44 protein-coding genes and 1 pseudogene (1 of these 45 only partly in view) are annotated in these 57,671 nt (G+C 57.4%); 20 read left to right on the top strand and 25 right to left on the bottom strand.

Annotated features, from left to right (window positions below; all coding sequences use genetic code 11):
- The first annotated feature begins 204 nt into the window (after positions 1-204).
- Positions 205-1,479, top strand: a complete 1,275-nt coding sequence (locus tag U1140_RS06900; RefSeq protein ID WP_369846794.1) for an ATP-binding protein — start codon at positions 205-207, stop codon at positions 1,477-1,479.
- Positions 1,480-1,491: 12 nt separating this feature from the next.
- Here U1140_RS06900 and pdxS read toward each other — a convergent pair whose 3' ends face one another.
- The 6 genes and pseudogenes from pdxS to dnaA form a co-directional block, all read right to left on the bottom strand.
- Positions 1,492-2,382: a pyridoxal 5'-phosphate synthase lyase subunit PdxS gene (pdxS, locus tag U1140_RS06895; RefSeq protein WP_249606216.1), complete on the bottom strand. Its 891-nt coding sequence runs from the start codon at positions 2,380-2,382 to the stop codon at positions 1,492-1,494.
- Positions 2,383-2,469: 87 nt separating this feature from the next.
- Complete coding sequence (gene gyrB / locus U1140_RS06890) at positions 2,470-4,497, bottom strand: DNA topoisomerase (ATP-hydrolyzing) subunit B (protein WP_369846793.1); 2,028 nt, start codon at positions 4,495-4,497, stop codon at positions 2,470-2,472.
- Between the two features lie 149 nt (positions 4,498-4,646).
- Positions 4,647-5,303: a DciA family protein gene (locus tag U1140_RS06885; RefSeq protein ID WP_369846792.1), complete on the bottom strand. Its 657-nt coding sequence runs from the start codon at positions 5,301-5,303 to the stop codon at positions 4,647-4,649.
- Positions 5,300-6,661 carry a DNA replication/repair protein RecF gene (recF, locus tag U1140_RS06880; protein ID WP_369846791.1) on the bottom strand — a complete coding sequence of 454 codons (1,362 nt, stop codon included), beginning with the start codon at positions 6,659-6,661 and terminating at the stop codon, positions 5,300-5,302. The genes U1140_RS06885 and recF overlap by 4 nt, the downstream gene beginning before the upstream one ends.
- The gene (gene dnaN, locus U1140_RS06875) at positions 6,661-7,848 is read right to left on the bottom strand and encodes a DNA polymerase III subunit beta (protein WP_369846790.1); all 1,188 of its coding nucleotides are present in this window, start codon (positions 7,846-7,848) and stop codon (positions 6,661-6,663) included. The genes recF and dnaN overlap by 1 nt, the downstream gene beginning before the upstream one ends.
- A gap of 658 nt (positions 7,849-8,506) precedes the next feature.
- A pseudogene (gene dnaA, locus U1140_RS06870) lies at positions 8,507-9,688 on the bottom strand (chromosomal replication initiator protein DnaA); the annotation flags it as partial.
- A gap of 1,421 nt (positions 9,689-11,109) precedes the next feature.
- Between dnaA and rpmH the strand changes: the two are divergent.
- Genes rpmH through U1140_RS06835 form a run of 7 tightly spaced genes read left to right on the top strand, consistent with a single transcriptional unit; the run spans position 11,110 to position 15,855 of the window.
- Positions 11,110-11,253, top strand: coding sequence for a 50S ribosomal protein L34 (gene rpmH, locus U1140_RS06865; protein WP_306515052.1), 144 nt, complete (start codon positions 11,110-11,112; stop codon positions 11,251-11,253).
- Between the two features lie 3 nt (positions 11,254-11,256).
- Positions 11,257-11,640: a ribonuclease P protein component gene (gene rnpA, locus U1140_RS06860; protein ID WP_369846789.1), complete on the top strand. Its 384-nt coding sequence runs from the start codon at positions 11,257-11,259 to the stop codon at positions 11,638-11,640.
- Between the two features lie 48 nt (positions 11,641-11,688).
- Entirely contained in the window at positions 11,689-11,985 is a 297-nt protein-coding gene (yidD, locus tag U1140_RS06855; RefSeq protein WP_369846788.1) for a membrane protein insertion efficiency factor YidD, read from the top strand.
- 35 nt (positions 11,986-12,020) lie between these two features.
- Complete coding sequence (gene yidC, locus U1140_RS06850; protein WP_306515054.1) at positions 12,021-13,046, top strand: membrane protein insertase YidC; 1,026 nt, start codon at positions 12,021-12,023, stop codon at positions 13,044-13,046.
- Complete coding sequence (gene rsmG, locus U1140_RS06845; protein WP_369846787.1) at positions 13,046-13,648, top strand: 16S rRNA (guanine(527)-N(7))-methyltransferase RsmG; 603 nt, start codon at positions 13,046-13,048, stop codon at positions 13,646-13,648. The genes yidC and rsmG overlap by 1 nt, the downstream gene beginning before the upstream one ends.
- A 10-nt stretch (positions 13,649-13,658) precedes the next feature.
- A complete protein-coding gene (locus U1140_RS06840) occupies positions 13,659-14,570 on the top strand; it encodes a ParA family protein (protein WP_369846786.1) in 912 nt (303 codons plus the stop codon).
- Between the two features lie 16 nt (positions 14,571-14,586).
- Positions 14,587-15,855 (top strand): ParB/RepB/Spo0J family partition protein, encoded by a 1,269-nt coding sequence (locus tag U1140_RS06835; RefSeq protein WP_369846785.1) that lies wholly within the window; start codon positions 14,587-14,589, stop codon positions 15,853-15,855.
- Positions 15,856-15,971: 116 nt separating this feature from the next.
- Here the strand turns inward: U1140_RS06835 and U1140_RS06830 are convergent, their stop codons facing one another.
- From U1140_RS06830 to U1140_RS06800, 7 genes are all read right to left on the bottom strand, one after another.
- Positions 15,972-17,156, bottom strand: a complete 1,185-nt coding sequence (locus U1140_RS06830; protein ID WP_369846784.1) for an N-acetylmuramoyl-L-alanine amidase — start codon at positions 17,154-17,156, stop codon at positions 15,972-15,974.
- A gap of 116 nt (positions 17,157-17,272) precedes the next feature.
- A complete protein-coding gene (trxA, locus tag U1140_RS06825) occupies positions 17,273-17,596 on the bottom strand; it encodes a thioredoxin (RefSeq protein ID WP_369846783.1) in 324 nt (107 codons plus the stop codon).
- Between the two features lie 264 nt (positions 17,597-17,860).
- On the bottom strand, positions 17,861-18,784 hold the full coding sequence (gene trxB, locus U1140_RS06820; protein ID WP_369846782.1) for a thioredoxin-disulfide reductase: 924 nt from the start codon (positions 18,782-18,784) through the stop codon (positions 17,861-17,863).
- 157 nt (positions 18,785-18,941) lie between these two features.
- Positions 18,942-19,514 (bottom strand): RNA polymerase sigma factor, encoded by a 573-nt coding sequence (locus U1140_RS06815; RefSeq protein ID WP_369846781.1) that lies wholly within the window; start codon positions 19,512-19,514, stop codon positions 18,942-18,944.
- Between the two features lie 123 nt (positions 19,515-19,637).
- Positions 19,638-23,294: a murein biosynthesis integral membrane protein MurJ gene (locus U1140_RS06810; protein ID WP_369846780.1), complete on the bottom strand. Its 3,657-nt coding sequence runs from the start codon at positions 23,292-23,294 to the stop codon at positions 19,638-19,640.
- Between the two features lie 15 nt (positions 23,295-23,309).
- Complete coding sequence (locus U1140_RS06805; RefSeq protein WP_369846779.1) at positions 23,310-25,745, bottom strand: hypothetical protein; 2,436 nt, start codon at positions 25,743-25,745, stop codon at positions 23,310-23,312.
- Positions 25,742-26,566, bottom strand: a complete 825-nt coding sequence (locus tag U1140_RS06800) for an NUDIX hydrolase (RefSeq protein WP_369846778.1) — start codon at positions 26,564-26,566, stop codon at positions 25,742-25,744. Before U1140_RS06800 ends, U1140_RS06805 begins: the two co-directional genes overlap by 4 nt.
- Here U1140_RS06800 and U1140_RS06795 point away from each other — a divergent pair.
- Genes U1140_RS06795 through U1140_RS06785 form a run of 3 tightly spaced genes read left to right on the top strand, consistent with a single transcriptional unit; the run spans position 26,565 to position 29,230 of the window.
- Positions 26,565-28,052, top strand: a complete 1,488-nt coding sequence (locus U1140_RS06795; RefSeq protein ID WP_369846802.1) for a CCA tRNA nucleotidyltransferase — start codon at positions 26,565-26,567, stop codon at positions 28,050-28,052. The two genes, U1140_RS06800 and U1140_RS06795, sit on opposite strands and share 2 nt — an antisense overlap.
- Complete coding sequence (locus U1140_RS06790) at positions 28,053-28,880, top strand: AzlC family ABC transporter permease (RefSeq protein ID WP_369846777.1); 828 nt, start codon at positions 28,053-28,055, stop codon at positions 28,878-28,880.
- Positions 28,880-29,230, top strand: coding sequence for a branched-chain amino acid transporter permease (locus U1140_RS06785; RefSeq protein WP_369846776.1), 351 nt, complete (start codon positions 28,880-28,882; stop codon positions 29,228-29,230). Before U1140_RS06790 ends, U1140_RS06785 begins: the two co-directional genes overlap by 1 nt.
- Positions 29,231-29,250: 20 nt before the next feature.
- Here U1140_RS06785 and U1140_RS06780 read toward each other — a convergent pair whose 3' ends face one another.
- The 3 genes from U1140_RS06780 to U1140_RS06770 form a co-directional block, all read right to left on the bottom strand.
- Positions 29,251-29,595 carry a hypothetical protein gene (locus tag U1140_RS06780; protein WP_369846775.1) on the bottom strand — a complete coding sequence of 115 codons (345 nt, stop codon included), beginning with the start codon at positions 29,593-29,595 and terminating at the stop codon, positions 29,251-29,253.
- A 23-nt stretch (positions 29,596-29,618) separates the two neighbouring features.
- On the bottom strand, positions 29,619-29,990 hold the full coding sequence (locus U1140_RS06775) for a Rieske (2Fe-2S) protein (RefSeq protein WP_369846774.1): 372 nt from the start codon (positions 29,988-29,990) through the stop codon (positions 29,619-29,621).
- A gap of 74 nt (positions 29,991-30,064) precedes the next feature.
- Positions 30,065-30,538: an SdpI family protein gene (locus tag U1140_RS06770; RefSeq protein WP_369846773.1), complete on the bottom strand. Its 474-nt coding sequence runs from the start codon at positions 30,536-30,538 to the stop codon at positions 30,065-30,067.
- Positions 30,539-30,631: 93 nt separating this feature from the next.
- On the opposite strand from U1140_RS06770, the gene U1140_RS06765 reads away from it, so the two are divergent.
- The gene (locus tag U1140_RS06765) at positions 30,632-31,927 is read left to right on the top strand and encodes a dicarboxylate/amino acid:cation symporter (protein ID WP_369846772.1); all 1,296 of its coding nucleotides are present in this window, start codon (positions 30,632-30,634) and stop codon (positions 31,925-31,927) included.
- Between the two features lie 184 nt (positions 31,928-32,111).
- On the opposite strand, the gene trpA is transcribed toward U1140_RS06765, so the two are convergent.
- The 8 genes from trpA to hutH form a co-directional block, all read right to left on the bottom strand.
- Positions 32,112-32,942: a tryptophan synthase subunit alpha gene (trpA, locus tag U1140_RS06760; protein ID WP_369846771.1), complete on the bottom strand. Its 831-nt coding sequence runs from the start codon at positions 32,940-32,942 to the stop codon at positions 32,112-32,114.
- A 2-nt stretch (positions 32,943-32,944) separates the two neighbouring features.
- A complete protein-coding gene (gene trpB, locus U1140_RS06755; protein WP_369846770.1) occupies positions 32,945-34,204 on the bottom strand; it encodes a tryptophan synthase subunit beta in 1,260 nt (419 codons plus the stop codon).
- 107 nt (positions 34,205-34,311) lie between these two features.
- Entirely contained in the window at positions 34,312-35,793 is a 1,482-nt protein-coding gene (gene trpCF / locus U1140_RS06750) for a bifunctional indole-3-glycerol-phosphate synthase TrpC/phosphoribosylanthranilate isomerase TrpF (protein ID WP_369846769.1), read from the bottom strand.
- On the bottom strand, positions 35,783-36,838 hold the full coding sequence (trpD, locus tag U1140_RS06745) for an anthranilate phosphoribosyltransferase (RefSeq protein WP_369846768.1): 1,056 nt from the start codon (positions 36,836-36,838) through the stop codon (positions 35,783-35,785). Before trpD ends, trpCF begins: the two co-directional genes overlap by 11 nt.
- Positions 36,838-37,473 carry an anthranilate synthase component II gene (locus tag U1140_RS06740; protein ID WP_369846767.1) on the bottom strand — a complete coding sequence of 212 codons (636 nt, stop codon included), beginning with the start codon at positions 37,471-37,473 and terminating at the stop codon, positions 36,838-36,840. The genes trpD and U1140_RS06740 overlap by 1 nt, the downstream gene beginning before the upstream one ends.
- Positions 37,470-39,047 (bottom strand): anthranilate synthase component 1, encoded by a 1,578-nt coding sequence (locus U1140_RS06735; RefSeq protein WP_369846766.1) that lies wholly within the window; start codon positions 39,045-39,047, stop codon positions 37,470-37,472. Before U1140_RS06735 ends, U1140_RS06740 begins: the two co-directional genes overlap by 4 nt.
- Before the next feature lie 125 nt (positions 39,048-39,172).
- On the bottom strand, positions 39,173-40,378 hold the full coding sequence (gene hutI / locus U1140_RS06730; RefSeq protein WP_369846765.1) for an imidazolonepropionase: 1,206 nt from the start codon (positions 40,376-40,378) through the stop codon (positions 39,173-39,175).
- 42 nt (positions 40,379-40,420) lie between these two features.
- Positions 40,421-42,007, bottom strand: a complete 1,587-nt coding sequence (hutH, locus tag U1140_RS06725; protein ID WP_369846764.1) for a histidine ammonia-lyase — start codon at positions 42,005-42,007, stop codon at positions 40,421-40,423.
- A 352-nt stretch (positions 42,008-42,359) separates the two neighbouring features.
- On the opposite strand from hutH, the gene hutG reads away from it, so the two are divergent.
- A complete protein-coding gene (hutG, locus tag U1140_RS06720) occupies positions 42,360-43,316 on the top strand; it encodes a formimidoylglutamase (protein ID WP_369846763.1) in 957 nt (318 codons plus the stop codon).
- Between the two features lie 57 nt (positions 43,317-43,373).
- Positions 43,374-44,729, top strand: coding sequence for a Na+/H+ antiporter family protein (locus tag U1140_RS06715; protein ID WP_369846762.1), 1,356 nt, complete (start codon positions 43,374-43,376; stop codon positions 44,727-44,729).
- Between the two features lie 16 nt (positions 44,730-44,745).
- On the opposite strand, the gene U1140_RS06710 is transcribed toward U1140_RS06715, so the two are convergent.
- Positions 44,746-46,191, bottom strand: coding sequence for an alanine/glycine:cation symporter family protein (locus U1140_RS06710; protein ID WP_369846761.1), 1,446 nt, complete (start codon positions 46,189-46,191; stop codon positions 44,746-44,748).
- Positions 46,192-46,290: 99 nt separating this feature from the next.
- Between U1140_RS06710 and U1140_RS06705 the strand changes: the two genes are divergently transcribed.
- From U1140_RS06705 to U1140_RS06680, 6 genes are all read left to right on the top strand, one after another.
- Positions 46,291-47,214, top strand: coding sequence for an ABC transporter ATP-binding protein (locus U1140_RS06705; protein ID WP_369846760.1), 924 nt, complete (start codon positions 46,291-46,293; stop codon positions 47,212-47,214).
- Positions 47,214-48,872 carry a hypothetical protein gene (locus U1140_RS06700; protein ID WP_369846759.1) on the top strand — a complete coding sequence of 553 codons (1,659 nt, stop codon included), beginning with the start codon at positions 47,214-47,216 and terminating at the stop codon, positions 48,870-48,872. Before U1140_RS06705 ends, U1140_RS06700 begins: the two co-directional genes overlap by 1 nt.
- 531 nt (positions 48,873-49,403) lie before the next feature.
- Positions 49,404-52,274 (top strand): choice-of-anchor M domain-containing protein, encoded by a 2,871-nt coding sequence (locus U1140_RS06695; RefSeq protein WP_369846758.1) that lies wholly within the window; start codon positions 49,404-49,406, stop codon positions 52,272-52,274.
- Positions 52,275-52,436: 162 nt separating this feature from the next.
- A complete protein-coding gene (locus U1140_RS06690) occupies positions 52,437-54,995 on the top strand; it encodes a choice-of-anchor M domain-containing protein (RefSeq protein WP_369846757.1) in 2,559 nt (852 codons plus the stop codon).
- A gap of 71 nt (positions 54,996-55,066) precedes the next feature.
- On the top strand, positions 55,067-56,917 hold the full coding sequence (locus U1140_RS06685) for a TIGR03773 family transporter-associated surface protein (protein ID WP_369846756.1): 1,851 nt from the start codon (positions 55,067-55,069) through the stop codon (positions 56,915-56,917).
- 32 nt (positions 56,918-56,949) lie between these two features.
- Positions 56,950-57,671: the beginning of an anchored repeat ABC transporter, substrate-binding protein gene (locus tag U1140_RS06680; protein WP_369846755.1), read on the top strand. The gene runs 877 nt beyond the window's last position; only the first 722 of its 1,599 coding nucleotides appear in the window; the start codon lies at positions 56,950-56,952; its stop codon lies off the right edge, out of view.

Raw genomic sequence — 57,671 nt, 5'->3', positions numbered from 1 at the left:
AAGTGGCAATTTTGTACCACTCTGCGAGAGATTTTCACAGTCTGCGGTAGAAAATTGAGAGTGATAGTTGGAAAAAGTGTTAGTCTAAAAGTCAGAATCTCCATTATCACGCCACCGTTTATCAAAACCACTGTTGTCACACTGCATGGCAAAAACCTCGTTCTAGCGCGTGTACATGGCCTCAATATCCTGGATCGCCCAGCTATGTATCAAGGCAAAGCCTATTTGCGTCAAGCAGATGGTGAATACGAAATTCCGGCTTCAGAGTTACGCATGATCGAGGTTGCGAAGCTGCATGCCGAGCAAGAAGAAGTCTATGACCGCCGGCCTGTTCCAGGTACCACGGTGGAAGATCTTGACGACGACCTACACCAGCAATTTTTACGCACCGCCCGGGCAAGTATCGCTCGATTACGCGAGACTCCAGAAACCACGCTTCTGCGCAATCTCGTGGTCACCAACGGTGAAGTGTTATCAATCGCCGGTTTCTATGCACTTGGACATTTCCCGCAAGGCCCTTTGCCATCATTAGCGATTACCGTCGCGGTTCGGTTGCCCGAAACCGAACGCCCACGACGCACCCGTAACCTGGCCACCTTCTACGGGCCTGTTCCAGCGCTGCTGAACCAAACAATGGATTGGATCGAAGCGAATATTCCACAAACACAGACCTATCAGGAATCCGGGCACATGCGCAGTGTTCCCGTCATCCCGCTGGCTGCCATCCGGGAAGCAGTCGCGAACGCCCTTATCCACCGTGATCTCGGCCCAAATACAGTCGAAGCTGGCAAAGCCATTGACGTGCGGATTACCCCGGATCGCTTAATTATCACGAGCCCAGGCGGGTTGAAGAACCTGACAGTCGCGCAATTATACAGTGCGGATTTTCGGCGCATCGAAGTAAATCAGCACCTGTACCGCCTAGCAAAATTACTCACCGACACAGATGGAAATCGGATTATCGAAGGTGAAGGTGGTGGCGTTAACGCCATGTTTGAACTCTGCGAATCGGCGGGCTTGCCACAGCCAAAGATCATCAACACCGGAGTCAAAGTTACTGTCATTTTCTTCTTCCCCAAGCAGAGTCACACCTCAGGCGATGCTCCAATAGAGGCTCCGGCCCCCAAAACCGTTCCACATAACGGCGCAGAGCTGGAAAACAACGCATCGTTAGGCAACGGTATTCAAGTATCTGATGACCAATACCTGCGGAGCCTCGGGAAAAACGTCCCAAAAATTGTGGCCGCCGCGCAGAGACTTGCTGCAGAATCGACACCACTAACACCGCCCGGGCACAGTGCTGGGGTCAGTACCGGTGATAGTGCCGAGTTCAGTTTCAGCCAATTAGTAGCAGAATCCGGGCTGAGTAATTCCCAAGTTCGCTATGGGCTGAGCCCATTCCTCGAACACAAAATTATTGTGCGCAAGGGTGGGCAAGGTAAGAAAGCAACCACGTACCAACTCGGCAAGCGTGGCTAGCCCCCAGCCGGTTTACCAGCCACGTTCTGCCAAGCGGTGAGAAACTGGCAGTTCATCGACGTTGATGCCGACCATAGCTTCACCCAAGCCACGCGAAACCTCCGCGATGACCTTGGCGTCGTCGTAGTTTTGTACCGCACGCACGATGGCCTTCGCACGAGCTTCTGGGTTACCCGACTTAAAGATGCCGGAGCCGACGAAGACACCATCGGCGCCGAGCTGCATCATCATCGCAGCATCAGCTGGGGTAGAAACGCCACCAGCAACCAGCAAGCCAACTGGCAAGTTGCCGGTCTCAGCAACCTCAACCACCAGCTCGTATGGTGCCTGCAGTTCCTTCGCAGCCACGAACAGCTCGTCCTTCGACATCGACGACAAGCGGTTAATCTCTGCGCGGATACTGCGGATGTGGGTCACGGCGTTGGAAACATCACCAGTGCCGGCTTCACCCTTCGAACGCACCATCGCTGCACCTTCGTTGATGCGGCGCAGCGCCTCACCCAAGTTGGTAGCACCGCAGACGAATGGAACGTCGAAAGCGAATTTATCGATGTGGTGGGCGTAGTCAGCTGGGGTCAACACCTCGGACTCATCAACGTAATCGATACCCAACGACTGCAGCACCTGTGCTTCGACGAAATGGCCGATACGAGCCTTCGCCATGACCGGAATATCCACGGCTTCGATGATCTCGGTGATCATGTCCGGATCCGACATGCGGGCCACACCACCCTGGGCACGAATATCAGCAGGCACGCGCTCCAGAGCCATCACAGCGGAGGCACCAGCAGCTTCTGCGATGCGTGCTTGTTCCGGGGTAACGACGTCCATGATGACGCCGCCGAAGAATTGCTCAGACAAACCGCGCTTCACGCGGGCTGCAGAACCGTTGGCATTACTCACAACGAGTTTTCCTTTCGATATCACTGATATGAGCTATGACGCACATAATATTGGGCGCGTCCAATCCTAGCCGTCTACGTCGAACGATTAGACGTCGAGGAAGCGAACATCCTTCGCACGGCGCGTGATAAAGCTACGACGTGCAGAAACGTCATCGCCCATAAGAATAGAAAACAGCTCGTCTGCTTTCTGCGCGTCTTCCAAGTCCACGCGGCGCAGGATACGGGTTGTCGGATCAAGCGTGGTTTCCCACAGCTCTTTCGCGTTCATCTCACCCAGACCCTTGTAGCGCTGGATACCATCATCCATGTTGATCTTGCGGTTTTGCGCAAAACCTTCCTTCAGCTGGGAATCGCGTTCACGGTCGCTAAAGGCGTAGCCAGGCTCACCCTTCGACCACTTCAGTTTGTACAACGGCGGGTTCGCCAAGTAAACGTGACCATTTTCGACGAGCTCCGGCATGAAGCGGAACAACAGCGTCAACAGCAGCGTGGCGATGTGCTGGCCGTCGACGTCCGCGTCGGCCATCAGCACGATCTTGTCGTAGCGCAGCTTCTTGATGTCGAATTCTTCGTGGATGCCGGTACCCAACGCGGTGATAATCGCCTGCACTTCGTTGTTCTTCAGCACCTTATCCATGCGAGACTTTTCGACGTTCAAAATCTTGCCGCGCAGCGGCAAAATCGCCTGGTACAGCGACTCGCGCCCAGCTTTCGCAGAGCCGCCCGCGGAGTCACCCTCCACGATGAACAGCTCGGAAACTTTCGGATCCTTGGAACGGCAATCCGCCAACTTGCCCGGCAAACCACCCAGGTCAGTAGCGGATTTACGACGCACCAACTCGCGGGCACGACGAGCCGCCACGCGTGCCTGCGCAGAAGCCACCGCCTTGTTCATAATCGCCTTGGCCTCCGCCGGATTGGCATCAAACCAATCCGCCAGGTGCTCGTTCACCGAACGCTGCACGAACGAACGAATCTCGGTGTTACCCAGCTTGGTCTTGGTCTGGCCCTCGAACTGTGGGTCGCCGACCTTCGCGGAAATAATCGCCGACAGGCCCTCGCGGCAGTCGTCGCCAGTGAGTTTGCCGTCTTTTTCCTTCATCAACTTATGCGTTTTCGCATAGTTGTTCATCTGCGTGGTCAGCGCGGCACGGAAGCCTTCTTCATGCGTACCGCCCTCGTGGGTGTTGATGGTGTTCGCGAAGGTGTGCACGGACTGGTTGTAGCCGCTGTTCCACTGCAGCGCGATTTCTACCTCGTGATCCTCGCCCTTGGCCTCAAAGCTGATGATCGTCGGGTGGATCGAGGTCTTCGTCCGGTTCAAGTATTCGACGTAATCCACCAGGCCATTCGGGTAGCAGAATTCCACCTTCTTGACGGCTTCTTTATCGGAGACATCTGCTTTGTCTTCCGGATCTGGATCATCAAACGAGCTGGCAGTCTCGCCTTCTTCTGCCAGTGCTTCGAGTTTGAGCTCCTCTGCGGTCACGCGCTCGTCGACAAGCGTGATGGACAGACCCTTGTTCAAAAACGCCATTTCTTGCAGACGGCGCTTGATGGTGTCGAAATCGAAATCGACCGTCTCGAAAATCTCTGGATCCGGCCAAAAGCGCACCGTCGTACCCGTGCCGCGGGCATTGCCACCCTCGACGAGTTCTTCCGGCACCGCGCGCTCGAAGTTCTGGTACCAGTGCTTGCCATCGCGCTTGATCGCGGCTTCCACGCGCGTCGACAAAGCATTGACGACGGAAATACCCACACCGTGCAGACCGCCAGAGACGGCATAAGAATCCGAGTCGAACTTACCGCCGGCGTGGAGTTGTGTCATCACGACCTGGACCGTTGGTGCACCACTGGCGTGCATCGAAACCGGGATACCACGGCCGTCGTCAGTGACCTGCACGCCGCCGTCGGCAAGCAAACGAACCTCAACCTTGGAGGCATAACCCGCCATGGCCTCGTCGACCGAGTTATCAACGACCTCCCAAATCAGGTGGTGCAGGCCGCGCACGCCGGTAGAACCGATGTACATACCGGGGCGTTTGCGGACCGCTTCCAAGCCCTCCAGGATGGTGATTGATGAAGCGTCATAATTCGGTTGCGCGTTAGCCACGTGAAACTAGCACTCCTTAAAGAGGAAATCTTCGACATTCCAATCTTACACCCCAGACGGTGCGCCTGGTTGGTGCTCATCGGGTGCTTGACGACGCCCGAGATGGCGGCAGCACAGCCGCCGGAGAAGCTTTCACTAGCAGCGCGGCTTTAGCCGTAGGTATCGCGCGGGCCGCGGCCTTTGACGTGCAGCTTTCCTTTGCGCCAACTCGGTGCCTGCGGGCCGAAGATCTTCAATTCCGTAATCACATCGGGGCCGGTCTTTTCGGTGATCCTGCGTAAGATTTCCCGCTGCATATAACGCAGGTTCGTCGCCCAGGCGGTGGAATCACAGGAAATGAACAGCGCGGTGTCTTTGACCATCTCCACTTTGGTGTGCTGTGCAATTTTCGGGCCCACCAGATTTTCCCAATGGCCGGTCACCCACCCCGATGCCAAACCTTTCTCCCAGCCGCGCGACTGGATCTCCTTGTGCAACACCGAACCGATCGACGGCAAATCCAGCGGGCGGCGCGGTCTGCGCCCGTCGGGACCGGATTGCTGGTATTTCTGCCAATTCAGCGCGGGTAGCGGCGTCTGTGCGCTATCTGCAGATTGTGACGGGTGCGCGGTGCGGGTTTGTGCCTGGTAGCTACTTGCTTGTCGACGTTTGCGCAGGTGGTTGTGGGTACCGGAGCGCGCGGTTCCCAAGTGGGGGGCGGATCCGCGCTGACGTGCAGCAGCGCGCAAAGCCTCGAAGGTGGAATCCACTAGGTCGCGGGGCTGGTCTGTGCCGTCGGTGTCGGCATGGCCAGAGGAATCACTCATGATGCGCCACCGTCGGCAGGCGTGCCATTGCTGGTCTTGCCATTGCTGGTCTTGCCATTGCTGGTCTTGCCATTGCTGGTCTTGCCATTGCTGGTCTCGTCGGCAGGCTCATCGTGGCCGATCGCATCGTGGCTCGCATCATTGCCAGTCTCGATGAATGACACCCGGGAGTACTCACCGTCGTCCGTCGTGGAATCATGCACGCCGATATGCACCACGGAATTCGCCGCCAACTCGTCGGGGATATCTTCTTCCACCGCCGCGGTAATCAGCACCTGTTCGACGCTTTGCGCCAACGTGACCAGGTGGCGGCGGCGTTTCACGTCGAGTTCAGCGAACACATCATCCAGAATCACAATCGGATCGGTGCCAGATTGCCGCAGAATCTCGAATTCCCCCCAGCGCAATGCGATCGCATAAGACCAGGTCTCGCCATGTGAGGCGAATCCTTTCGCTGGGCTTGACCCCAGCAACGCTTCCATGTCATCGCGGTGCGGGCCCACCAGGCTGATGCCACGCTCGATTTCTTTTTCCCGCACGCTGCCCAGCGCGCCCAGCATGGCTGCTTCGACGAGCTCAACTTGCACGCGGCCGTTCGAATCGCGGTAATAATCGTCGCTGATGCGCGCAGAATCATTATCCAAGGTGGAAGCATAAGCAACCGCTGCCGGACGTGATTCCGGTGCGATGGCGGCGTAGGCGTTGCGTACTTGGGTGGTGAGTTCGTCGACAAGCTCCACCCGAGCCGCGATCAATTGCGCCCCCAACCAGGCCAAACGGTTATCCCAGGCATCCAAAGTGGCCAATGCTGAGGCGGAATCGTCATCGCGGTAGCCGCGTTTCAAGGCAGTGCTTGCAGATTTCAGCAAGGCGTTGCGCTGCCGCAGCACTTTGTCATAATCGGCTTTGATCCCGGCGATGCGCGGGGTGCGACTTGCCAGAATGCTATCGAGGTAACGGCGGCGTTCACTGGGTTCTCCGCGCAACAATGCGAGATCTTCCGGGGAAAACAACACGGTTTTGGCAACCCCGAGTAATTCACGCGGTGATTTCAGGCGGGTGCGGTTGATCTGCGCGCTATTGCTGCCGCTGGCGCGAATCAGTAGATGCGCGGTGAGCTCCCGGCCCTGGTTGATGATGCTGGCCGAGACCCGGGCGTTGTCCTCACCCAGGCGAATCAGTGGTGCATCTGTGCTCACCCGGTGCGAACCGAGGTGCGCCAAATAGCCGATGGCCTCGACGATATTGGTTTTGCCATAGCCATTGCGTCCGACAAAAACACTGATCCCGGGGGCAAACCGCAGGCTAAATTCCGGCCAGGAGCGGAAATCACGAAGCTGCAGATGCTGAAGATACATTACCCAGGCAAACGAACCGGCATCAGCAGGTAAGTGAAATCAGATTTCGGGCTCGGGAATTGCCCGTCTTCGTTAGCTTCCGGCATCTGCTCTGGTTGTGGCAGCAGGATCGCCGGGCGTGAGGATTCGGTGAATCCGAAAAAGACTTTTTCTGTGCGCACGACGGACAGTCCGTCTTTCAGGTAGCCCGGGTTGAAGGCGATGATCAGCTCGTCGCGTCCAGAAAATTCGCAGGGTACGGCTTCTTCTGCGTGACCAGATTCTGCCCCGCCCGCAGACAAAATGACCTGGTCTTCCGAGAATTCCATGCGCACCTGCGCGTTGCGTTCGGTCAACAGTGACACACGACGGATGGCTTCTTGCAGCGGTGCAATATCGACGCTGGCGACACAGCTGTGGGTTTTTGGCAACAGCGGTTCGATATTTGGGAATTCTGCATCCAGCATGCGGGTGGTGGTCTCACGATTGTGCGAGTGCAAGCCAAATAGGCCTTCGGCGCCAACGTTGTCATCGGCACCGACAGCGATTTGCACTGGCTGATCCAAGCTGGTGTCTAAGCTGCGGGCGTTTTCTTGCAAGGTTTTCGCTGGAACCAGCAGCTTTGCGTTGACGTTGTCGCTGACTGGTTCCCAGCTGAGCTCACGGATTGCCAAACGGAAACGGTCGGTGGCAGCAAGTTTGATGTTTGCGCCGTTGATGGCGAAGTTCACGCCAGTCAACATCGGCAAGGTGTCATCGCGACCAGCGGCCGAAGCCACCTGGGTGACAGCATCGGTGAACAACGACGGATTCAAGCTACCGGTGACCTGCGGAAGCTCGGGCAATTGCGGGTAATCGTCGAGCGGGATCAGCGGTAGCTCAAAACGAGAAGAACCACAGCGAACCAGAGCGGTGGAATCTGTAACTTTCAGCTCCACCGGTTTATTGGCAAGGCTGGCGACGATATCTGCCAGCAATTTACCTGCAACCGCGATGGTGCCTTCGGTCTCGACCTCAGCCGGGAGCTTAATCTTGGTGGACACTTCGTAATCGAAACCGGAAAGCTCAAGACCAGATTCATCAGCAGTGATCAGCATCGCGCGAAGTACGGGTTGGGTGGCCTTTGATGGCAGGTTTTTAGCTACCCAAGCGACGGCGTCTGCCAAGTCTTCCTTGGCAACACGGAACGATACTGCAGATGAATCCATGTTGGTATCAAGCTTTCTCTTACACGTTGTGGTTCGCGATAGTCGCTTACCAAGGTACCTGAAAGATTGTCATTCTAACCCATTGCAGCCAGTTTACCCACGCGGAATTCTTGTCATTTAGGTGATGCTAATTCTGGGCCGTGAATTACATCAATGTCAGTTGAACTGTCTTGGATCGCAGCCTTTTGGCGATGCGTTTGGGTGCGAAAGAAGAAAATCTGGCTTCTTCACACCCTCCTTTTCTTAATAGATTTCTAAGTTAAAAAGATAATAACAACAATAAGTCTTGTGAGATCTGTGAATAACAGGGTATTTGCCTAGCTCAGGGGAATTTTCTGTGATGTGTGGATGGTTGTGTTCTTTCTGTGCATAACTCGGTGCAATTGTGGATAACTTCGATGTGATTTAGTTTTTCCACAATTCCGACATAGTTATCCACAATTGTTCCACCGCAGCATTCACACAGCTAGGAAAGTGTACACAACCCCATTTTGTGAAGTGGATTACAAAATAGAAGTAAATAACATCGCGGTAATTACACAGTTGTGTATAGGTCTGTGGATAAACTGCGCACGAAGGCTAAGCCGAGCACGAAGAGTAAATCGCGCGCGAAAAACGCCAGGCCCTACACATGAGAGCCTGGCGTGGAAGATAACTGCTAGGAAACCCTTCCGCGGGTTTTGATGATCTGCGTCAACTGCTGGATCTCGTCGTAAGTATCGCGCTTTTCTGTCATTTCCTTACGGATCTTTCGATCCGCGTACATCACGGTGGTGTGGTCCTTGCCGCCGAAAGCCTCGCCGATTTTCGGCAAGGAATTATCAGTGAGCTCACGGCATAGATACATCGCGAGTTGTCGGGCATGGGCCACCGCGCGCGTTTTCCCGGCACCGGTTAAGGCCTTGAACTCAATGTGGAAGTATTCTGCGGTCACTTCCATGATTGTCGACATGGTGATCTCTAGGTTCGCCGAATCAGGAAGAATATCGTGCAGCGCGATCTCGGCGGTTTCCATGTTGATCGGCTCATTAATTAGAGAAGAATATGCAGAGACACGAATCAACGCGCCTTCCAGCTCGCGAATCGAGGATTCAAACTGGGAAGCAATAAACTCCAAGACTTTCCTGTCGACGTGCGTGCCATCGGCAGAGGCCTTCTTCATTAAAATCGCAATGCGGGTTTCCAGGTCTGGCGGCTGCACATCGGTGATCAGCCCGCCTTCGAAGCGCGTGCGCAGGCGATCTTCCAGGGTCGTCAGCTGCTTTGGAGGACGGTCTGAAGACAAGATGATCTGCTTGTTTGCCTGATGCAAAGCATTGAAGGTGTGGAAGAATTCTTCCTGGGTAGATTCTTTGCCTTCCAAGAACTGGATATCGTCAACCATCAAAATATCGAGATTGCGGTAGCGGCGCTTGAACGATTCTTGCCGGTCGTCGCGCAAAGAATTGATGTAATCATTGGTGAATTCTTCGGAGGAGACGTACTTCACTCGCAATTTCGGCTGCAGCACTTGCGCGTAATTGCCGGCGGCGTGCAGCAGGTGGGTTTTCCCCAACCCGGAACCGCCCCAAATGAACAACGGGTTGTAGGCGCGGGCGGGGTTTTCTGCCACTGCCACTGCTGCACCGTTGGCGAAGCGGTTCGAGGATCCAATAACGAAGTTTTCGAACGTGTATTTGGGGTTGAGGGATCCTTCCCGGTTTGGGTCATGCGCCGGCGCCTCCCGGTGCAGACGACGCGATGCATCCGGTTGTGCGGTCTCAGTCGCTGCGGCTTGTTGCGCTTGCTGTTGTTGATAAGCCTGCGCGAGTTCGTCGAGACTGGCAGCGCCGCGATTAGCACTACCCGCCTCTTCTGCTTTACCGCTCTGCCCACGGAACTCGCTCGAATAATCGCTGCGGTCGTTGTGTGGGGGAAATTCCAATTGTGGATCGTCCGACTGCCGCGCAGCTCGTCCGCCGCGTGCACTCCGTCCGGTTCCAGATGGCGCGCTGGACCCAGTGCCACGGCGTTCGTCGTCACGCGAAGTGCTGGCGAGATCTCGCTGTAAATTCTGTGAATCCCGTGGATCACGCGGACTACGTGCATCGCGTGGGTCGAAGCGCGAGGTATAGCGAGGATCCCTGCTGGCCTGGGCAGGAGAATGCGAAGAATCCCAATCGTCATCCTGCGGAGCGCTAATAGAAACGGCTAATGAGCAGGACTTTCCCATGTAATGGTTCAGGATGCGCACGATGTAGGTCCCCAGATCGTTTTCGATCGTGGATTTCGCAGCTTCGTGCGGGACAGAGATCAGCACATAGCCATTGACCATGGTCACCGGCGTGGCGATTTGGAGGAACGCGCGTTGCGAGTGGTTAAACGACGGTACGTCAGAATCGGGTTGGTCAGAAAAATACAAAAGGTCACTGACCATTTTGTTCCAATTTTCTGCGAGTGTGGACGCGTCGTTTGCCACAGTGCCTCGATTCTTTCTGGGTTGGTCGTTTTTGGGCGGAGCCTCGGCTATTTCTTGTTATTTGTCTGGCATCTTCGCCGCCTTTGGTGGGCCGGGGCTGCCAGGTTGTTGTCCGTGGAATTCCCCAAGGAGATTCCACAGGAGCAACGCTCATGAAATACAGCCTGACCAGTATTTCACAGCGTTATCCACAACTGTGGATAGACCCGCGAGGGAGTTTATCCACAATCCACATGTGATCTGTGGATAACTTTGTATTTAGATTTATCGTTCTCTACCTGCGGTTTTCCCGTAAACCTCAAGTTTGCCTTAAGAGTTATCCACAAGGGATCGGGAAAATCACCTGTGAGAAGATGTGACCACTTATTCTTACCTGCTTGTGTGGAATAGTGTCTAGACGAGAAAGTTTTCCGTACCTACCAGCTGGAATCACAATATTGTTGTTTGCTGTCGTGGAGTTATCTGGCTTGTAGAAAACTCGCAGCACTCCCCCAGGTTGTAATTCACAAGCGCTATTTGTCAGTGCCGAACTACAGGCTTGTGATTTCGGGGGCACCCTGCCGATCGGGGGCTGGCCTGTAGGTTTTCGCCAAGCACAAACGGCGTGTCGATTTGTTATTCCTGCTTGCAGTGACGTAATCTGGCTGAGTCTTTTCACAGTCTCGGACTGTGTGCTTGAGAACCCGTGGCACCCCGCGCCCCTGCGCTTTTCCAAAGGCCATTCGCGGGACGTGTTGGTTCTCGAACTTGTATCTGACGTGCCAGAAAGGCACCGTCGTACCGTTTAGTGAAGGAGATCTACCGTGGCAAAGGGTAAACGCACATACCAACCAAACAACCGTCGTCGTGCACGCGTGCACGGTTTCCGCACCCGTATGCGCACCCGTGCTGGCCGTGCCATCGTGGCAGCTCGTCGCAAAAAGGGTCGCGCAAAGCTGACTGCATAAGTCATGCTTCCCCGCCAGCATAAGCTGACTTCGCCGCAACAATTCCGGCGGACCACCAAAAAAGGGCGGCGGGCAGGCTCTCGCAGTGTAATCGCGCACTGCTACTACCAATCGGGATCAGAAACGCTGACAGTTTCTGGTCCCCGTTTTGGTCTTATTGTCTCTAAGAGCGTTGGCAATGCGGTTGTTCGGCACCGCACCGCCCGCCAACTGCGGCACATTTGCCGCGAACTGTGCGCAGAACTAGACCCATCCGTCGACGTCGTGCTGCGTGCTCTGCCCGCGCTTGTCGACGCCAGCCCTGCCCAATTGCGTAAGGACGTGCGCAGTAGCGTCTTCCGGGCTCTCAAAAAAGCTGAGCCAGCACAATCAGAGAAAGTTTCATGACTCCTGCGAAGCTGCAGCGATGGGACAACCTATGACAAGAAGACTGTAATGCCGCAGCACGAGACGTATTACAACACCGACGGTGAAGCCATCCCACCAGCGCGTGGTCTCGCACGATGGTGCGTGGCGGCGGTGCGGTTTTACCAGCAGAAACTTTCCTCGCAGAAGCCTGTTTCTACCTGCCGCTTCGAACCTACCTGTAGCGCCTATACCCTGGAGGTTTTCGCGCGTCACGGCGTTTTCAAGGGGTTTGTTTATGCTATCGTGAGAATCCTCAAATGCGGCCCTTGGCACCCGGGCGGCTATGATCCGGCACGTTCGTCGGACACCCCGAACGCAAACTAGACCCGACTGCAAGCTAGTCAGTATAAGGATTATTTGTGCTTAATTTCATCTATTATCCGATTTCGTGGATCCTCGGCTTTTGGCGTGACGTCCTCGGTTTCGTGTTGGACCCACACGAGGGATATACCTGGGTATTGTCCATCATCTTGCTGACGATGACCATCAAGGCGTTGTTGGTGAAGCCGATGATCACGCAGCTGCGCTCTTCGCGCAAGATGCAAGAGCTGCAGCCGAAGATGAAAGAAATTCGGGACAAGTACAAAAACGATAAAACTCGGCAGAGCCAAGAGCTGCAGAAGTTTTACAAAGAATCCGGCATGAACCCGCTGGCCGGATGTCTGCCGATGCTGGCGCAGATCCCGGTCTTCATTGGTCTGTTCCACGTGCTGCGCATGTTCAACCGCACCGAAGAACGTCTTGGTTCGCCAGGCTTGTCGGTAGAAGAAAACCGCAACATCCCGAACTACTCCTTCTCCGTCGAAGATGTGCGTTCATTCCTAGATGCTGACATTTTCGGTGTGCCACTGTCTGCGTTCATTTCGATGTCCGAAGACGCGATGGAAACTTTCGGTGCCGACTTCACCCGCTTTAACGTGATTGTCGTGGCCGTTCCGCTGGTGCTGACCATCGCATTGCTGACGCACCTGAACGCACGGTTTACCGTCGGACGCCAAGAAGCACGTCGCGCTGCAGGCAAGACCCCACAGCCAACCGGTGACAATGCCGAGATGATGCAGATGCAGATGGGCATGATGAACAAGATGATGCTCTGGGTTATGCCAGCAATCACCTTGGCAACCGGATTCATCTGGACCATTGGTCTGTTGTTCTACATGCTCACCAACACCGTCTGGACATTCATCCAGACCCGCATCATCTACACCAAGATGGACCGCGAAGAAGAAGCTGAAGAAGAGGCAAAGCGCGAAGCTAAGCGCTCGAGCGCTCCAGCTCCTGGTGTGCGCAAGGTAGACAAGACGACCAAAAAACAGCGCAAATCCCAGGCGCAGAAACAGCAGGGCCAAGCGAATCAGCAGAAAAAGCAAGGCAAGAAGAAGTAATGCTGTCCCAGATCTTTGGTTTACGGCAAGACCTGGCCACCGCTTATCACGAATCTTTGGCCACAGATGCCACCACGCGCGGGTTTATCGGCCCACGGGAGACACCGCGGTTGTGGGATCGCCATATCTACAACTGTGCCGTCATTGGTGAGGCAATCCCAGAAGGTGCGAGAGTGATCGATATCGGCTCTGGCGCAGGCCTGCCGGGAATCCCGCTTGCCATCGCGCGCGAGGACTTGCAGGTGACGTTGCTGGAACCTTTGCTGAAGCGATCTACTTATTTGGCTGAGGTCGTCGACAAGCTCGCCCTCGACAACGTCACTGTGGTTCGAGAGCGGGCCGAAAACCTGGGTAAAGATGCCGCATTCGACGTTGTGACCTCCCGTGCTGTTGCACCGTTAGCGAAACTGGCGCGCTGGTCTTTGCCGTTGTGCCGCCCGGGTGGAATGATGCTGGCGATGAAGGGGGCGTCTGCGAGCGAGGAAATCGAGCGCGACAAAGCCGCGATTAAACGCGCCAAAGGTGGTGTTCCAGAAATCATCACCGTGGGCGCTGAGCTGGATGAACCCACCACACTGATACGTGTTCACCGCGTAAAGTAAGCTCATTGGCATGACACAGCAGCCCCGCTTGATCACGATCGCCAATCAAAAAGGCGGCGTTGGCAAAACCACCAGCGCCGTGAACTTAGCCGCTGCGCTAGCCCATCAAGGCCACACCGTGTTGGTCATTGACCTCGACCCACAGGGTAACGCCTCGACGGCCCTTGGAGTGGAGCATCGTACAGGCACTGACTCCAGTTACGAGGTACTACTCGGCAACGCGACGGCGAAACAAGCCGTGCAACAATCGCCGCACCGCGACAATCTCTGGTGCATCCCGGCGACCATCGATTTGGCCGGCGCCGAGATCGAATTGGTGAGCTTGGTGCGACGCGAATACCGGCTTTCCGACGCATTGAAGAACGGATTCTTAGACGAATACGGGTTCGATTACGTGTTCATTGACTGCCCGCCATCGTTGGGTCTGCTGACGATTAACGCGATGACGGCGGTGGAAGAAGTGATCATCCCGATCCAGTGCGAATACTACGCACTGGAGGGCGTGGGACAGCTACTGAACAACATCACTATGATCCGCGAGCACCTGAACGCGGACCTACACATTTCTGGTGTGTTGCTGACGATGTACGACGGACGCACGAAACTCGCTGAACAAGTCGTCGATGAAGTCCGCGGACAGTTTGGTGCAGTCGTGCTCGGCAACGTCATTCCGCGTTCTGTGCGCGTGTCTGAGGCGCCTGGCTACGGGCAGACGGTGATCGACTACTCCCCTAGTTCGCACGGCGCTTACGCCTATGGTGCGGCGGCGAAAGAATTGGATGAGCGCGGAGACTATATCCCGCACAGCACGACGGGGCCGATTGGCGTGAGTCCAGAAATTTACGAGCAGCTTTCGCAGCAGACTGACGAGGAATCTGCAGAGGCTGCGGAACCAGCTGCGGAACCAGCGGATGAAGGATAAGGAGTAACGAGCTGACATGGCGGAGAAAAAACCCAACCAAAAACATGGCGGTCTGGGCCGCGGCCTGGCTGCACTGATTCCTTCTGCTACCGACGAGGATCAATCTGCACGCCCACGGCTAGGCAACTCGGCAGCGGATGTGATTTTAGGTTCCGCGCTGGGTGATCGGGGGCCCGGCCGTGGACCCGGCGCTGGCTCTGGCGCTGGCAATTCCGGTGTGCCCAAGCTCGGTCGCACCGGTACCGCAGGTTCCGCGAACAAGCAGTCTGGCAAAGCTGATCACGCCGGCGATACTGCCTCGGCGGCAGATAAGACCACCGGCGAGAAAACAGGCGGCGAAAAAGCCAGCAAAGCCGGTGCAGCCGGTAAAGCCAACGTGCCTGGTGCGCCCACGATTTCCTCGGCCACCAGCAGCGCCGCGAGCTCGCGCGGCAGCAGTTTGGGGCCACAATTTGGCGCGACCTATCGGGAAGTACCCGTCGGCCAGATCAGCCCGAACCCGAAGCAGCCACGTACCGTTTTCGATGCCGATGACCTCGCGGAGCTCGTCCACTCCATTAAAGAATTCGGTTTGCTGCAGCCGATCGTGGTGCGTCCGTCGGAGGACGGCTTTGAGCTCATCATGGGTGAACGCCGCTGGCGCGCGGCCTCTCGGGCAGGCTTGTCGACGATTCCGGCCATCGTGCGCCAAACCACCGATGATGCGTTGCTGCGCGATGCGTTGCTGGAAAATATCCACCGTGTCCAGCTCAACCCATTGGAAGAAGCTCACGCCTACCAGCAGCTGCTTGAAGAATTCGGCGTGACGCAGGAACAACTGGCTGATCGCCTCGGCCGTTCACGCCCCGTGATCACCAATACGTTGCGTTTGCTGCGCCTGCCCGTAGACGTCCAGCGGCGCGTAGACGCCGGTGTGCTTTCTTCCGGTCACGCACGTGCTCTGCTGGGGCTGCATGAAAAAGAGCAGATGTCTGAGCTTGCAGAGCGCATTGTCGCCGAAGGGTTGTCCGTGCGCGGCACCGAAGAAGCCGTGGTGCTGCTGAATAAAGGACAAAAACCGGCACCGAAAAAGAAAAATGCGCCGACGCCGCAACCAGAATTTTTCACCCACACCGCAGAACGCTTGGCCGATAAGTGGGATACCAAAGTCACGGTGTCGATGGGTAAGCGCAAAGGCAAAATGGTCGTCGAATTTGGTGACCAAGAAGACTTCGCGCGCATCATGGAACTGATTGACGGCTCTATTGGTTCTGCCGATGCAGACAGAAAAGCAGACGATAAATAGTTCATCGCCTGCGTGCTGGCCTGACGCCTGGCAGTATGGTTGCTGCCAGGCAGGTTAGTAGCTGAGTACCTAAACGCTAAGAAGCGCTAAGTAACGTGAAGAATCGCTGGGAATCGCTAAGACTGCTCGGCTTCGAGCAGTTTCGCGAAGTCATAGGTGCCGGTCTGCATATCATCCTGATCCAGCAGGTACAGACGCTTAACTCCCACGACGATCGCTTCGGCGATCGCATCGCGGTGCTTTGGCTGGGTTAAAATTTGCACGTCCTGCGGGTTAGTTAAATACCCCAGCACCACATCGATAGTGGGCATCTGCGGCAAGCGCAATACTTCCCAAGTGCGCGCGTGATTGCGACAGTCCTGCAGATCGGTTCGCGCAACGATTTCGCGCTGCACGAACCCAGACAGCTTCTCGCCGATCAACGACGAGGTGCCGTAATTCGAACCGAAGAAGAACGTGGCCGCGCCGTTGGCTTTGTCGTTCTGGTAGTGATCGCAGTGCAAACTGATCACGAGGTCAGCGCCAAAAGCATTCGCGATGTCTGCGCGTTCGCGCTCGCTGGGATCATCCATGCGCGGGCGCGAGATAATAGTTTCCACTCCAGCCGCAATCATACGGCCTTCAATGCGGGAAGAGAGATCCCACAAGATTTCTTCTTCGCTGATTTCGCCATAGCGTCCCTGCACGGTGGCACCCTTGTTCGCACCGCCGAGAGCAGGGTTGATCACCACCCGCTTATCGGCAAGCTTCGGGCCGGCGCGGCGGACCGATTCGCGCTCCCGAATCGCTTGGGTGGAACCACCCGTCGAGATGCGTCGTCCCAACAACGACAGCGAATGAACGGTGTTTGGTCCGCAGACACCGTCGTCCTGCAAGCCAGAGTTGAGCTGGTAATTACTCAATGCTTCGTGCGTGTTCTGCCCGAAGTGGCCATCGAGGTTGTGGCTGTAAAAACCGAGCTCTTGGAGTTGCCGTTGCAGCTGTGCGACGTCATCGCCGAACAATTCCTGCCCTGGTTGGAAGGACAGCACCCGAGCGCCCAGCGTGTAAGAGGCATGACGAAGTTCCCGCAGCGTGATCTCATCGATCGTGCCTGATGGGATGATGCCGCGGGATTGCTGGAATGCCTTCAACGCGTGTGCCAATTCAGCGCTGAAGTACTTGTCTTCTTCGCTGAATTTCTGGGTTTTCCAATCGGCCACGTCACCGTTGAAGTTCGACAGCATGCCCAGCCGGGCTAGGGTGGCGCGTGCTTCGGCTACTCGAGCGGAAGAATCGCCGACCTTTAATACTTTCGTCACAACGCTCCCTCGTGCAGCGTGATCGCCGTGGTGTTTGCCATAGTCATGGTGTTGCTTGCTCGCTAATGAACTCTACTGTTCAACTCTACTGAGAAACTGCTCTGTAATCGACGTGATTACAGAACCGCGTCGAGCTTGCTGACGATCTGCTTTTTCGGCAGATTTCCCGTGAATTCGTCGACTTTGGAGCCACCCGAGTAGATCATCACCGATGGGATCGACATGACCTGGAACATGGCAGCCAGGGTGCGCTCTGCATCTACGTCGACCTTGGCTACTTTGACTTTGCCGTCGTATTCCGCAGCAATCTCATCCAGTACTGGGCCCAGCTTCTTGCATGGGCCGCACCACTGCGCCCAAAAGTCGACGATAACTGGGACATCAGATTCCACGACCTCAGATTTGAATGTCTGGGACGTGATATCAACTGTGTTGCTCATGTGAACTGCCACCTCGTGATTTTCTCTCAAGAATTAGTGCGAATTCTAGTGTAGTCACAACCGCAGGGTGCCACGGCGCGCGTGGAATCGATGTGCCATAGTTCAAAGACAACGCTGCGCCAACACCTAATGTTTAACGAGTCAACTGCTAGCGAATTTCCAGCTAATCGGCTGTAGGCGCGGCCTTGGCGTTGCGTTGTGGTTGTGCTTACTGGGCCTTGTCTACTAGGCCCGGCTTATCGGGCCTCGTTTACTCGGCCTTGTTTACTGGGCCGCTAAATATTCGCCAGCATCAATGGCAGCCCGGCAGCCAGAACCGGCAGCGGTGATCGCCTGCTGATAGTGATCGTCGACAAGGTCGCCGCATGCGAACACACCAGAAAGATTGGTGTGCGTGTGCGGATGATTGACCTTCACGTAGCCGGACTCTTCCAAATCGATTTGGTCTTTGACCAAGTCGGTGCGCGGATCTGAACCGATGGCGATGAACAGCGCGGTGACATTCAAATCACTGGTTTCACCGGTGACGGTATCGCGCAACGTCAGACCAGAGACCTTGCCCGCTGATTCCTGGATGGCATCGACTGTTTTGTTGAGCTCCCAGGAAATCTTCTCGTTGCTCTTCGCCCGATCCAGCATGATTTGCGAAGCAGAAAAGCCTTCACGACGGTGCACGATAGTCACCGAACGAGCGAACTTGGTGAGGAAGGTTGCTTCTTCCATTGCAGAGTCACCGCCGCCGACGACGGCGATATCGTGATCGCGGAAGAAAAAGCCGTCGCAAGTAGCGCAGGTAGAAACTCCGCGCCCAGTGAGCGCCTTTTCCCCGGTGATGCCGAGGTGGCGTGGTGCCGAACCCGTCGCCAAGATCACGGTGCGTGCAGCAAATTCTTCATCGCCGACGTAAATCTTTTTAATCTCACCGTCGAGTTCCACGCGGTCGACCAATTCCATGCGAAGATCCGCGCCGAAGCGTTGTGCCTGGGCACGCATCTCTTCCATCAGCTCTGGGCCCATGATGCCCTTTTGAAAGCCGGGATAGTTTTCCACCTCGGTGGTGTTCATCAATTCGCCGCCGTATTCATAACCCTCAAAGACGATTGGCTTGAGATCGGCGCGGGCAGCATACAGCGCTGCGCTGTATCCGGCTGGGCCGGACCCAATAATGGCGACATCATGAACGATCATTATTTTCCTCCGTTGCTGGATATGTCTCCCCGATATTCTACGCGCAATATCTGGTTTATCTCAGCGATGAAGTGCTAGCCACGCGGCACGTCGGGTGTGGGATCACCCACTTGGTTGTCACGGTACCTACCCGTTTTCATTAGCTGGTTCGAGCTCATTAGCCGGTTTGAGCTTTTTCGACGGCTTCCCGCACCGCCTGGCGCGCCCGCCAGCGACGTGACTTCACCGTTCCTGGGGCAACGTTGTGCATCTTCGCGACTTCAAAGATGCTATAACCTGCAATATCCGTCAGCGTGAGCGCCTCACGGTGCTCTGGACTGAGCTGTTCGAGAGCTTCCTGCAGATAGATCTGCGCGTCGACGCTGCTTGCTGGATCATAAGCCAGCGCCGGATTGCGGTCGTGCGGGACCACCTCTGCGTCAATCGTGGGTGTCTCCCGACGGTGCTTGTGATTCAGGTGATCATAACCGGCGTTCATTACCAACCGGTGCAACCAGGTTGTCAGCGCACTTTCTGCCCGATAGGTATTGAGCTTTGTGCTGGCCTTAAACATTGCGTCCTGGACGATGTCATCCACGTCGTGATCATTGCCCGCATAACGACGCGCTACCCCACGAAGACGCCGGCGGTGCTTGGTGAAAATCGCATCGAAGGCGCTGGTATCACCGCGACAAAATTCGTCGACAAGCTGTTGGTCGGAAATCTCGGTTTGGTTGCTGTTCTTGGTCATAATCCCCCCCCGGATGGCGCTTCCCCATGTGCGCTTCCATTACAACCCACAAATGCGAAAAACGCCGCCCGGGATTGCACAGTGGACTGTGCAAGCGAAACCGGACGGCGCTAGGAAATTGTGCTACTGCAGCTGGATATCGTTGATGGTGTTCAAACCAGTGACCATGACATCCCGCAGGCGTAACTCGCCTTCCACGCCGCTGAACTGGATCAATACGCCACCAGAAAACTCGTTACGGCCATCCAAGACCACGTTATTGCGGCCCTCGGTCAGCGTTCCGGTTGCGATGCGTGGCAGCGATTCGCGAGCAATGTTGGCCGGGTCGATGGGGGTTGGCCCTATACCGTCACCATCGCCGGAGACGTCATCGACAGCGAATACCGAGAACTTACCGCCGGCAGTTTCCGACCTGATCACCAAATTCGTCAGAATCACGGGATCCTGAGTGGTGATCAACAAGGCAGGATCTGGTTGGTGCGATTCCCACACTGTCTCTGGCATGCCATCGATAGCCTCGGGAGCTTCTGGGCCATCGGGGAACAGCTGGGCTTTTTGTAGAATCTGCACCACCGGCAGGTCGATCACGGGGGCTTGCGGAGTGCTGGTGGCATGAATGCCCTCACGGGAGACCGGGCTGGAATCATCGTCGGTATTAAACAACGACATGATATAGGCAGCCAGGGCGGCGATGACGATGATGGTCAAGAACGTGAACACCGCGATCACGATGGCTCCACCGCTGGAATAACCACGGGCACCGAAACCGGCGCGCTCTTCGACATCCGGGGTTGCCTCGTCTTCGACAGGCAAGGCCTCGACGGCGCCGGCTTCTTCTTCCTGCTCGCCAGTGATGAATCGCCGTAGGCGCTCAGCGATTTCCCGGGGGGTTGGTTCCAGCAGCTCGGCGGCCTGTGCAGCAGCGTGTGCTGCGGCCGTACCGCTCGGCGCGTGGCTGCCGGTCTCTGCAGTGTGCGCCGCCCCGATGCCGTGGCCGAAGGCGGTGTCAGTGGTGTCAGCGGTTTCAGTGTTGTCACCGGCACCAGCAGTGCCTGTACCGTCTGTGCTCTCGGCGGCGCGTGCACCGTCAGCGTTGTGTGCGCCGTCGGCAGCAGTATCGTGCGTGTCGCTAATGGGCGCAGACTGTGCATCCGCTTGCGGCTGTGCTTGTCCTTCCGCTTGTGGCTGCGGCTGTACCTGTGGCTGTGGCGATTCTCGCGGTTCGGTGACCGTGGACAGCTCTTCCGGCGTCGGTGAGGTCGATTCCACCAATTGCGAAATCGCGGACTTCAACGACGAACGATCGCGCTCAATCGTGTTGTCATCCAACACTGCCGGGAACGCCAGCATCGCGGTTCCCTGCGTCGAAATCCGCACCCGCGCACGGTTATCCAAACCAACGGTTTGCCCATTCTCGTGCGCAGTAGCGATCGTATCGGCGAACGGCACCAAAGCCTCGGCGACAGCTGTTGGATCCAAACCATCGGATTCGGCGACAGTCTTCAAATCGCTACCAGGGATCCAGTCGGCGACCACCAAACAACCCGACCGGTAGGACAGCACCCGAATATTCGGCGCGATGCCCGGGAGATTCAGCTGCGCTAGACGACGGGTACGCCGCGATACCTTGGCGGCTGCGCGGGCCGATTCCGCTGGTGTCATCGCTGCCATCGGAGCATTACCCGTGGTGGTCACAAACGTCAGTGCAACCTCTTTGCCCGTCGCATTTTCTTTGGCTTGCCAGAATTGTGCGCCGGCAACACTGCCGTGATCGCGCAGCAAACGGAAACGGCCGTCCGAGACCGGCGCGCCCGGAGTCAGGCGGGTGCCGCGGACGACACCAGCCGACATCGGTGGTGGAACCGGGCTGGAGTTGAAAGTGTCTTGGGCCAAAAACCGCGAGGAAATATCCTGCAGGTCGATCTCACCGTCGGCGACATCGCTGGATTCGCCAACTTTGATGAACCGCGACAGACCTGGCAACCGCCGAGCCACGCGCGCCAAGGCCTGAATCTCTGGAACCCCAGAAAACGAGAGGACGATGCCGGTGATGGTTATAAAGACCAGACCCGCGATGATCGTCGAGACCAAGGTGCCGGCTGATTGCAGTGCGGGCTGGCTGGCCTCCGGGGCGGCGTCGACAAGCGCCTCGCCCCACGAACTCGGCAACAGACGCAGCACCATGAGTACCGCATATGCGCCGACCAAACCCGCGAGACCGGAACCCAATGACCATCCGGAAGCGCTCAGCACTTCGCGGGCGTGCAGCGAACCGAGCTTGCGGCGCAGCAAAAAGATACCGATGATCGCACCGGTGATAAAACCAAAACCGTTGGCGGCACCCAGCAGAATCACCACGGTCTCGGGGCGCGCGGCAATGACTGGTGCCAACAGCGACAGCGCAATCTTCGTTGCGGTGATACCAGCGATGATGAACGTCGGTGTCCAGGCTTCTTCACGTGCATAGAACACGCGCAGGTGCAGCAGCACTAGCGCGTACGGGATCAAGGTGAAAGCAGAAAAGCTCAGCGTCCAACCCAACAGCACGGCGCTATCTTCGCCGAACAGGCCGTACTGGAACAGGCCCTGCGCGATAGGGGTGCCGAAGGCGGTAAAGAACACCACGATCGGGATCAGCGCGATAAATGTCAGCTTGGTGGCCACTGTGAGGTCGCGCACGACGCCCTTGTGATCGCCGTCGGCCGCGTTGCGGGAAAGCCGCGGCATGATAGCGGTCAACAGCGTGACGCCAATGACGCCATATGGCACCTGGATCAACAGCCATGCCTGCTGGTAAATGATGGGAGCTTGGGCGTCGGCAAGCGCACCGATACGCGTGGTGATGACGTAGCCCAGCTGGGAAATCGCCACGTACACGACAATCGCGGCGGCCATGCCACCGAATTGCTTCAGGCGGGCATCCAAGCCCCACAACGGCTTCAGGTTGACCTTCGCTCGGCGCAGGTACGGCACCAGAATCAGGCACTGGACGACGACACCCGCGGTGGTGCCCAAGCCCAGCAGCAGCACGTGTATGTCGGTGATCGGCGACGGCGCTGCCGGGTTCAACGAGCCGGGGACCGTCCAGTAAAGCAGCAGAATCCCGATGGAGATGATGTTGTTCGCCACCGGCGCCCAAGCCCCAGGCGCGAAAATTCCTTTGGTGTTGAGCACCGCCTGGAACAGGGCAAACAGCCCATAAAACACGATCTGCGGCAGTAACAAGAATGCGAACGACGTCGCCTGGACTTCGTTGACCTGCCCCGATTCCGGCAGCATTACTCGGGTAATCCACGGCGCTGTCAGCAGCGATAACAGCGTAATTGTGCCGAGCAGGGTGATCGCCAGGGTGAATAATCGTCGGACGAAGGTCTCTCCCCTATCGGGGTCTTCCTTTTCCGCACGGACCAACACCGGAACCACCAGTGAGGTCAGCACCGCACCAAGGACGATCTCGGTGATCAGGTTGGGCAGCGTGTTCGCCGTGTTGAATGCCGAAGCTACCGCGGCACCCAAGGTCGCAGTGATTAAGACATTGCGCAGAAATCCCGTGATGCGCGAAATCAGCGTGGCGATCGCCATGGAGCCGGTCGCGCGCACGACATCAGCATCGCTGGCTTTCTCGTCAACGCGGCCGCGGCGCAGGTCTGATTTATCTTCTGCGTCTAAAACTGCGACGGGCTGCGGGCGCTTTTTGGGAACCGGTGCTGGTGGTGTCGGCTCGACGATGCGCCCGCGAGTAGATCGAACCGAACCAAATTCAGTCTCTGTCAACGACACACCAATCTGTTCATGCTAATTCTTTCTGCGACGCCGCACCCGAAGCGTCACGGCGGTGGCCAACAATAAAGTCAACCCCGCGATGACGCCATACAAGATCACAGAATCGTTCCGAGTATTGACCGTGATTTCCACGGGCTGCGAAATTCCGGAGCCTTCTTCCGTAGAAAGCCAAAGCCGGATGTCGGTTCTGCCACGATCTGCAGGTATATCGGCTGTCATTGATACGGTAATCGAGCCGCGAGCGGGAATGCTAACTTGCTCCGGCGTGTTGAGACGCGTTCCTTCCGGGGATGCAAAATCCAGGTGCGTCGTCACCGGCAGCGGGAGCTGATTCTTGGCGACGACGAGCAGCGGTGAGGAATCGGAGACTCGGGTATAGACGTTGCCCGGTGGTGCCAGCGAAACGGATTCGCGCAGTTCTTTTAATACCGCGCGGTTTGCGTTGATGCGTTTCGCGGTGCCGGTGACGGCCTCGTCGTAAGTGCCAATACTATTGCGGCGGTGGTGCGACAGTGCGATGAGCATATCGCGGCGCAGCGACAGCGTGTATTCGTAACGTGTCAGGGCGATGTCTGGGTCGTTGTTCATGATCGACATCAGCTCGTTGATGTAGCGCACCTGTTGGCGCACCTGGGTGACTTCCAGGTCCGTGAATACTGCCGGGTCTGGGTAGGGGCTTCCCGACGCCGTCTCCGGGATTGCTGGATCCGCGATTGCGGCGTTGCCTTCGGTAACGGCGTTTTCCGCTAGTGCCGACGACAGTGGCCGGGCCACGATACCGGGTTCAGTCAGCAGTTCGGCTGCGGTCTCCAGCAGCGTATCGGCGATGGGTGCTTCGACGAGCGCGGGCAGAAGCGCGATGGTGCCGGCTGGGTGGTGGTTCGGCTCTGCCTCACTATTGCCGGTTCCGTTGCGCGCGGCGGTGCGCAGGGTGCTGGTCGCGGTGATGGTGCGCGCGTGGCTTGAGGCTTTTTCTGCCCCGGTGCGGTAGTCCAGCGGCTTGTAGGCGGCGGTCACTGGGTTGTCGCCGGTGTCGTTCAGCGTGGCCGCGAGGGCCCCGTCGTAGGTGGACACCCGCAAATTGGTTGCGGGGTCGTTGATGGCATCGGCGGCGGAGGGCACAGCATCGTCGGCAAGCAAGGCGTGCGCACCGTCGGGAAGGTTTCCTAAAGAAAAAGATGTTTCCCGTGAAACATAGCCACTTCCCGGCAACAGCACGGGTTCGGCCTCGAGCCCGAGAATGCGCTGCAGCAGCTCCGGGCCGCGGTCGGTGGCTTCATGGAGCAGCCAGCCGTCGTGAGTGGAATGCACTGCGTTCAGGTCAGTATTCGACCACGGCATCGCCATCACGCAGTCGAGCCCACGCAGCATGTCCAGCCAGCTGCGCGCAGCCTCTGCTCCCCTGCCGTGCTCACCGAGGTCAGGTTCACGTGATGCGCCCCAAGAATCCCGCAGGCGCACCGGCTCATTATTGATCTCCGGCCGGGTGTCATTGACGTAGTAGCCCTCGGTCATGCGGTATGCCATATTCACCACCGCCGGATCCAGAGCCATGCAGGCCGCGCCACCCAAATCATGGCTGCGATAGCTTTCGACGAGTTCATGCAACCGTCCGCCTGCGGAAATCTGTTCGGTGAAATCCTCTGAACGCACGATCAGCGGATCATCACCCGTCGCTCCCGGCACCGGATCAATGGCAGTCGAAACCGGCACGATGACCGACAGCCCGCGTTCCTCGCGCGCCGGACCGTGCGGTGGCAATGCTGGAAATTCTGGGGCAAATTCGGGCACAAATTCGGGATCGCGGGCGTCGGCAAGCGCCGCGGAATGCTCAGCAAAATCCTGTGCCCCGCCGACGGTGAGCACCATCCGCTCACTGGCTAAATGCACCGGGTCGCCATCCTGTAGACCCGTCAGAGTAAACAGCAAGGGATAGGACCCCGGCGTGTCGATGCTCAAGCTCGGTGACGCGGACAATGCAGTATCAATGTCAAGAAAAGCGCTGGTAGAGGTCTCTGGGTCCACTGCATCGAGGTGCATCGCATTGCCCCAGTAGGGGAAATCGCCAGTGGCCAGGGTTGCCTGGGCCTGGTCTGCCGATTCCACCGCGCTCGCCCTCCGCACGGTCACCTGCACGTCGGTGAGTTCTGATTTCGAGCGATTATCAATGCGAAACTCTGCGCGCAGCTGATGCTCCAGCCCGACGGCGCTGGTGGCCGGAGTGCCGGAATCGGCATCGTGTAGGGAGAGTAAAGACAACGAGATATCTTCGTCGGCATGCGGATCATGCGGCAGGCCCCACAGCTCAGACCGGTCTGGTGAAACCGGCACCGGTTCTGGTGCGGCTGCGGCGACAGGGCTAGTAAACGGCAGGGCAACTGGTGCGCCCGCCAGCGTCGTGAACGCCGCGAGCACCGCAATCATCGACGAAGCAGCCCAGCGACTCATCGCGGCGTGATCCTTCCCGCCTCTTTTTCCGCGCGCGCTAAATCCGGCAACAAGTCGTGTGCCCGCCGGGCGAGTTTGCGTTCGTCAGCATAAGCGAGTCGCTCAATCAATTCGGCAGCCGGAATCCAGGACACTTCCGTGACCTCGGGATCTTCGTCGTTAAGCCAACCGTCGACAAAACGCAACAGGTGGTGATGCACCGTTTTATGGATGCGCACCCCGTCGGAGACGAACCAATAGTCAATGACGCCGAGTGGCTCAAAAACCTCGCCGTGGATGCCGGTTTCTTCCCACACCTCGCGCTCCGCGGTTACTTTATGGTCTTCGTCCGGCTCCACGTGGCCCTTGGGCATCGACCACAGCAAACGGCCGCGACGGTCCAGGCGTCCGATGAGTGCGACATAGATCGTCGAAAGATCAACCTCGCCATTTTCGGCTACGGCCTCGGCCAGACCAGACAGCACCAAACCACCCGCTGAAGTCTCGGTGCGGGTTTCCATTACGGAGCGCTGGTGTCCCTGCCCGCGCCGTGGTGGCGCATTTTTGTTCGCCTGCTTGGGGCGCTTGCTGCGCCGGGGCTTGTGCGCTGCCGAGCTGGGCTTTTTCTGGGCGTGCGTCTTGTCGCCGGCTTGCGGTGCGGCGTTACCATTGTTGCCCTTCGGCGAATTGCTGCTGGTGTTGCTGTTGTTAGAGCTGCTGCCGTTGCTGCCGCTGGCGTTGTTGGATCCGCTGCCGCTGGCGGGAGTGCGACCTCCCCTCTGTGATGCCGAGCGACGCCGTCTCCGGCGCCGACTTTTGTGGCTATTTTCCTCGTTAGTCATTACCCATGATCGTAGTAGACTAACGGAGGTGAATTCTTCAGACACCCAGCAGATTGCTTTGTTAGCACGCGCCACCGAAGCCGTTCGCGAACTCTCCCCACTTCTGGCGGGATTGGTGCAACGATTCGATGAGGCCGGGTATCAGTTGTTTTTGGTCGGCGGTTCTGTCCGCGATGCGATGCTTTCGCGTCTGGGACATGATCTAGATTTCACCACCGACGCCCGCCCGGACGTCGTCAAGCCGATTTTGGATGAGTGGGCCGAGACCGTGTGGGATACCGGCATCGCATTCGGCACCGTTTCTGCGGTGAAAAAAGGCGAACAGATAGAGTTGACGACCTTCCGCTCCGATGCCTACGACGGTGATTCCCGCAATCCCGTCGTCGAATTTGGCGACACCCTGCAGGGCGATTTGATCCGCCGTGACTTCAAGGTCAACGCCATGGCGGTGGAATTGATGCTTGACGACGAAGACCCGTCTGTGGTGACTGGTCGCTTCCACGATCCCGTTGGCGGTTTCGAGGACATGGTCGCCGGCGTGCTCGATACCCCGGATTCGCCCGAGATTTCTTTCCATGATGATCCGCTGCGCATGTTGCGTGCCGCTCGCTTTGTTTCCCAACTTGGTTTGCAGATTGCCGACCGGGTGCGGGAGGCAATGACGACGATGGCTTCCGAGATCAACCGCATCACCGTCGAGCGCGTGCAGGTGGAACTGGACAAGCTGATGGTTGGTCTAGACCCAGTGGCCGGCATCGAGGTGCTCGTCGACACGGGCTTGGCCGAGTACATTCTGCCGGAGATTCCGGCCCTGGCGATGGAGCCGGATGAGCACTTGCAGCACAAGGACGTATATAAACACTCGTTGACGGTGCTGCAACAAGCAATAGATCTGGAAGACCCCGACCAGGAGCCCGATCTCGTGCTGCGTTGGGCGGCATTGTTGCACGATATTGGCAAGCCAGCGACGCGGGCGAAAAAGCCCGGCGGTGGGGTAAGTTTCCATCACCACGAGGTGGTCGGCGCGAAGATGACGCGCAAGCGCTTGCGCAAGTTGAAATATCCCAAGGCAGTGACCGAAGACATCGCCAATCTGGTCTTTTTGCACATGCGTTTTCACGGTTTCAGCGAAGGCGAATGGACCGATTCCGCGGTGCGCCGGTATGTGACTGACGCCGGGCATCTGCTGCCCCGACTGCACAAATTGGTTCGTGCGGACTGCACCACGCGCAACCAGAAAAAGGCGCGCCGCCTGCGCCGTGCCTACGATAACTTGCTTGCCCGTATCGACGAGATTCAGGAAAAGGAAGATCTCGCGCGGGTGCGCCCGGATTTGGATGGCAACGAGATCATGGAGGTCTTAGGCCTGCAACCAGGTCCGGAAGTTGGCAAGGCTTGGGCGTATTTGAAGGAACTGCGATTGGAGCACGGCCCGCTGGGCAAAGAAGAAGCGATCGCCAAGTTAAAAGAGAAATGGGAGCAGTAATTGTCTTCGCCGGCAGCCGAGCCACCCACCCCGCGTAGTTGGCGCGAGTCCGTTCGTGCCGGTCTGCGGGAAGCGGCGCCGGTGACCCTCGGCCTCGTACCGCTGGGGCTTGCATTCGGAGTGTTTATTACCCAACTCGGCTTCGCTTGGTGGTGGGCGCCGGTTTTCTCGGTCGTGATTTATGCCGGCTCGATGGAGTTTCTGGCTCCGGGGTTGATGACCGCCGGGGTGGGACCACTGTCGGCGGCGCTGACCGGATTCATGGTCAACTTCCGGCATATTTTCTATGGGTTGAGTTTCCCACGTGAACGCGTACGTTCGGTAACGGGCAAAATCTATTCCACCTATGCCTTAACGGATGAGTCTTATGCGATCACTGCGGCTCGTCCGCAAGATGCCCCGGTTGATGGGACCCAATTATTGGCGGGACAAATTGCGTTGCAATGTTCTTGGGTGGGTTCTGGCACGTTCGCTGCCATTACGAGTGCGGCACTCCCCGACAGTATCGAGGGCATGGATTTCGCCTTGACCGCACTGTTTATTGTGTTGGCCTGGGAAGCGTTCAATAATCACCGTGACTACTCGCTGTTGCTCGTCTCTGGTGTTCTCGCCGTTGTGTGTGGAGTGCTGTTGCCGGGGCAGATGCTGGTGGTCGCTTTGACTGCATACTTTGGCTTTTTAGTTGCGCGTCACCTCTCCCCTACCTTTGATTCCTGGGTGGAACTTCGGCGTGAACCTCGCAACCAGGCCCGCCACGGCAGTATCGCCACTGCACGATTCAGTGACCGCCACCGGCACGTGGGCAACATCGAAGCGGGTGAGCAGTAATGGAAAATTATGGTTTGCCCGCCGGCATGAGCTTGTCGCAGGTGCTCGCGGTGTTGATCCCGGTGGCGCTCGTGACGCTGGCGTTGCGTCAAATCCCGTTCTCTTTCATCAGGCTCATGCGCGGTAGCCCGCTGGTGAGCCTGTTGGCGGTATTGATGCTCGCCGGCGTGATGGTGGTGCTGGTCATTTACACGATTTTCGAGCGCCCGTTTTCTTTTGCGGTTGTGCTTTCGACGCTTGCTGGTATCGCGGTGACCGTGGGCTTGCATCGGTGGCGCCGCTCGCCAGCGCTGTCGATTATTGGCGGCACGGCTGCTTACGTAGCGTGCATCAACCTGATTTTTGCTTGATGCGGCTTAAGGCTACGGGTTTAGCCGAGTTCCGGGAATCGCTGCTGCGCTTCCACCCACCAGGCTTCGAAAGCGTCGTTACTTAACCGCTTGGTGGTGATGTCCGGATAGTCGCCGTAAGTGTCAGGGTGCGGCACTGTGGTCTTCGGAATATCGATCTGCCCAGCGCGTGTGAGTTTTTCTTGTGCGGTCCCTGGCTTGTCGACGTGCGCTGCCCCGGCAATGGTTTCTTCCGGCGTCAACGCAATCATGCGGTGCACGACGCAGTCATTTCCGGTTTCTTCGAGATCCGCCAAATGGATCGCCGTACCCGCACCGGGAATGGTCAAAGTCAGGCGCGTATAAAGATGTTTCACGTGAAACATTCCCCTTTCTGGTAGCTTTCCGGCTATCCCTGAACGTTGAGCTTGTCTCCCGCCTCTTTTATTGAGGCGGTTTCCATTGGATCGCGGGCTGGGCCTTGCACCACCGAACCGTCAGCAATGTTAAACACGGAGTTGTGCGCGGTGCAGCGTACTTGATCGCCTTCCACTTTGGTGATGAGGTTGCGCTGGTGGGGACAGCGTTGTGAATAGGCCAGGTACGTTCCGGCCTGTGGTTGCGCGATAATAAATCCGTCAGCAATGATTGCGGAACCAACCGGCACCTCAGCCTTGGCCACTTCGACGGAAGGCTCCTCCCCGCATGCGGCCAGGAAAGCGCCAGCAACGGTGGTGGCAGAACCTAAAAGAAACATTCGGCGGGAACAGTTTTTAGCCATGTGATGGTCACTCCTATAACGTCACAGTGTCGTTAATCGGTGGGGTTTTAGTAAGGGTCTAATAGGACGTTCAATTATTGATTATCGGCTTGTTCGGCGGCTTTCCGAAGCGCGCCAACATCAACCGCGGGAGCAGCCGACTTTTCTTCCGCCGCTGCCCCACCACCAGACGAGCAACACCCACCGGTCGTTTCGCTGTTTTGCTTCGCGCTGACATTCTGGTCATACAGCACCGCGGTACGCGCTCCCAGGTTTGCGCCATAGGATAACGCGATGATGCCAACGATCGTCGTCAAGACCGGGATCGCCCACATGAGGCCCGTCGCTTGCAGGGAAACCAAAGCACCGAAAATGAAGCTTGCTGCTGCGACTAACCAGATGGGGCCGGCCACCGCGTGCGAGGTGATCCAGGCTTCCGGGGATTTGCGAGCTTCGTGGACGCGAAGTCCAACAATGCTGTTGCCGGGTAGTTTTTTCATCGTGGCGAGCCCACCCACCACGAGAACGACGGCGGCCAAAGCGAACAAGATAATGGAAACGACGATCATGCCCTCAGTCTAGCCCTGCCTGCAGGAATGAGGAAAACACTTCGCTATGCTTAAAACGTCCTGAATCCCACCGTCTAGAATTATGAGTTTTCTATGAGTGTTCGTAAGGTCAGCTCTTCGTTGCTGTTCCGCGTCGTGGTGGCGATCATCCTGGGGATCGTCACCGGTTTGTTCTTCCCGGAATGGCTTGCCCGAGTGTTCGTCACCTTCAATGGTCTGTTTAGTCAATTCCTCGGCTTCTTCGTCCCTGTTCTCATCTTCGCCCTGATTACCCCTGCCATCGCGGGGCTCGGCCGAGGTGCCGGCAAATGGCTTGGCATCACCACCGGCATCGCCTATGCGTCGACCATTGGTGCTGGCCTGCTGGCTTATGCCGTCGCGATTCTAGTTTACCCGGGCTTGTTGGGTGACCAGCGTCTTGACCTCAACGTCAGCGACGTCGAAGAAGGCGCGTTGGCGCCGTACTTCGAGGTGGAAATGGCTCCGCCATTTGAGATCGTCACCGGCCTGTTGCTGGCTTTCGCCATCGGGCTGGCAATGACTGCCATACCATCCCCGGGTCTGCTTAAGGGCATTCGCGAGTTCGAGAAGATCGTCATGAAGGTCATTACCGCTTTCGTGATTCCGCTGCTGCCGTTGTTCATTTACGGAATTTTCTTGAACCTCGCGATGAACGAGAACCTGGGCGACGTCATCAATTCCTTCGCGCGTGTGCTCGTGCTGTCCGTCGTCATGACCTGGGTCGTGATCGTGCTGCAGTACCTGATCGCGGGAGCGCTGGCGCGCCGCAACCCGTTTAGCGCGCTGAAGAACATGCTGCCGGCCTACTTCACCGCACTCGGAACTTCCTCGTCCGCGGCCACCATTCCGGTGACGTACAAGTCGACGCTGAAGAACAACGTGGCTCCGAACATCGCCGGATTCGTAGTGCCGCTGGGTGCGACCATGCACCTGTCTGGCTCCATGACCAAGTTGGTACTCTACGCTTTCGCCATCGTGTACTTGTCGAGCCTGGAGGTCAGCTTCGGTCTGGCCCTCGGCTTCATGCTGTTGTTGGGCATCATGATGGTGGCAGCCCCTGGTGTTCCTGGCGGAGCAGTTTATGCTGCACTGGGACTATTGGGCAGCATGCTGGGATTCGACGAAGACATGCTTGCGCTGATGATCGCGGCCTACATTGTGGTGGACTCGTTCGGTACTGCCGCGAATATTACTGGCGACGGTGCGATTGCCATGCTTATTAACAAGTGGACGAAAAACGGAACCACCGCTGACGGTGCACAGCTTCCTGATGACTATGACGCTCCGGATTTCGGTGATGAAGACGCAGTTTCACAGACTGTGACTCCGGGAGAAGCTGCCCAACCACAGCGCGATAATCTGCGCTAATTACGGCAGGCGCGCTAAGACGCGTGCCGGTTTAACTACACAAAAGACGACGTTTCACGTGAAACGTCGTCTTTTTCTATGCGGCGTCTTGCCTGCAATATCAGCTGCGTGGAATGTCAGCTGTGTGCAACGTCAGCTGTGGAGGTCGCTAGCCGCAGTGGTAGTCAGCCCAACGGGTAGCCGTTTACCGGGTGGCTGCTTTCATCTCTGCCACATAGCGGGAAACCTCGTCGGCGAGTGCGTTGAGATCGAACTTGTTGCCAGCCTCCGAAGATTCGACGCCCGCAGAGATGATGCGCGTGATTGCCGAGCCGGTAATCGCCCCCGCTGCCCCAGCGTCCAAAGCGGCGCGAACGTGCTCGGGTTTAGAGATTCCGAATCCCAGCAGAACTGGTGGGCCGTCGAAACGCTGGATGGCATCTACGACAGAGTCCAGACCACCGGACTCTGCTTCTTTATCAGCGCCGGTGACACCGTGGCGTGAAAGCGCATATATATATCCCGACGAATTCTCACTGACGGCGCGCAGGGTGTCGTCGTTAGCGCGGGCCGGGGCGATAAAGATTTGCGAAATCCCGGCTTGTTGTGCCGCCGCGACGAATGGGGCTCCCTCGCGGGTGGGCACGTCGGGAATCAGAATGGAATCTGCACCGGCGGCAGCACAGGATTGGTAAAACTCTGTGGTTCCCTTGCTCACCGCGAGATTGCAATAGACCAACAGCCCGATCGGAGTCTCGGGGAACTCCTCGCGGATCTGCCGCAATTGCTGCATGGATTTATCCAGGCTCGCACCGCCACGCAATGCACGCTGGTGAGATTTTTCAATCTCCGGACCGTCGGCAACTGGGTCACTGAAGGGAATGCCGATCTCCAGTGCATCGGCTCCAGCATTAACCGCCGCCCGAATCAGCTCGAGTGAAGCCTCATAGCTGGGATCACCGAGCATGAAAAACGGCACAAAAGCGCCCTCGTGCTTGTCGCGAAGATCAGCAAACAGTGTTTCGTAACGTCCCATGATTATGCCTGACCCTTTTCGTTGTCCCGGTTATCTTCATCGCTTTTGTCATCCGCATAGCGCGCCCAGGCGCCAGTCTCGTCTTCGACATCACCCAACACGTGACGCACGTGATCGATATCTTTATCACCACGACCAGACAGTGAGACCACGATGGAGATATCTTCATCTTTGCGCTTCAGTGCATACGCCAGCGCATGCGACGACTCCAGCGCCGGAATGATGCCTTCTTTTTGTGCGAGCAATTGGAATGCCTCGAGTGCTTCCGTGTCAGTGATGCCGACATAGGTTGCACGGCCGGTGGCATGCAAGTGTGCGTGCTGTGGGCCGACTCCGGGATAATCCAACCCGGCAGAAATCGAATACGATTCATCGACTTGCCCTTCAGCGTTACGCATCAAATACGAACGCGTGCCGTGCAAGATGCCAACGGTTCCCTGCGTAATGGTGGCGCCGTGACGTCCGGAATCGACACCCTTACCGCCGGGCTCGGCTCCGACGAGTTCAACGTCGGGCTCGTCGATGAAATCCGCAAACATACCAATCGCGTTTGAACCTCCGCCGACGCAGGCGACGACAACGTCGGGAAGTCCGCCGGTGCGTTCAATCATCTGGGCCTTCGCCTCGGTGGAAATCACGCGGTGGAATTCCCGCACGATGGTCGGAAATGGGTGCGGGCCGGCTGCGGTACCGAGCAAATAATGCGAATCCTCGAAGGTTGCGGTCCAATCGCGCAAGGCTTCGTTTACTGCATCTTTCAGCGTCCCGGAGCCAGTCTCCACGGAGACGACTTTTGCGCCCATGAGTTCCATGCGGAACACGTTTGGTGCTTGACGACGCACGTCTTCGGCTCCCATGTAGACCACGCACTCGAGATCCAGTAGCGCGCAGGCCAATGCCGTTGCGGTGCCATGCTGGCCAGCGCCGGTCTCGGCGATCACGCGAGTTTTACCCATGCGTTTGGCCAACAATGCTTGACCCAGCACCTGATTGGTCTTGTGCGCACCACCGTGCACGAGATCTTCACGCTTCAGAAAGATCCGCGCTTTACCACCCAAGCGGGTGGCTTCGGTGAGCGGCGTTGGGCGACCCAGGTAGTCCTTGAGCAAGCGCGCCAGTTCCTCTTTGAATGATGGATCCTCCATGGCGTTGACGAAGGCTCGCTCTAATTGATCCAACGCGGGGATTAGAGATTCGGGGACGAATTGCCCGCCGAATTCGCCGAAATATGCCGGCAGGATGGTCGCACGGTCGTTGCTCATGGTGTGTCCTCGTCTGCTGATTACTCGTCGTAAAGAACTTTAATGGGATCGTCTGTGGTTTCGCGATTGGCTTTACGATGGGGATTTACACGAATACTGGTTCCAGTTTATCCCTGCGGCTGCGTGTAGTCGCGGATGGTGTTGAAGATGCTACGAAGGATCGCGGAATCCTTGCGTGGTGCTGCAGCCGGGCCCGCACTTGCGCCGTCCGTGGCGGCAGCTGGCGCGACTTCGACCCCGGAATTGAGATCGATACCGAGGCAGTTGGTCTCGAGGGCACCGTTAATATTGTCGGCACCGATTCCACCGGCGAGCACTACCTGCGGCTTGATCTCCTCGGGAATCCGCGCCCAGTCGAAGGAAGTTCCGCTTCCCCCCTGCCCTGCGTCGAGTACCAGCTTGTCCGCTGTACCCGGAACGAGAAGTTCGTGGAGGCGTTCCGGTTCTACTTCCGAGGTAGTCATGGAAATCGCGCGCCAGATCTCGAGGCCGGAATCTTTGGGGTCACAGCCGGCGTCGCTAAGCTCGGTTCGCACCGCTGCGAGCAACTCCTCTTCCCCGGTGATGGAACCCTGGTACGGGCTGTGGATCTGCAGGGCGTGGATACCCGGTTGCACCAATTCGGCCCAGCCATGGGTTCGGCGTGATACCGCGACGTAGCGTAACCCGGGTTCGTCGGCGATGATTTGTTGTGATGTTTCACGTGAAACATTGCGCGGAGATGCTTCTTCGAAGATCAAACCGCCGTAGACTGCCCCTGCAGCGCGCGCTGCTTGCGCGGTGCTTGGCGTCGTCAAACCACAGACTTTGTTATGACCGTAGACCAAGGCGCGGGCTGCCCAATCGGTATCTGGTTGTGAGGACAATTGTGAGCCCACCAAGAAACCGGAAGCATGTGCGCCCAACATCCGTACCGCTGTGTTGTCGCGAATTCCCGATTCCGAAATTGCGAGCGTTCCTGCAGGCAGCAACTCTGCCAATCGGGCGGTGCGTGAGAGGTCGATGGAAAGATCGTGCAAGTTCCGGTTGTTGATTCCCACGATTCGTGCGCCGAGACGCAGCGCGCGGGCGACTTCGTCCTCGTCGATTACTTCGGTGAGCACGTCCAGCCCTAATTCGTCGGCAAGCGCTGCGAGCTGAGCGTATTCCTCGTCATCCAATACCGAAAGCATCAGCAAAATCGCATCGGCACCGTAATAGCGCGCAGCATATAACTGCACCGGATCGATGATGAAGTCCTTGCACAACACCGGCAGATGTGTCGACATGGACACGGTCGCCAAATGGTCATAATCGCCACCAAAATGCTCCGGCTCGCACAACACGGAAATTCCGGCGGCATAGCGGGAATACACTCTCGCCAATTCGCCCGGCTGATAATCTGCGCGGATCAGCCCCAGCGAGGGTGACGACGACTTACATTCCATGATGAACGCCTGCGGACGTGCACGCAGTGATTCGTACAAACTGCGCCCGGAACGCGCCAGCTGCGTGCGGTCAACGTGCGCGATGCGCTCGGCAATGGCTTGCAGGTGCGTGCGGCGCTGCGCGACGATATTTTCCAACACCGTGGGTAATTTATCGCTCACCGTAATCTGCCTCCTCGTGGGTGGCCAACCAATTCTGTACGGTTCCGTCGTTGATAATCGTGCGTGCCATCTCGGTGCCCTCGGCGATGGAAGCAGCCTTGCCGCTCACATAGAACATCGCTCCGGCGTTCACCGCGACGGCGTCGTGATGCGCCTGCGGTGCGCTGCCGCCAAAAATGGCGCGGATGGCCGCTGCATTCGCTGCCCCGTCGCCGCCTTCCAGATCGGACAACTGATGGCGTGTGGCCCCGATCTCCTCCGGGGTCAATTCATAGCGGGAAATCTCGCCGTCCTGCAGCTCCCAGATCGTGGTCGGACCATGCACAGCAAGCTCGTCAGTGCCGGAACCGTGGACGACCAGTGCGCGCTTGCGACCTAATTCGCGGAAAACCTCGGCGATGGTTTGGCCCATTTCTGGGCGGGCGATGCCCATCAACTGGTACTCCGGGCGTGCCGGTGACAGCAGTGGGCCCAGCGTATTGAACAAGGTGGGTACTTTCAGAGCTTTACGCACGGGCATAACGTGCGCGACGGCCGGGTGGTACGCCGGGGCGAACAAGAAGGTGAACCCGGAGTTTTCAAACTGCGTGACCGCGCGGTCCACATCTAGATCCAAAGGAATATTCAGCGCCTCCAGCACGTCGGCAGAACCCGAGCGCGAGGAAACCGAGCGGTTCCCACCTTTGACCACCTTCGCTCCCCCAGCGGCTGCCACGAGTGAAGCCGCGGTGGAAATATTGATGGTGTTCGTGCCGTCGCCACCCGTGCCAGCGGTATCCAACAACCCTGCACCAGTGATGGGGAATGGTCGCGCGGCAGCGATGAAGGCCTGGGCGGCGCCAGCAATATCGGCGAAGGTCTCGCCGCGGGTGCGGATCGTGGCCAAGAGCGCAGCGATGTGCACGTTTTCGTATTCACCGACCGTCAGCGGTTCGAAGACCTCGCGCGCTTGTTCAATAGTGGGATCGTGGTTGTCCAAGTACGCCAGCAGGCGATTCAGCGGCGCAGCGTTGGTTCCAGAGTTGGCGTCAGCGTTATCAGTCATCAGCACTTCCCTTTCGTCAAAAACTCGATGCAGCGATTCAACAAGATGGGGCCAGTCGGGCTCAAGATGGATTCCGGGTGAAACTGCAAACCCAAACACGAGCCATCGGGTGCATAGGCGGCCATCGCCACATCCCCCAAGTCAGTTTCCGTGGTTGCCAGGACTTCCAGCTGCTCTGGTGGATTCGCACACGCCAATGAGTGGTAGCGCGCCACCGGCACCAGACGGCCGACGTGGTCGGGTTTGTCCGGCTCCTGGTCAATCGTCAGCCCGGCAAACAGTGGGTGCTGTGCGCCTGCATCCGTCAGCGTCATCGGTACTGAGCGTCCATGCACCGGACCACAGGGCTCCACGCTGCCGCCGTAGTGTTCTAGCAGAGCTTGGAATCCCAGGCAGATTCCGAGTACCGGAATTTCGCCGTGGATGGCGTCGAGAAGCGCCATCATGTTTCCTGTCTCGCGCGGATGCCCCGGCCCCGGTGAGAACAACAGCAGGTCCGGCTTCGCCGCCAGCACCGTCTCGACGGGCACGGTGTTGCGGAAGACCGTGCAGTGGTGCCCGGCGAGTGCGTCGACAAGGTTATAAATAAACGAATCGCGGTTATCGATCACCACGACATGCGGTTGTGTGCTCATCGTGCCACCTCCACTGGTGCCCCCAAAGCGACGGCATCGAGTACCGCATACGCTTTATGTACTGTTTCGTCGGCTTCGGATTGCGGCGTGGAATCACGCACGACGCCGGCTCCTGCCTGAATGATTGCTTGCCCACCGCGCACGAATGCGCTGCGGATGACGATGCAGTTATCCATGCGCCCATCGCCACCCAGATAGCCAACCGCGCCGCCATAGGAGCCGCGACGCTTACCTTCCACCCCACGCAACAGATCGACCGCACGCAATTTCGGTGCGCCGGTCAGGGTACCCATGTTCATGCATGCACGATAAGCATCCAGGGCGTCGAAATCTTCGTGCAGCGTGGCGGTCACACGGGAGACCAGGTGCATTACGCGTGAATACCGGTCGACTTGCAGCAACTCGGCGACCCTCCGCGTGCCGGGAACCGCGACGCGGGCGAGATCGTTGCGCGCGAGATCCACCAGCATCGTGTGCTCCGCGAGCTCTTTGTGGTCGGTGCGCATTTCCAGCTCGTTGCGGATATCGAGCTCGTGGTTGACGCTGCCGTCCGGGTTCAGGCCTCGCGGACGGGTACCGGCAATTGGGTACAGCTGCACTTCGCGGGTATCTGGGGAGAATTTCAGGTTCGATTCGGGAGAAGCGCCGAATAATTCGTAGTTCTCGCCGCGGAAATAGAACATATATGGCGACGGGTTCGTCTGCAGTAGTCGTCGATACGAGGCAAAAGCATCCGCGCACGGCGCACTGAAAGTACGCGCGGGCACCACTTGGTAGATATCGCCGTGATAGATATTGCCTTTTAGCGCTTCGACATGACTGCGGAACTGTTTATCGTCGAAGTCCGTGCTCACTCGCAGCGGTCGCGTCGTATCGACGCCGTGCTCTGGAGCTGGTAACGGCGTGAGTTCTTGCTCGGCTGCAGTGACATAGGCGTCCAGCCGCTTGTCGACGTCGTGTTGGCTGGTGGCCACCCCGCACACGTAGGCCGCTTGTGAAAGGTGGTCGACTTTCAGCAGTGTTTCGGCGACGACAAACTCATAATCCGGGTAGGTGTTGTCCCCTTCGGCCACCTCTGGCAGAGATTCAAACGTTGCCAAAAAGTCATAGGCGAAGCCACCGGCGAGTAGCGGCAGGTCCGGTGACTCTTCTCCCCCACTGCCGTATTGCGTACTGAACTGGAGGCGACGAAGTACTTCTGCTGGCGACGTCGCCAGCAGGCGTTCGCGTTCGTCGGCGGCCTGGGAGGCTGGGAATTCGAAGGTGGCCGCTTGCCTCTCGTCGGCAGGTGTGTCCAGCACATAGTCGGCGAGTTCCGTGCGCAATTTGGCGAGGATCTCTTCGCCGGTCGTCGTCAAGGCCTGGGTAGTGACGACGTTTCCCTGGCAGCGTACGCGCAATGCAGAATCCAACACCGCGAGGCACAAGAGATTTTTCTTTGATTCAATATCTGCTGATTCCAACAGCACGGTATCCGTGCGCCTGAGGCCGCCGAGGTGGGCGAAAAGCTGCGCGGCATCCGCGTGATAGCGCAGATCGCGGCGCGCCGTGTGTAGCTGTGCAGCGAAATTCATAGCCCTAACAATACTGTGTGGCAGCCTACAGGCGCCGCGCAGCCCAGGCTTAAATTCGAGCCGCGCGAATTTGCGATGTTTCACGTGAAACATCGATTTTTTGTGCCACGGTATCGGCTTCGCGGTTACGCCGCGCTGAAGACTTCTACCCCATCTTTATAGGTGCGGTAAGTCGCAGGCATGCCCGGGCGGTAGGCCAGCTCAATGGCGTTGGTGAAGTTCAGCACGTGCAAATCAGCGGATGCACCAACTACCAAGCTGCCACGACCCGGCCGTCCCTGGCCGTCCTTACCATCCTCGCCTGGGTTCCGGCGCAAGGCCTTCGCCCCACCCAAGGTGGCGGCCTCGATGGCTTCGTCCAGGCTGAGATCTTGCTGCAACACCGCAGTGGTCACGCAGTAGTTCATCGACGACGTATACGACGTTCCTGGGTTCAGGTTCGATGCGATCGCGACGGTAACGCCGGCATCCAACAGCTGGCGTGCCGGGGCGAGGTCTTGTTTCGTCGACAAGTCACAGGCCGGAAGCACCGTGGCGACGGTGTCGCTGTTGGCGAGTGCGTGGATATCGTCGTCAGACAGGTAGTTCACGTGATCCACCGAGGCTGCACCGATTTCTACGGCCAGCCGCACACCAGGGCCTTGCTGCAGCTGGTTGCCGTGCACGCGCGGGTGCAGTCCGCGCTTCTTGCCGGCCTCTAGGACCTTCCGGGATTGTTCCTCGTTGAACGCACCCGTCTCACAGAAAACATCGATCCAACCGGCATAAGGCTCGACGGCATCCAGCATCGGGCCGACAACTTCCTCGAGGTAGTCTTCTGCTTCTGCTCCTGGTGGCACCAGGTGGGCTCCCAAGAAAGTCACGTCGTCGATTCCCCCACTGGCGACCTCAGCGGCCAGGGCTTCGGATTCGGTGTTGAGCCCATAGCCGGTCTTGGTTTCGATCGTGGTCGTGCCACCCGCGTGGCAACCGGCGATGCGTTCCTGCAACAGCTGCTCGAGCCGCTCTCGCCCGGCACTCCGTGTGGCTTCCATGGTGGTCGCGATCCCGCCGGCGGAATAGGATTCGCCCGCCATGCGCGCTTCGAATTCAGCGGCCCGGTTGCCGTCAAAAATCATGTGGGTATGTGAATCTACCCATCCCGGTAGGACCGCGCGGCCGCCGAGATCGATCTTCTTGTCGACGCTAGCTGCGACTTCGTCGGGCAGCTCATCGAAGGCACCGACCCAGACGATCACCCCGTCCTTGTCGGAGACGAGTGCACCGTTGTTAATGGTGCCGGCTGCAGATACCGTGCGCAGTTCGCTGATGTTGTGGAAAAGTTGCGTCATGATTCCTTCCTGGTGCTTGTCGTTCGTGTTGTGATTACGCGGTTAGTCCAGCGTGCCGACGGCAGCTTCTACGCTGGCGACCAGGCTGCCGTCTGCGACCAGCTGGTGGGCATAAGCAATCTCCGGTGCCAGGTAACGGTCGGTGGTGGGGCCTTCTACCCCTTCGCGCAGCTTTGCGACGGCGGCCTTGGTGCCGGGTGCGGATTCAGATCCAGCCTCGGTGCAGCGCATGGTGATCGCACGGGCGGCGGTCAGGTATTCGATGGCAAGTACGCGCTGCAGCCCGTCGACAGAGGTGCGGAGTTTGCGGGCGGCGGACCAGCCCATGGACACGTGATCTTCCTGCATTGCGGACGACGGGATGGAATCCGCCGAGGCCGGGTTTGCGGCGCGTTTGAGCTCTGAGACAATTCCGGCCTGGGTGTATTGCGCGATCATGTGGCCGGAATCGACGCCTGGGTCGTCGGCAAGAAAGGCGGGCAGGCCACGGTTGCGTGCGGTATCCAGGAAGCGATCGGTACGGCGCTCAGAAATCGAGGCGAGGTCAGCGGCGACTATAGCCAAAAAGTCCAGCACATAAGCTACTGGCGCGCCGTGGAAGTTACCGTTCGAGCGCACTTCCCCATCGATGACGACGGGGTTGTCGACGGCTGCGGCGAGTTCTCGTTCGGCGACGGTGATCGCGTGGGTAATGGTATCGCGGAATCCACCGGTGACCTGCGGTGAGCAACGCACCGAATAAGCGTCCTGCACCTGGGTTTGCTGGAAATCTGCCTGTGCGGCGTCCAGCAGCGGCGAATTGGCGGCGACGGTGCGGATGTTGCGGGCGGATGCGGCTTGGCCTGGGTGTGGGCGTAGTTGCTGCAACTTATCATCGAAGACCGACAGTGTGCCATTAAGACCTTCGACGGTAAGTGCGGTGGAGATATCGGCAACTTTCGCGAGTTGCTGCAGATCGTTGATGGCCAAGCAGAGCATGCCGAGCATTCCGTCGGTGCCGTTGATCAGCGCGAGGCCTTCTTTTTCTTCCAGCACTAGCGGCTTGATGCCAGCATCGGCCAGGGCGGAGCCCGCCGATTGGGTTTCTTGCGCCCCGCGGACCCGGACATCGCCCTCCCCCAGCAAGGCGAGCGCGCAGTGCGACAGCGGCGCGAGGTCACCAGAACAGCCCAGTGAGCCGTATTCATAAACGACGGGCGTAATCCCCGCATTCAGTACAGCGGCGTAGGTCTCTGCAACCACGGGGCGTACACCGGTATGGCCGGTGCACAGCGTCGACAAGCGAAGCAGCATCAACGCGCGAATGACTTCCTCTTCTACTTCTGGGCCAGAGCCTGCGGCGTGAGAGCGCACTAGAGAGCGCTGCAGTTGCGCGCGCATCTCGTGCGGAATGTGGCGGCGTGCCAGAGCACCAAAGCCGGTGGAAACGCCATAGACCGGGGTTGGTTCATTGGCGAGGTCATCGATGCGGCTGCGGGTTGCGGCGATCTTGTCGAGTGATTCTTGCGAAATCTCCACCGCTGCCCCACCGCGGGCGACCGCGACGACGTCGTCGATGCTTAACGCACCGATGCCGACGGTGACGGTGTGGTTGGCACGGTGGGTGTTTGTCGAAGTTTGTGCAGTCATAACGCTCTCCTTCGTTGTTGGATTGGTTCGTTGCTTGATTAGTTCGTCGTTGGATTAGTTGGGGTTGCTGCGTGCTGCGTGCTGTGTTCTGTGTGTTCGGAGTTTGACTGTGTGGGGTCGGTTTGATGCTGTGAGGTTAATCAGTGGGTACGGATTGGCTCTTGTGTACTACAGCATTATTTTAGTGCCGGTCTCGGAACACCGCTAAGTGATTTGTCTTGGATACCAGACTTCTAGATTTGGGTGGTTGCCCGACTACCCAGTCATTATTATTTCGTCACAGTGATGAAAACGCGGTGATTGTGGGAACCACACCCCTCGAAGTCACAATTGTTCTGATTAGACTTGCGGTATGAGCAAATTTGAGTGGAATGGACGCGTTGACGGACCTGGCCCAGAACATGCCCGTTGGCATTCGGTTATTGATACAGAATTCCCTCTGGACGGCGCTTCCGATGTGCGCCCGGGTGCGGTGTTGATTGGTTTTTCCTCTGACGAGGGTGTTCGTCGTAATGGTGGCCGTCAAGGTGCGGCAGCTGGACCGGATGAACTTCGCCAGGCACTTGGTGGATTGGCCATCCATGATGACTTCCCTCGCTATGACGCAGGAACGGTCAGCTATGAAAGCCGTGATTTAGAAGCCGGTCAGGAGGAACTATCGCAGCGGGTTGCTGATGTGGTGTGCGCTGGCCACCTTCCGGTGATTTTAGGGGGCGGACACGAAACTGCTTTCGCGTCGCACCGTGGCCTCGTGCGCGGATTAAAAAATGAAAAAACTGAGGCCATTGAAAGCCTTGGGATTTTTAATTTAGATGCCCATTTTGATTTACGCGAAGCTGACGAACCGACCTCCGGTACCCCGTTTCGGCAAATTTCCGAAATTGCTGGAGATGATTTTTCCTACACAGTGTGGGGAATTTCCTCAGCAAATAACACCCGAGTACTATTTGAAACCGCGGAACGGCTCGGTGTTGAATATTTGCTTGATGAAGATTTAGCGAAGCTAACAGTAAAAGAAGCCACTGAGATCGCGTTTGAAAAATCAAAAGATTTTAAAAACATACACCTTAGTATTGACTTAGATGTACTTCCGGCATCGGTGGCGCCGGGAGTGTCTGCTCCAGCTGCACTCGGCGTTGAAGCCTTCAAGGTGCACGCGATGGCATTGGCCCTGGCACAGACCGGAAAACTGCGACTGGTTGACGTCGTTGAGCTGAACCCAAAGTATGATGTGGATTCTCGGACAGCCAAGCTAGCAGCCCGCATGATTCACGATATTGTTGCTGCGCATGGCGCAGTTCAGAAATAACGCGAAAAATCAGCGGCGGCTATTACTATCTAGGATAAACGTGTTAAAAATAACACTATGAATGCAGTAATAATCGCCGTGGTGGTCATGCTTGGCTTGGCCATCGCCCGCGTACACGTAGTACTAGCCTTGCTTATTGGTGCAATCGTCGGCGGACTCGTCGGCGGGCTAGGCATCGATGGTTCCTTTGTCGCTTTCCAAGATGGTATCGGCAATGGTGCTTCCATCGCACTGAATTATGCCTTGCTGGGTGCGTTCGCGCTGGCGATCGCGAACGCGGGTCTCCCCCGGCTGCTGGCCGAGTCCATCATTAACCGAATCGACGCAGAAAATGACGCGGCAAAAGAAAAAGCAGTCGCCGTCGCCAAGTGGCTCACCGTCGCCGGCCTGTTGCTGATGGCGATCATGTCGCAGAACCTGGTTCCCGTCCACATCGCCTTCATCCCGTTGATCGTTCCCCCACTGTTGTCGGTGCTCAATAAAATGCAGGTCGATCGCCGACTGATTACCTGTGTGTTGACCTTCGGTTTGGTTACCACCTATTTCTTCGTCCCGGTGGGATTCGGCAATATCTACATGAACGACATTCTGCGTGGCAATATCATCGACGCAGGAATGCCAGAAGCGAACGATATTTCTGTCATGCAGGCGATGGCTATCCCGGCACTCGGCATGCTGGTCGGTATGTTGTTTGCGGTTTTCGTCACCTACCGCGGAAAGCGCTCTTACCAGGAAATTCCTATTTCCGAGGATGCTGCGAAGGCCATTGAGATTTCGCGCTACCGCATCACCATCTCCATCATTGCGTTGATCGCCACCTTCGCTGTGCAAATCGTGCTGCAATACTTGGGTTCGGATGCCGACAGCCTGCTGGCGGGCGCGCTGGTGGGCTTGGCTATCATGCTGGTCTTCCGTGGCGTGGATTGGAAGAAATCAGACGATATCTACACCGAAGGTATGCGCATGATGGCGCTGATCGGTTTCATCATGATCACCGCACAGGGCTTCGCCTCCGTGATGGCGGAGACCGGAGACGTGGAAACCCTGGTGGAAGCGACCGCGAATGCCTTCGACGGCAACAAAGCGCTGGCTTCGCTGGCGATGCTGCTGGTGGGCCTTATCGTCACCATGGGTATCGGTTCGTCCTTTTCGACGCTGCCGATCATCTCCACCATCTACGTTCCGCTGTGTATCTCACTGGGCTTTTCGCCACTGGCCACCGTCGCTCTGGTGGGTACGGCAGGTGCGCTTGGCGACGCTGGCTCCCCGGCATCCGATTCTACGTTGGGCCCAACATCCGGTTTAAATGCCGACGGCCAGCACGATCACATTCGCGATTCTGTTATCCCAACCTTCTTGCACTTCAACATTCCGCTGATCGCCTTCGGCTGGGCAGCGACGATGCTGCTGTAGCAGCATTGCGTGCCGGCTAAAACCTACTGCGCCAGGGGTTTTTCGTCTGCACGAGGAAGTTTTCTATATCCACCGGCTGCGCCCGCAGCGTCGGATCGAAATCCAGATAGGCCTTCGTCTCACGGGCGACGAGCCCGGATAGCAGCAGCAGGCCAATCAGGTTGGGCAGCGCCATCAGACCGTTCGCGATATCCGCGAAGGTCCACGCCAAGCCAATCTCGGTGGTTGCGCCGACATAGATCACGCAGGTAAACACCATGCGGTAGGGAACAGAAGCCCAGGCGCCGAAGGCCCGCTCGGCGCTGCGCTCTCCGTAATAGGACCACCCCAGGATCGTCGAAAAGGCGAAGAACACCACCGACAGCGAGACGATCGTGCCACCCCAATCGGAGCCGATGCCTGCGCTAAATGCGTCGGCAGTCATGTTGGCTGCATTGCTCTCGCCGGTTTCCCACACCCCAGTTGTCACGATGACTAGCCCAGTCATGGTGACCACGATGATGGTGTCGATGAAGGTTTGGGTCATAGAAACCAAGCCCTGGCGCACCGGGTGCGTGGTCTTGGCAGCCGCAGCAGCAATCGCCGCAGAACCCATGCCGGATTCATTAGAGAAGATACCGCGGGCGACACCCATCTGCATGGCCAGGATTATTCCCGCCCCGAGGAACCCGCCGGTGGCAGAGGTACCAGTGAACGCGTCGTTAAAGATCATGGCGAAAGCCGCCGGAATTTCGCTGGCGTGCATGACCAGCACAATGATCCCGCCGGTGAGGTAAATAATGATCATCAGCGGAACAAAAGCAGAGGTCACCTTGCCGATAGAACCGATGCCCCCAAGCAGAACCGCGCCGATGAGCACGAACATGATGACACCGGTAACCGTGGGGCTCACATCAAAGGTGTTTTCCAAACCAGCGGCGACGGCATTGCCCTGGGTGAGGTTTCCAATACCGAACGAGGCGATGATCGCTGCGATGGTGAAGAACCAGGCCAAGAATTTACCGAACCCGCCGGGGATTCCCTGGGAGAGGTAGCGTTGCGGACCGCCCGAGACTTTGCCCTTTGCATCGGCCACGCGGAAACGCACACCTAAAAACGCCTCTGAATATTTCGAGGCCATACCCAGCAACCCGGTGATCCACATCCAGAACAGAGCGCCCGGCCCACCGATGGAGATCGCTGTGGCCACACCGACGATATTTCCCACGCCGACGGTGGCGGCGAGGGCAGTGGTCAGCGCCTGGTATTGCGTGATGTCGCCTGCGCCGTCCGCATCATTCCGGTCGATCAGGCCGTGGCGCAGCGCCACCCCGAGCTTACGAAATTGCACGCCACGCAGCCGGATCGTGAGCCACAAGCCGGTGAATAACAGTAGGGGGATGAGGAACCACTGGCTCCAAATGAACTTGTCGATGCTATCCAGAACGTTCTGGAGTGAATCCGCGAATGAATTGTCTGCCATAAGCTACAGAGAATACGCACAACACCCTATTTACTTCTCTACTGGGTTGCTACGCTTTGAGTTGAAGCTATTATCTCAAGTAGAAAGCGTAGCCTAATCATGATTGACCCAACAGCGCCCGCCGGTCCTGCCTCCGGTGGGGGTTCTTCTGTGCAACCTGAATCATCTGCTTCTCACCTGCGATCTGGATCTGAGCCACACCCAAATGCCGCACTACAGCTGCAAGGTTTGAGCAAGTCTTACGGCGGCAAGGTCGTCGTGCGGGATATTAATCTTCGGGTTCCGCGTGGTAGCTTTTACGGCCTCGTCGGCCCGAATGGTTCGGGTAAGACGACCACCGTGCTGATGGCTACTGGCCTGCTCCGCCCCGATGCCGGCACTGCTCTGGTGTGTGGGCACAACGTGTGGGGTAGTACGGCAGAGGCCAATGCCGCGAAAGCTTCCTACGGGCTGCTTGCCGACGGTTTGCCGGTCTTTGACCGCCTGTCTGGGCAGGAATACTTGCACTACCTGGGCCTTCTGCGTGGCATCGACGAGCCGACGGTGGGGCAGCGCTCCCGCGAGTTGCTCGATGCACTGGATCTGAATGATTCTGCCAGCAAATTAATTGTGGATTATTCGGCCGGTATGACGAAGAAGATTCTGCTGGCCGGGGCACTGTTGCACCGCCCGGATATTCTCATCCTTGACGAGCCTTTCGAGGCCGTCGACCCGGTTTCTGCGACCACCATCCGGGAGATCTTGCGAGCCTATGTTGCCAGCTCCGGCACGGTGATTATGTCTTCGCACGTGATGGAAACGGTGGAAGCGTTGTGTGATCACGTCGCAGTGATCGGCAATAACCAGGTGCTTGCCGACGGCACGTTGGATGAGGTGCGCGCTGGTTCTAGCTTGAGCGAGCGTTTTGTGGAACTGGTCGGAGGGCGCCATCTGGCGGAAGGCTCACTGGAGTGGCTGGCTGGCGCGGGACAGAAAAGCTCTAGTGCCGACGACGCTGTCGATAACAATAAGGGGGAGCAGTAGTGAACCGCAGAGCACCAATCACCCACACGCAGACAGCAGCGCAGCCGTCGCTACGAGTATTCACTAGCTTGCACTGGAAGTTGTGGAAGCGGCATTTCAGTACGAATACTTCGCAAATTTTCATCGCCATAATAGTCGCGTTCTATTCTTTCCTGGGGCTGGTTGGCCTTGGCGCACTTACGCTGCTGGGAGCCGCTCTTGGTGATTTCATGCCCATGATCTATAGCCTGGCGGCGGGCACGGTGGGCTACTGGCTGGCGGCGTTGTTCATGCCGGCCGGAGAGAACCAAGTTGATCCTGCACGGCTGGCGGTGCTGCCGCTCACGGAAGCAGTGATGTTACGGGGCGCGGCGGCGACCTCACTGTTGACGGTGCGGGGCGTGCTGGCGATATTTAACTCATTGGTGATGATCGTGCTTGGTGCGGTTGGTTTGGTGCAGCACGGCAGTGGCTGGGGCATTGCGGTGTGGATACCGGCTGTGCTGGTTTCACTGGTGATCACCGTTGCTGGTGGGGAAGCCTTGGCGCGGTTGCTGGGAAGCGTAGGAAACCGCAAGAACAGTGAGAAAGCTGCGATGGCTAGCGCCCTGGGCTTCATCGTGGCGATCTTCGGTTTCAACGTTGTTGTCAACGGCAGTTCGGAATTTTCGCTGCCGTGGGATACTTTGCTGGCACTTGTGGCATGGACTCCGTTTGGTGCAGCACCAGGTGCGGCGGTCGCAGTGCTGCAGGCTCACTGGATAACCGCGCTGGTACAGGCTGCGATTGCAGCAGTGACGGTAGCGGTGGCGTGGCGCATGTGGCGCTGGGCGCTGCGACGTAATGCGCAGACCGTGACCGGCGATTCCGGGGCGGCAGCCACCGGGTCTGAGGCAGGAAGTGTCCTGTTGCCGGGGGTACGGGCGTCGGCAAGCGGGGCAGTGTTCTCCCTGACCTTGCGGTATTGGCGCCGCGATATTCGCTTTACCTACAGCCTGATAGTCATGCCACTGTTTTTGGTGATGGTGCTGGCACTGGGAGCGACTAATGGTCAGTCTGGTATGGCCTATGTGGCGGTGCTGTTTTTCGTGTTGTTTGCAGCGGGTATGACCGCGAATGCGTTGGGCTATGACGGGCCGTCGAACTGGGTGCACATGAGCGCTGGACTGGCGCCGCGCACGTTATTGTGGGCACGCACGCAGGCAGTGTTGCTGCTGACTCTGCCGACCTTGGTGATATACCTGGTGGTTTTGGCGATGTGGGGTACAGAGCTGACCACTGTGGTGGTGCTCGCGGTGATCGCGGGCTCGGCGGTGCTGCTGAATGCGGGGTTGGCGGCGCTGTTGGCAGTGTGGAATCCATTTCAGGTTTCCGCGCCGGGCACCAACCCGATGAAGGATAAATCGGGTTTTTCCGTTGGAGCGCTGATCATGATGCTCGTATCTGTGTTGTTGGTGTGGCTGCCGCTCGCGCCGGGGATCATCATGATGATTGTTGGCATGAACCGCGATGACGGTGGTGTCACACGGCTGTCCGGCTTGCCGACGTTGTTCTGGGCTGGGGTTGTTCTGAGTGTGCTTGTTGCGCTGGTGGGGCTTTGGCTGGGGCATGCTGCGGCCGCGAAACGCTTGGAAAAGCGGTGGCCGGAAATCTTTGCCAAGGTGCGGAATTTTTATTAAAACTGTGCGGGTGTAGCAGTTTTCTAAAGTACGGCAGCTTTCTACAGCTTCTACAGCACGAATATCTTTTGGAATGACCGGGCTGATCACGGTGGTGATGGGCCCGGTTTTATTGTGCCCTGATGTGCGTCACGGGTTATGAGACAAAAGTGTGTTTGGTCGGGGTGTCGACCAGAGTTTGGTCCCGTTTTGCAAATAGGCCTCTTGAAACTGGCCTTTTTCGTTCACTATTTGCAAAACGGGACCACAGACATGATTGTCGGCGATGGGCTAAGCGGGTGAAGAAGCAAAAGCGGGGGATATACGGAATATGCGACAAAAGTGTGTCTGGGGTTGCCTGCAAATCGGGGACAGTTAGTTTAGCTGCGTTCTCCGCGGCTGCATGGGTGCATGGGGGCATGCGCAGTTGTTGAGCTGTGCGGTTTTGCTGCTTTAAGCAGGAAGTTTTCAGACTTGTTGCAAACTATTTTCAGGTGGGTTATTTTTAACTAACCTCATTGGGAATGAGTTTCAATAAGAAAGGCTTTATTAGTGAAAACTTCAGATTTCTCTCATGCCGACGTGCGCGCTCAGGGGCGACGTTTTACGGTGTCTGCATCGCGTCGTTCGCGGATTCGTATCGCGGTGGCAGTAACCGCGGCCTTGAGCACCGTGTTTGCTGGTCTCCCTGCTGCTTCGGCAGGGCCTGATGATGGCAAACTCATCTTGACTGAACGCCACATTGATTCGCCTTATGTGGTCTCTGATAAGGCTGGGCACTACGACGTGCGCTCAAAGTATTCTGCACGTGTTGAGGGCGATTTTAAGGAAACAACTGCGGCTTTTGCGGAATCAGCATTGTGGATTGGTAAAGGTTGGGAAGATCAGGGAAAAAAGAAGGGGTCAAGGTATCAGATTACGTTGCCAGAAAACGGCGATTTTGATTTTATCGGCAAGCCCGGTGAGACGTACCTGGAAGCTCCACACGTAGCGTCCCGTAGCCACTCTGCGCCCATCTGGTACGGGTACGGCGCTGAAGAAGAGTTACCAGTTGCGGATATTCCGAGCGGGCGCGTGTCCTTGGATTTGCTCAGTGTCGATGGCCCAGGTGATATGGAGCAGTACAAATATGATCCGACCGATGACGTTGGGGTGACGAGGATTGTGGGTACCACGGATAGTTCAGCGCATTCCATTTCTATTAAACCTGCCGAGCACACCCACATAAAGACGCTTTTCACGAAACCAGGGCGTTATGAGTTGACCTATCGTGTGAGCTCGCTGGACAAAGACGGCAAGTTTACTGCCTCGGAGCCGCGTAAGCAGGTGATCCAGGTTGGTGGGCAACGGCCACTGGATACTCCAACCGAGTCGTTGGAAGATCGATTTAATAAGGCTCCGGATGGGGATGCCGCTGCTGCAAACTACCGTTTGAGCATTGCTCCAAAAACGGATCCGCAGGCCGATGGCGACGACAAACTTTCGACGATTGTTTTCGATGCCAACAATCCAAATGTTACGGGTACCGTGACGTTGTTCGTTGACGGTTACTTCCTGACTGATTTGCCAGTGAAAGATGGCAAAGCCACCTGGGATGAACAGTTGAGCCCAAAGCAGTCGGATATCCAGGCTGTCTTTACTCCGGATGCTGGCACTGCTCATTCCGAGAATGCTGGTGCAGAGGCCCCCGAAGAGTCGGTTGCTGCACCCGCGCCACGCTGGATTTCGGCTCCGTTGGTTTACTCGGCGGGCGAGATCAAAGAGACCACCAGCGCAGAAAAATCGGATTCTTTGCCACAGGGAAATAACAAGCGGGACATGAATATGCCGCAACCTGGCAGTACGTTGGCTAGTAAAGACATTGATGTGCGCTATGTCGCTGGCGACGGGGAAACTGTCACTTATTATCTAGAGGCCAAGGATCCGAATTTCCAAGGTTCATTCACCGGTGGAATTTTTGGGACGTCGGAAGATCTGGAAAAAGGTCGTGTATCGACGGAGTTGGAGGGTGCCATTGTTAACGGTAAAGGGCACGTCACGATTCCGAGTTGGCTCCAAGCGAGAGAAGGCCTGCTGTTTACCAGGGTGCTCCCGCATCCAGCTTACGGCTTGGCGAATGCTGAGGGGGTTATCACTGATAATTATGTCCGCGGTAACTCATACACAGGCACCCTGCAGCTAGGGGATAGCCCTGCTGGGCAAAAACCACATGATGGGGCAGCCGGTGGAGATAATTCTGATGCCCAACCACCTGCAGACAAAGAGCCGGAGTCTCCCGACGATTCACAAACCATCCCGGAGACTAATCCGGAGCACTCGGAAACTCCAGAAAACCCGGAGTCGCCAGAAAATGCACCAGGGGTTCCGGAGAAACCAGAATCTATCCCGGAAGACAACCCAGCTGTACAGCAAGGGCGCGGGATGTGCGTCGGCAAGCATCTTTTAGACGACGGGCACGTGGATATCTTGGCGAAGCACAAAGGTGATGGCTTGGACATCAGTCTCAAAGATGACACCCAAATTGTGGAAAGGAAAAACGTTGAGCGTCGGCTTGATGACGTTGCGCTTGTAGTTCCAGATAACACGAAACGAAATCGCGGAAAGTATTTCCAGGATGCGAAATTCGATTTTATGGGCAACCGGGAAGATGGCCATTATTTCTTGCCACTTACACAGCGCAAGGGGGTTATTTGGCCTGGTTATAACACCCAGCGCATAGATTTCGGCAAGATTGACGGTGCAGTGTCATTGAATTTGCAGCCGCGTGATGTCCCAGAAGGAGCAACCTGGGGCACCTATATCAACCATGATCTAGGGGAAGTGGATATTCTGTCTGATTCGACCCAGAATGATCACTCGATTGAATCGGTGCAAGCCACGCATACTCACATCAATTGGGTGTTTTCCGAGCCGGGTGTTTACACCTTTGATGCGAGCTATAGCGCTAAGCATAAAGACGGCCATGAAATGAAGTCCGAGAGCCAAGAATTTGTCATAACGGTGGGCAACGAAGCTTTGGAGACCTGCAAGGCACCGAAACCAGAAGCAGAGCAGGAAAGCAAGCCTGAGGGCAGCCCAGCTGAGCCCGCACCGGCACCTGGAAAGCCAGATGACGAGTCCAAGAAGCCGGAGGCTCCGAAAGACCCGAAGCCGGGCAAACCTACACCTGGAAAGCCCGAGAAGCCAGGTGCTCCGGAAGGCGGTAAGAAACCAGAATCTCCGAAGGATCCAGACAAGCAGTCCACGCCAGGCAGCTCGTCACCACAGGGCTTCTTCTCTAACTTCAATCCGGTTCATTTGCTAGCACCAGTGTTAGGCATCGCGTTCATTGCCCGGATGGTTGCATTGTTCTTCGAATTGCAGCCGCAGGTTGCAAACTTCTTTGCACAGAACCTGCCGGGATTGCCGAAGTGGGGAAAGTAGTGAAGAGCTAAAACACTTTCTCCACGGGTGGGGCCATTTCTCCAAAGTTTCTGTATGACACACCGGGAACCTTAAGCCTTGTTGCAAACTGCTTTCAGTTACGGTATTTTAACAACACTCCTGAAAAGCGAATTCATTATCAATAACGAAAGGCTTATGAGTATGGCCCCACAGCTTCGCCGCTCACGTGCGGCAGAGCGGCGTAGCCGCAATGCTCGGTTGGTCATCGCTGTTACCGCGGCTCTCGGCACCACGTTCGCAGGACTCCCAGCAGCAACCGCTGGTCCAGACGACGGCAAAAAGATTCTCACCAAAGAGCACATTGATGCGCCGTATACCGTGCGGGATGAAGCCGGGGTGTTTGATCTTTACGCACATAACAGCGAGGGTGCGCACAAGTTCTCAGAGTCGGCAATCTGGGTTGGTAAAGGCTATAACAGCGACGACGCTGATAAGAAACAGCAGTATCAGTTCACGGTAGAGGACAATGAACGCTTGCGTTACCTGGGCAAGCCAGGTGAGACCTTCGTGTATTCGCCAGAAACGCCAATGGGTGGACGGCAAGACCCAGCATGGCTTGGTTATGGTGCAGAAAAGAACTTAAACGTCGACGATATGCTGAACGGCCGGGTATCGCTGGATCTTTTGTCGGTGGATGGGCCAGGCGAGGTAGAACAACTGCAGTATCGATCCGGGCAACCGATCGATGTTCTGCGTCTTTTGGGCACCAGTGCATCGTCGCCACGTTCCATTTCGATTGAGCCCGGCGAGCACAACCACATCGGAACGGTATTTACTAAACCCGGCCGATATGAGCTGAAGTTTCAAACCAGCGGTTTGCGCAAAGACGGTACTTATGTGGCATCCGAACCACGAACCATGGTGATTCAGGCAGGCGGCCAGCAGCCGAAATCCGAGGCCACAACCCCTTTACAGGAACGCTACAATCAGGCGCGCACAGCAAATCTTGCAGAGGCCAATTATCGTTTAAGCGTTGCGAAAAAAGCGGACCCGACTGTCGACGGTGACGATAAACTTTCCACCATCTCGTTCGATGCCGGAAACCCGGAGCTTTCGGGCACCGTGACGTTATTCGTCGATGGTTACTTCCTGACGGATCTGCAGGTTGAAAACGGTAAAGCCTCCTGGGATGAAGTGCTGAGCGCACAAGAATCCGATATTCAAGCCGTGTTCACCCCGGATGATGAGACTTCGGCGCACTGGATTTCTGCACCGTTGGCATATTTCGCAGGTCAGGCGGAGGCCACAACCACCTCGGACAATCATGCGGAGCAACTGCCCGAGGGCAAAAACCTGCGAACCTTCAACTTCCCGGCACCGAATACTGCGGTCGCGAATGATGAGGTCACCGTGAAATACGTCCCTGGGTCCAATGGGGTCGGAGAAATCGTCGTCGAGGCGAAGGACCCGAAGCTGCAAGGGCTGATTACGGGAGGAATCTACGAAAACGAAGAGTATCTGGATAAAGATACCGCGGACCGGGACTTAGCAGGCACCTTTGCTAATGGTAAAGGAGTTCTCCGCTTTGAAGATGGTCACTTGCCGGAAAACTCGATTCTGAAACTCGATGTGATTCCGCACGCTGGCTTTGGACGCGCAGCAGCTTCTGGAATTGTCACAGACAAATTCAATGCTGGAACCAGCGTCGAGGCGACCTTCCGCTTGGGTGAGATCGATGGCTCGCTAGAGCCTGAGCTGCAAAAACCAGGACAAGGCGAAGGCGGTGCCGATAACCCGGGTGCGCAAAACCCAGGCGCAGAACAGCAGGAACCACCAAAGAACAACGAGCAGCAGGGCAGTGATGAGCAGGCTGGGCACCCAGTCTGTGAAGACAAGGTGCTGCTTAATCGCGGTCACGTCGACATTCTGGGTAAGCGTACTCAAGACGGCCTTGATATTGCGTTGAAAGACGATACGCGTCTGGCCGCAGATAAATCCGTAGAACGTTCCTTGGAGGATGTTGCTTTTGTCATCCGCGACAATGCGAAACGGAAGCGCCCAGAACAATTGAGCGACGAAAAATATGACTTCGTTGGCGCGAAAGACAGCGAGTTCTACTACTTGCCGCAAGCTCAGGACAAGGCCATCTTGTGGCCTGGGTACAACACTGAGGCTATTCGGGTACAGGACGAATTTGACGGCCCAGTATCTCTGAACCTAGTTCCACGTGAAACGCCGGAAAACTCCAGCTGGGGTGTGTTCATCGATAAGGGGTCCTTCGGACGCGATCATGAGATTCTTGCAGACTCCACCAAACAGGATTATTCGATTGAATCCCATTATTCGGCGCACACCCATGTGCACTGGGCTTTCTCTCATCCGGGAATCTACACCTTCGACGCTAGCTACAGCGGCAAGACGAAAGATGGCACAGAACTGAAGTCTGACAGCCACGAGCTCGTCGTCACCGTTGGGGAAGAGGCATTGGAGACGTGCAAGACCGTTCCGGCACCAAAGCCTGATAAACCAAGCCAGCCAGGCACCCCGGAAGGTGGTAAGAAGCCAGAATCCCCGAAAGATCCAGGCAAGCAGTCCACACCGGGCAGCTCGTCACCACAGGGCTTCTTCTCCAACTTCAACCCGGTGCACTTGTTAGCGCCACTGCTAGGTGGTGCGTTCATCGCTCGCATGATCGCGCTGTTCATGGAGTTACAGCCGCAGGTAGCCAATTACCTCGCTGATCGTTTCCCGCGTCGCTGATCGTTCCCACGTGGTTGAAAACGACATCCACAAGCATCCACTAATTCCATCTTCCCGGAAAGAAACCGCACATGACCGCATTAACAACTTCGCCGCCACGGCCAGCACGCACGTATTCTGCGCTGCTGACAGCCTTGGTGCTGTGTTGGGTAGCCGCGTTTGCCCCACGCGCCATGGCCCAAACTTTTGACCGTGGGCACGTTGACGTCTTCTACGTCACCTCACATGGCGGCGAACTCTCGCTGTCGATGAAAGAAGACATCACCGGCGGCGGAGTACAACGACCTGGCGACGACGTCGTCCTGCACGTCAGCGACGCCGCCTGGTCAGAAGCTACCGCAGGTGTCGACGGCATCGGCCAAGCCACGTACTTCCTGCCGCAATCGCAAAACCACGACGTGATCTGGCCCGGCTGGGATACCCAGCCAATTGCTGCCGACGGATACCAAGCCGTGGACTTCAACTTCCAAGATGTTTCTGGCCCTGGCGAGGTCTACATCTTCGAAACCGAAGGCTTCGGTGGCATCAAATCTGTCACCAACGATGGGTCATACAACCTGCGCACCGGCTCTGTCATCAACCAGCCATACCCCGCCCACAAACACATTAACTGGGCATTTACCCACCCGGGCACCTACCAGATGACTGTGTATGCCAGCGCCGACGGACAATCCAGCAACGCTGTGACCTACACCTGGCAAGTCGGCGGCGAAGCCGGCGACGCACCAGCACCTGCCGCACCCAGTGGTGGGGGAGCAGCCCAGGGTGGCGGCGGACACGCAGGTGCAGGCGCCGGACAACCAGGAAATCACGGTGGCGCGCCAGCACCACAGGGTGGCGGACACGCAGCCCCCGGTCCACGAGCCGGTGGCGCACGCCCAGGGCCAGCACCGGCCCCAGCACCGGCGGCACCCAGCGGCGGCGGGTCGTCGTCAAGCAATTCTGGTGGCGGCAACGCACAATGCACCCCCGGCTTGCAGCCGCACATCAAAGACGACACCACTAGCCCAGCGCAATGGCGCCCGGCACAGGGAGCGACGTTCTACCTTTCCTCGAATGCCGAGGTCAACCTGCCGAGCAATGTCGGCACCGTGCCGGAAGGCAAAGCGTGGATGATCGGAGCCACCCAGGTCGCGGGCGTGCCTTGGTTGGGAGCCAACACGCAGCACCAGACGATGCACGAACACTTGGCAAGTAGCGTGCGCTGGGACATCACCGGCTTTAGCGGACCAGGCCCGATGACGGTGTATTCGCAAGGCCAGCTTGGCCAGATTGTCGGTGAAGAATGGTTCCGCGCTGCCGGTGGCGGGTTCCAGGGCAGCAAAGCCATCCCGCGCAATACACACGTGCACCCGAACTGGGTCTTTGGAGCTCCTGGCAACTACCAGGTGAATATCACCCAGTCGGCACAGTTGAGTAATGGCAAGAAAGTCTCCGGTAGCGCAACGCTGAACTTCGTCGTGGGTGGAAACAACCCTGGCGGAGCATTCAGTGACGGTCACTTTGACCTCGGTGCCATCGTCAACCCCGAAGGCGGCGAATGCGCTGCAACTGGTGTCGCCGGTGGGGCCGGAGCTGGTGCTGCAGGAGGAGCCAATGCCGATCTCGCAGCCGCGGAAGGTTTAAGCGAGGAAGAACTCGCAGCCCAAGGCCTAGCTGCCGATGGCACTCCACTAGCAGCTGGCGCATTCGGCACTGGGTTCGGTGGACAGAATTCGAAGCTGTTTAATATCGCCGCGATCGTGCTTGGTTTGGGGCTGTTGTTCCTCGGAATCGCAGCAGCACACTATGCCGTGAAGAAAGCGAAATCTGCAGAAGATACCGACGAACCCGGCGATGACTCGGCAACCGACGGTTCGCAACCACCACAACCACCGCAGCCACCACAAGCTCCGCAGACCGCAATGATCCCGCAGGTGTAAAAACCACAGACGAGCGTGCAGAAAGATTGAGTATGAAACACCGCCGCACAACCACATTCGCGCAGCGCACTGGCCTTGCGCAGTGGTCTGGTGCCACAAAGCTGGGCTACGGCGTGGCGGCCGCGCTGGTGCTTGCAGTGACCGTCGGGGGAGCATATGCGTTCAGCGGGGCGTCGGAAGGCACCGGCAGCGTGGGTTCGGCGCAGGCGTCGTCGGCAAGCGTCCAAGCGCAGGGAAGCCAGGCCCTCGGAGCCGATAACTCCGAGGCGCGGCTGCAGGTCGTGGCCACCACACCGATTATGGCGGATTTAGTCTCCCAGGTTGCCGGGGACGACGCCCAGGTCACCACGCTGATCCCAGCGGGCAAGGACCCACACGACTTTGAACCCAGCCTGCGCACGGTTCGCGAAGTCGCCTACGCCGACCTAGCATTTGCCAACGGCCTGCTGCTGGAACCACCAGCGTTGGCTGAAACTTTGCGCGAATCCACCGCGGGCGAAGTCGTCGACGTCGCTGATCGCGCGCCGTCCTATGGTGCAGAGCTGATCCCGCTGATAGAAAACGTTGCCCTCGATGCCGTGTGGCTAGGGCTGCGCGTGCAAGGTGCAGAGCAATCCAATTCGGTGAAATTCACCATGACCGATGCCCAGGGGCCGGGAGACGTTGCTGCCTATATCGTCTCCACCTTCGGCACCCCGGAGCCTATCTTCCCATCGGAAAGCGGCATCGACCTGCCCGCCAACGCGCACACGCA

Origin of the sequence: Corynebacterium drakensteinense, from assembly GCF_041224285.1 — a bacterium.
Classification (GTDB): domain Bacteria; phylum Actinomycetota; class Actinomycetes; order Mycobacteriales; family Mycobacteriaceae; genus Corynebacterium.
Note: the sequence above shows the minus strand (reverse complement) of the source record. Positions and strands in the feature narration are given on the sequence as shown.

Excerpts from the sequence above, each read along its gene's own strand:
- U1140_RS06685 (WP_369846756.1), top strand. The coding sequence starts at position 55,067 with ATGACCGCATTAACAACTTCGCCGCCACGGCCAGCACGCACGTATTCT.
- trxB (WP_369846782.1), bottom strand. The coding sequence starts at position 18,784 with ATGATCGTTCATGATGTCGCCATTATTGGGTCCGGCCCAGCCGGATAC.
- hutI (WP_369846765.1), bottom strand. The coding sequence starts at position 40,378 with ATGACGCAACTTTTCCACAACATCAGCGAACTGCGCACGGTATCTGCA.
- hutH (WP_369846764.1), bottom strand. The coding sequence starts at position 42,007 with ATGACTGCACAAACTTCGACAAACACCCACCGTGCCAACCACACCGTC.
- U1140_RS06835 (WP_369846785.1), top strand. The coding sequence starts at position 14,587 with ATGGCGGAGAAAAAACCCAACCAAAAACATGGCGGTCTGGGCCGCGGC.
- rsmG (WP_369846787.1), top strand. The coding sequence starts at position 13,046 with ATGCTGTCCCAGATCTTTGGTTTACGGCAAGACCTGGCCACCGCTTAT.
- hutG (WP_369846763.1), top strand. The coding sequence starts at position 42,360 with ATGAGCAAATTTGAGTGGAATGGACGCGTTGACGGACCTGGCCCAGAA.
- U1140_RS06815 (WP_369846781.1), bottom strand. The coding sequence starts at position 19,514 with ATGACCAAGAACAGCAACCAAACCGAGATTTCCGACCAACAGCTTGTC.
- U1140_RS06770 (WP_369846773.1), bottom strand. The coding sequence starts at position 30,538 with ATGATCGTCGTTTCCATTATCTTGTTCGCTTTGGCCGCCGTCGTTCTC.
- U1140_RS06715 (WP_369846762.1), top strand. The coding sequence starts at position 43,374 with ATGAATGCAGTAATAATCGCCGTGGTGGTCATGCTTGGCTTGGCCATC.
- U1140_RS06735 (WP_369846766.1), bottom strand. The coding sequence starts at position 39,047 with ATGAATTTCGCTGCACAGCTACACACGGCGCGCCGCGATCTGCGCTAT.
- trpD (WP_369846768.1), bottom strand. The coding sequence starts at position 36,838 with ATGACTGATAACGCTGACGCCAACTCTGGAACCAACGCTGCGCCGCTG.
- U1140_RS06705 (WP_369846760.1), top strand. The coding sequence starts at position 46,291 with ATGATTGACCCAACAGCGCCCGCCGGTCCTGCCTCCGGTGGGGGTTCT.
- U1140_RS06690 (WP_369846757.1), top strand. The coding sequence starts at position 52,437 with ATGGCCCCACAGCTTCGCCGCTCACGTGCGGCAGAGCGGCGTAGCCGC.
- trxA (WP_369846783.1), bottom strand. The coding sequence starts at position 17,596 with ATGAGCAACACAGTTGATATCACGTCCCAGACATTCAAATCTGAGGTC.
- rnpA (WP_369846789.1), top strand. The coding sequence starts at position 11,257 with ATGCTTCCCCGCCAGCATAAGCTGACTTCGCCGCAACAATTCCGGCGG.
- U1140_RS06765 (WP_369846772.1), top strand. The coding sequence starts at position 30,632 with ATGAGTGTTCGTAAGGTCAGCTCTTCGTTGCTGTTCCGCGTCGTGGTG.
- yidD (WP_369846788.1), top strand. The coding sequence starts at position 11,689 with ATGCCGCAGCACGAGACGTATTACAACACCGACGGTGAAGCCATCCCA.
- dnaN (WP_369846790.1), bottom strand. The coding sequence starts at position 7,848 with ATGGATTCATCTGCAGTATCGTTCCGTGTTGCCAAGGAAGACTTGGCA.
- U1140_RS06805 (WP_369846779.1), bottom strand. The coding sequence starts at position 25,745 with ATGAGTCGCTGGGCTGCTTCGTCGATGATTGCGGTGCTCGCGGCGTTC.
- recF (WP_369846791.1), bottom strand. The coding sequence starts at position 6,661 with ATGTATCTTCAGCATCTGCAGCTTCGTGATTTCCGCTCCTGGCCGGAA.
- trpA (WP_369846771.1), bottom strand. The coding sequence starts at position 32,942 with ATGGGACGTTACGAAACACTGTTTGCTGATCTTCGCGACAAGCACGAG.
- trpB (WP_369846770.1), bottom strand. The coding sequence starts at position 34,204 with ATGAGCAACGACCGTGCGACCATCCTGCCGGCATATTTCGGCGAATTC.
- U1140_RS06900 (WP_369846794.1), top strand. The coding sequence starts at position 205 with ATGTATCAAGGCAAAGCCTATTTGCGTCAAGCAGATGGTGAATACGAA.
- U1140_RS06710 (WP_369846761.1), bottom strand. The coding sequence starts at position 46,191 with ATGGCAGACAATTCATTCGCGGATTCACTCCAGAACGTTCTGGATAGC.
- U1140_RS06885 (WP_369846792.1), bottom strand. The coding sequence starts at position 5,303 with ATGAGTGATTCCTCTGGCCATGCCGACACCGACGGCACAGACCAGCCC.
- U1140_RS06780 (WP_369846775.1), bottom strand. The coding sequence starts at position 29,595 with ATGTTTCACGTGAAACATCTTTATACGCGCCTGACTTTGACCATTCCC.
- U1140_RS06800 (WP_369846778.1), bottom strand. The coding sequence starts at position 26,566 with ATGACTAACGAGGAAAATAGCCACAAAAGTCGGCGCCGGAGACGGCGT.
- U1140_RS06785 (WP_369846776.1), top strand. The coding sequence starts at position 28,880 with ATGGAAAATTATGGTTTGCCCGCCGGCATGAGCTTGTCGCAGGTGCTC.
- U1140_RS06775 (WP_369846774.1), bottom strand. The coding sequence starts at position 29,990 with ATGGCTAAAAACTGTTCCCGCCGAATGTTTCTTTTAGGTTCTGCCACC.
- U1140_RS06840 (WP_369846786.1), top strand. The coding sequence starts at position 13,659 with ATGACACAGCAGCCCCGCTTGATCACGATCGCCAATCAAAAAGGCGGC.
- U1140_RS06740 (WP_369846767.1), bottom strand. The coding sequence starts at position 37,473 with ATGAGCACACAACCGCATGTCGTGGTGATCGATAACCGCGATTCGTTT.